At 69.8% G+C, this 57016-nt stretch carries 54 protein-coding genes and 3 pseudogenes; 21 read left to right on the top strand and 36 right to left on the bottom strand.

Going from position 1 to position 57016, the window contains the following annotated elements:
- Positions 1-424 precede the first annotated feature (424 nt).
- The 5 genes from MY520_RS10795 to MY520_RS10775 all read right to left on the bottom strand — a co-directional run bounded on the left by MY520_RS10795 (position 425) and on the right by MY520_RS10775 (position 5463).
- Positions 425-1135 (bottom strand): GntR family transcriptional regulator, encoded by a 711-nt coding sequence (locus MY520_RS10795; protein ID WP_436692091.1) that lies wholly within the window; start codon positions 1133-1135, stop codon positions 425-427.
- A 251-nt stretch (positions 1136-1386) separates the two neighbouring features.
- Positions 1387-2220 (bottom strand): helix-turn-helix domain-containing protein, encoded by an 834-nt coding sequence (locus MY520_RS10790; protein WP_436692134.1) that lies wholly within the window; start codon positions 2218-2220, stop codon positions 1387-1389.
- 145 nt (positions 2221-2365) lie between these two features.
- Positions 2366-3331 carry an electron transfer flavoprotein subunit alpha/FixB family protein gene (locus MY520_RS10785; protein ID WP_436692090.1) on the bottom strand — a complete coding sequence of 322 codons (966 nt, stop codon included), beginning with the start codon at positions 3329-3331 and terminating at the stop codon, positions 2366-2368.
- A gap of 58 nt (positions 3332-3389) precedes the next feature.
- Positions 3390-4169 (bottom strand): electron transfer flavoprotein subunit beta/FixA family protein, encoded by a 780-nt coding sequence (locus MY520_RS10780; RefSeq protein WP_436692089.1) that lies wholly within the window; start codon positions 4167-4169, stop codon positions 3390-3392.
- 97 nt (positions 4170-4266) lie between these two features.
- On the bottom strand, positions 4267-5463 hold the full coding sequence (locus MY520_RS10775; protein ID WP_436692088.1) for an acyl-CoA dehydrogenase family protein: 1197 nt from the start codon (positions 5461-5463) through the stop codon (positions 4267-4269).
- 71 nt (positions 5464-5534) lie between these two features.
- Here MY520_RS10775 and MY520_RS10770 point away from each other — a divergent pair, with 71 nt between their 5' ends.
- The 5 genes from MY520_RS10770 to MY520_RS10750 all read left to right on the top strand — a co-directional run bounded on the left by MY520_RS10770 (position 5535) and on the right by MY520_RS10750 (position 9287).
- The gene (locus MY520_RS10770; RefSeq protein ID WP_436692087.1) at positions 5535-6500 is read left to right on the top strand and encodes an HpcH/HpaI aldolase/citrate lyase family protein; all 966 of its coding nucleotides are present in this window, start codon (positions 5535-5537) and stop codon (positions 6498-6500) included.
- Positions 6501-6751: 251 nt separating this feature from the next.
- Positions 6752-7216, top strand: coding sequence for a hypothetical protein (locus MY520_RS10765; protein ID WP_436692086.1), 465 nt, complete (start codon positions 6752-6754; stop codon positions 7214-7216).
- A 4-nt stretch (positions 7217-7220) separates the two neighbouring features.
- Complete coding sequence (locus MY520_RS10760) at positions 7221-7724, top strand: thioesterase family protein (RefSeq protein WP_436692085.1); 504 nt, start codon at positions 7221-7223, stop codon at positions 7722-7724.
- A 335-nt stretch (positions 7725-8059) separates the two neighbouring features.
- Positions 8060-8941, top strand: a complete 882-nt coding sequence (locus tag MY520_RS10755; protein WP_436692084.1) for an LLM class flavin-dependent oxidoreductase — start codon at positions 8060-8062, stop codon at positions 8939-8941.
- A gap of 97 nt (positions 8942-9038) precedes the next feature.
- Complete coding sequence (locus tag MY520_RS10750) at positions 9039-9287, top strand: hypothetical protein (RefSeq protein ID WP_436692083.1); 249 nt, start codon at positions 9039-9041, stop codon at positions 9285-9287.
- 92 nt (positions 9288-9379) lie between these two features.
- Here the strand turns inward: MY520_RS10750 and MY520_RS10745 are convergent, their stop codons facing one another.
- The 5 genes and pseudogenes from MY520_RS10745 to MY520_RS10725 form a co-directional block, all read right to left on the bottom strand.
- Positions 9380-9901 carry a zinc-binding dehydrogenase gene (locus MY520_RS10745; protein WP_436692082.1) on the bottom strand — a complete coding sequence of 174 codons (522 nt, stop codon included), beginning with the start codon at positions 9899-9901 and terminating at the stop codon, positions 9380-9382.
- A gap of 321 nt (positions 9902-10222) precedes the next feature.
- Positions 10223-10315: pseudogene (locus MY520_RS10740) on the bottom strand (alcohol dehydrogenase catalytic domain-containing protein); the annotation flags it as partial.
- Positions 10316-10534: 219 nt separating this feature from the next.
- Entirely contained in the window at positions 10535-12061 is a 1527-nt protein-coding gene (locus tag MY520_RS10735; protein ID WP_436692081.1) for an aldehyde dehydrogenase family protein, read from the bottom strand.
- A gap of 180 nt (positions 12062-12241) precedes the next feature.
- The gene (locus MY520_RS10730; RefSeq protein WP_436692080.1) at positions 12242-13642 is read right to left on the bottom strand and encodes an acetate--CoA ligase family protein; all 1401 of its coding nucleotides are present in this window, start codon (positions 13640-13642) and stop codon (positions 12242-12244) included.
- Complete coding sequence (locus tag MY520_RS10725) at positions 13639-14445, bottom strand: enoyl-CoA hydratase/isomerase family protein (RefSeq protein WP_436692079.1); 807 nt, start codon at positions 14443-14445, stop codon at positions 13639-13641. Before MY520_RS10725 ends, MY520_RS10730 begins: the two co-directional genes overlap by 4 nt.
- 70 nt (positions 14446-14515) lie before the next feature.
- Between MY520_RS10725 and MY520_RS10720 the strand changes: the two genes are divergently transcribed.
- From MY520_RS10720 to MY520_RS10710, 3 genes are read left to right on the top strand one after another with little or no spacing between them, the layout of a single operon-like run.
- Positions 14516-15754 (top strand): CoA transferase, encoded by a 1239-nt coding sequence (locus MY520_RS10720; RefSeq protein WP_436692078.1) that lies wholly within the window; start codon positions 14516-14518, stop codon positions 15752-15754.
- Positions 15751-16629: an HpcH/HpaI aldolase/citrate lyase family protein gene (locus MY520_RS10715; protein WP_436692077.1), complete on the top strand. Its 879-nt coding sequence runs from the start codon at positions 15751-15753 to the stop codon at positions 16627-16629. The genes MY520_RS10720 and MY520_RS10715 overlap by 4 nt, the downstream gene beginning before the upstream one ends.
- The gene (locus tag MY520_RS10710) at positions 16626-17591 is read left to right on the top strand and encodes a MaoC family dehydratase (protein ID WP_436692076.1); all 966 of its coding nucleotides are present in this window, start codon (positions 16626-16628) and stop codon (positions 17589-17591) included. Before MY520_RS10715 ends, MY520_RS10710 begins: the two co-directional genes overlap by 4 nt.
- A gap of 706 nt (positions 17592-18297) precedes the next feature.
- Here MY520_RS10710 and MY520_RS10705 read toward each other — a convergent pair.
- The 5 genes from MY520_RS10705 to MY520_RS10685 all read right to left on the bottom strand — a co-directional run bounded on the left by MY520_RS10705 (position 18298) and on the right by MY520_RS10685 (position 24485).
- A complete protein-coding gene (locus tag MY520_RS10705; RefSeq protein WP_436692075.1) occupies positions 18298-19659 on the bottom strand; it encodes an MFS transporter in 1362 nt (453 codons plus the stop codon).
- Between the two features lie 52 nt (positions 19660-19711).
- Complete coding sequence (locus MY520_RS10700) at positions 19712-19864, bottom strand: hypothetical protein (protein ID WP_436692074.1); 153 nt, start codon at positions 19862-19864, stop codon at positions 19712-19714.
- A 1227-nt stretch (positions 19865-21091) separates the two neighbouring features.
- Entirely contained in the window at positions 21092-22522 is a 1431-nt protein-coding gene (locus MY520_RS10695; RefSeq protein ID WP_436692073.1) for an MmgE/PrpD family protein, read from the bottom strand.
- 274 nt (positions 22523-22796) lie between these two features.
- Positions 22797-23582, bottom strand: a complete 786-nt coding sequence (locus MY520_RS10690; RefSeq protein WP_436692072.1) for an SDR family NAD(P)-dependent oxidoreductase — start codon at positions 23580-23582, stop codon at positions 22797-22799.
- Between the two features lie 120 nt (positions 23583-23702).
- Positions 23703-24485 carry an SDR family NAD(P)-dependent oxidoreductase gene (locus MY520_RS10685; RefSeq protein ID WP_436692071.1) on the bottom strand — a complete coding sequence of 261 codons (783 nt, stop codon included), beginning with the start codon at positions 24483-24485 and terminating at the stop codon, positions 23703-23705.
- 88 nt (positions 24486-24573) lie between these two features.
- Between MY520_RS10685 and MY520_RS10680 the strand changes: the two genes are divergently transcribed.
- Positions 24574-26640: a CoA transferase gene (locus tag MY520_RS10680; protein ID WP_436692070.1), complete on the top strand. Its 2067-nt coding sequence runs from the start codon at positions 24574-24576 to the stop codon at positions 26638-26640.
- Positions 26637-27875 carry an MFS transporter gene (locus MY520_RS10675; protein WP_436692069.1) on the top strand — a complete coding sequence of 413 codons (1239 nt, stop codon included), beginning with the start codon at positions 26637-26639 and terminating at the stop codon, positions 27873-27875. Before MY520_RS10680 ends, MY520_RS10675 begins: the two co-directional genes overlap by 4 nt.
- A gap of 560 nt (positions 27876-28435) precedes the next feature.
- Here MY520_RS10675 and MY520_RS10670 read toward each other — a convergent pair.
- The 12 genes from MY520_RS10670 to MY520_RS10615 form a co-directional block, all read right to left on the bottom strand.
- Entirely contained in the window at positions 28436-30994 is a 2559-nt protein-coding gene (locus MY520_RS10670; RefSeq protein ID WP_436692068.1) for a bifunctional FO biosynthesis protein CofGH, read from the bottom strand.
- 13 nt (positions 30995-31007) lie between these two features.
- Complete coding sequence (gene npdG / locus MY520_RS10665; protein WP_436692067.1) at positions 31008-31679, bottom strand: NADPH-dependent F420 reductase; 672 nt, start codon at positions 31677-31679, stop codon at positions 31008-31010.
- Positions 31657-31947 (bottom strand): hypothetical protein, encoded by a 291-nt coding sequence (locus tag MY520_RS10660; protein WP_436692066.1) that lies wholly within the window; start codon positions 31945-31947, stop codon positions 31657-31659. Before MY520_RS10660 ends, npdG begins: the two co-directional genes overlap by 23 nt.
- Before the next feature lie 144 nt (positions 31948-32091).
- Positions 32092-33249, bottom strand: coding sequence for a CaiB/BaiF CoA transferase family protein (locus tag MY520_RS10655; RefSeq protein ID WP_436692065.1), 1158 nt, complete (start codon positions 33247-33249; stop codon positions 32092-32094).
- A 24-nt stretch (positions 33250-33273) separates the two neighbouring features.
- On the bottom strand, positions 33274-34485 hold the full coding sequence (locus MY520_RS10650; protein WP_436692064.1) for an acetyl-CoA C-acetyltransferase: 1212 nt from the start codon (positions 34483-34485) through the stop codon (positions 33274-33276).
- Between the two features lie 74 nt (positions 34486-34559).
- Entirely contained in the window at positions 34560-35339 is a 780-nt protein-coding gene (gene fabG / locus MY520_RS10645; protein ID WP_436692063.1) for a 3-oxoacyl-ACP reductase FabG, read from the bottom strand.
- A complete protein-coding gene (locus MY520_RS10640) occupies positions 35339-36493 on the bottom strand; it encodes an acyl-CoA dehydrogenase family protein (protein WP_436692062.1) in 1155 nt (384 codons plus the stop codon). The genes fabG and MY520_RS10640 overlap by 1 nt, the downstream gene beginning before the upstream one ends.
- On the bottom strand, positions 36490-38439 hold the full coding sequence (locus tag MY520_RS10635; protein WP_436692061.1) for an AMP-binding protein: 1950 nt from the start codon (positions 38437-38439) through the stop codon (positions 36490-36492). The genes MY520_RS10640 and MY520_RS10635 overlap by 4 nt, the downstream gene beginning before the upstream one ends.
- Positions 38440-38478: 39 nt before the next feature.
- Complete coding sequence (locus tag MY520_RS10630; RefSeq protein ID WP_436692060.1) at positions 38479-38952, bottom strand: MaoC family dehydratase; 474 nt, start codon at positions 38950-38952, stop codon at positions 38479-38481.
- 14 nt (positions 38953-38966) lie between these two features.
- Entirely contained in the window at positions 38967-39857 is an 891-nt protein-coding gene (locus MY520_RS10625; protein ID WP_436692059.1) for an HpcH/HpaI aldolase/citrate lyase family protein, read from the bottom strand.
- A gap of 82 nt (positions 39858-39939) precedes the next feature.
- The gene (locus tag MY520_RS10620; RefSeq protein ID WP_436692058.1) at positions 39940-40278 is read right to left on the bottom strand and encodes a hypothetical protein; all 339 of its coding nucleotides are present in this window, start codon (positions 40276-40278) and stop codon (positions 39940-39942) included.
- A complete protein-coding gene (locus MY520_RS10615) occupies positions 40254-40706 on the bottom strand; it encodes an MFS transporter (protein ID WP_436692057.1) in 453 nt (150 codons plus the stop codon). The genes MY520_RS10620 and MY520_RS10615 overlap by 25 nt, the downstream gene beginning before the upstream one ends.
- A gap of 16 nt (positions 40707-40722) precedes the next feature.
- On the opposite strand from MY520_RS10615, the gene MY520_RS10610 reads away from it, so the two are divergent.
- The 7 genes and pseudogenes from MY520_RS10610 (at position 40723) to MY520_RS10580 (ending at position 44991) form a co-directional block, all read left to right on the top strand.
- Positions 40723-40902, top strand: coding sequence for a hypothetical protein (locus MY520_RS10610; RefSeq protein WP_436692056.1), 180 nt, complete (start codon positions 40723-40725; stop codon positions 40900-40902).
- A 407-nt stretch (positions 40903-41309) separates the two neighbouring features.
- Complete coding sequence (locus MY520_RS10605) at positions 41310-42488, top strand: CaiB/BaiF CoA transferase family protein (protein WP_436692055.1); 1179 nt, start codon at positions 41310-41312, stop codon at positions 42486-42488.
- Between the two features lie 22 nt (positions 42489-42510).
- The gene (locus tag MY520_RS10600; RefSeq protein WP_436692054.1) at positions 42511-42948 is read left to right on the top strand and encodes an FAS1-like dehydratase domain-containing protein; all 438 of its coding nucleotides are present in this window, start codon (positions 42511-42513) and stop codon (positions 42946-42948) included.
- A gap of 52 nt (positions 42949-43000) precedes the next feature.
- A pseudogene (locus tag MY520_RS10595) lies at positions 43001-43057 on the top strand (hypothetical protein); the annotation flags it as partial.
- Between the two features lie 16 nt (positions 43058-43073).
- Positions 43074-43379 (top strand): hypothetical protein, encoded by a 306-nt coding sequence (locus MY520_RS10590; protein WP_436692135.1) that lies wholly within the window; start codon positions 43074-43076, stop codon positions 43377-43379.
- A complete protein-coding gene (locus MY520_RS10585) occupies positions 43376-44176 on the top strand; it encodes an SDR family NAD(P)-dependent oxidoreductase (RefSeq protein WP_436692053.1) in 801 nt (266 codons plus the stop codon). Before MY520_RS10590 ends, MY520_RS10585 begins: the two co-directional genes overlap by 4 nt.
- A gap of 107 nt (positions 44177-44283) precedes the next feature.
- On the top strand, positions 44284-44991 hold the full coding sequence (locus tag MY520_RS10580; protein ID WP_436692052.1) for a GntR family transcriptional regulator: 708 nt from the start codon (positions 44284-44286) through the stop codon (positions 44989-44991).
- A 1156-nt stretch (positions 44992-46147) separates the two neighbouring features.
- On the opposite strand, the gene MY520_RS10575 is transcribed toward MY520_RS10580, so the two are convergent.
- Entirely contained in the window at positions 46148-46903 is a 756-nt protein-coding gene (locus MY520_RS10575; protein ID WP_436692051.1) for an SDR family oxidoreductase, read from the bottom strand.
- Between the two features lie 246 nt (positions 46904-47149).
- Between MY520_RS10575 and MY520_RS10570 the strand changes: the two genes are divergently transcribed.
- Positions 47150-48682: a Re/Si-specific NAD(P)(+) transhydrogenase subunit alpha gene (locus MY520_RS10570; RefSeq protein WP_436692050.1), complete on the top strand. Its 1533-nt coding sequence runs from the start codon at positions 47150-47152 to the stop codon at positions 48680-48682.
- A 3-nt stretch (positions 48683-48685) separates the two neighbouring features.
- Complete coding sequence (gene pntB, locus MY520_RS10565; RefSeq protein ID WP_436692049.1) at positions 48686-50092, top strand: Re/Si-specific NAD(P)(+) transhydrogenase subunit beta; 1407 nt, start codon at positions 48686-48688, stop codon at positions 50090-50092.
- 211 nt (positions 50093-50303) lie between these two features.
- Here pntB and MY520_RS10560 read toward each other — a convergent pair whose 3' ends face one another.
- The 6 genes from MY520_RS10560 to MY520_RS10535 form a co-directional block, all read right to left on the bottom strand.
- On the bottom strand, positions 50304-50465 hold the full coding sequence (locus MY520_RS10560; RefSeq protein WP_436692048.1) for a carboxymuconolactone decarboxylase family protein: 162 nt from the start codon (positions 50463-50465) through the stop codon (positions 50304-50306).
- A 151-nt stretch (positions 50466-50616) separates the two neighbouring features.
- Positions 50617-50934 (bottom strand): hypothetical protein, encoded by a 318-nt coding sequence (locus tag MY520_RS10555; protein WP_436692047.1) that lies wholly within the window; start codon positions 50932-50934, stop codon positions 50617-50619.
- Between the two features lie 435 nt (positions 50935-51369).
- Positions 51370-52242: a mycofactocin-coupled SDR family oxidoreductase gene (locus MY520_RS10550; RefSeq protein WP_436692046.1), complete on the bottom strand. Its 873-nt coding sequence runs from the start codon at positions 52240-52242 to the stop codon at positions 51370-51372.
- A gap of 70 nt (positions 52243-52312) precedes the next feature.
- Positions 52313-52498, bottom strand: a complete 186-nt coding sequence (locus MY520_RS10545) for a hypothetical protein (RefSeq protein ID WP_436692045.1) — start codon at positions 52496-52498, stop codon at positions 52313-52315.
- A gap of 264 nt (positions 52499-52762) precedes the next feature.
- Positions 52763-53530 (bottom strand): SDR family NAD(P)-dependent oxidoreductase, encoded by a 768-nt coding sequence (locus MY520_RS10540; protein WP_436692044.1) that lies wholly within the window; start codon positions 53528-53530, stop codon positions 52763-52765.
- A gap of 69 nt (positions 53531-53599) precedes the next feature.
- Positions 53600-54442 (bottom strand): SDR family NAD(P)-dependent oxidoreductase, encoded by an 843-nt coding sequence (locus MY520_RS10535; RefSeq protein WP_436692043.1) that lies wholly within the window; start codon positions 54440-54442, stop codon positions 53600-53602.
- A gap of 168 nt (positions 54443-54610) precedes the next feature.
- Here MY520_RS10535 and MY520_RS10530 point away from each other — a divergent pair, with 168 nt between their 5' ends.
- Positions 54611-55507, top strand: a complete 897-nt coding sequence (locus tag MY520_RS10530) for a helix-turn-helix domain-containing protein (protein WP_436692042.1) — start codon at positions 54611-54613, stop codon at positions 55505-55507.
- 209 nt (positions 55508-55716) lie between these two features.
- Positions 55717-56343, top strand: a pseudogene (locus MY520_RS10525) (IS256 family transposase); the annotation flags it as partial.
- A gap of 134 nt (positions 56344-56477) precedes the next feature.
- Here MY520_RS10525 and MY520_RS10520 read toward each other — a convergent pair.
- Both MY520_RS10520 and MY520_RS10515 read right to left on the bottom strand, forming a co-directional pair.
- Complete coding sequence (locus tag MY520_RS10520; protein ID WP_436692133.1) at positions 56478-56588, bottom strand: transposase; 111 nt, start codon at positions 56586-56588, stop codon at positions 56478-56480.
- 97 nt (positions 56589-56685) lie between these two features.
- On the bottom strand, positions 56686-57016 hold a 331-nt coding region (locus MY520_RS10515; protein ID WP_436692041.1), incomplete at its 5' end, for a hypothetical protein.

The following is a 57016-nucleotide window of genomic DNA, read 5'->3' as shown; positions in this document are numbered from 1 at the left end:
AGGCGCATGTCCCGCTCGGTGATCGGCACCCTGGTCGACCGCCGCACGGCTTGCTGCGCCTGGTACAGCCTGCCCGACGGACCCACCGCCGAACGACTGGGCATGGCGATGCTACTGGCCCTGACCGAGCCGCCGGCGCGACCCGACAGACGCTGACCTCGGGTCATGGCCCGGAGTTGACCTGCCACCACCTGCTCGTCGAGAACTCCGCCGAGGGCATCTTCTTCACCCACCGCAGTCCCTGGTTGCACAAGCCTGGCTGACCAAACCGATCAGCCGGTCGTCACCAGAAACCAGGAGAAGGCCACGGCCTCACCGACCCGAAGCGGTATTCAGGTCGACGTAGCTAGGGAAGAGGCCGCGTGACCGGTGCGGCCGTCCCTCGAGCCGACCGTCCTTCGACCAGCAGGCACGAATGGCCGACTCAGGGGGCAGGAGCTTCCTTCTCGCTCCACATGCCCCGCTGCTCGAGAACAGCGACCAGGTGGTCCGCACCTTCGACGATGTGCTTCTGCATAGCGGACCGAGCCTTGCGCGAGTTGCTCTTACGCAGTGCATCGAGCAGTTCGGGATGCCTGTCACGGGTGGCTTCGACTTGACCCTCGATCGCGACGTAGAACCTGTTCGGCAATTGCTGAACGACGGACTCGAGCAAGAGGGCCAGGCGGTGCGAGTCCGCTGCTTTGTTGATCTCGCGATGGAAGGCGCGCCCCAACTCGGCGATTTGATCACCGTCGCCGGCGGTGACCGCCTGCCCATGACGCTCGTCGATCGCCTCGAGCCGCTGTATCTGCTCCGGCGTCATCTTCTTCGCCGCCCGGGCAGCCAGTTCGCTGGCCAACTGCGCCTGAGCCCAGAACAAATCGTGAACGTCCTGCCGGCTGAAGGGTGCCACCATGAAGCCTCGACGGGGCACCAGACGGACGAACCCCTCGCTGCGCAACATGAGAAGCCCCTCCCTGACGGGGGTGTTGCTCACGCCTACCGCTTCGGCAATCCGCTCCATGCGCAGGAACTCCCCGGGGCGGACCGACCCCGACAGGATCAGTTCACGGACGTAGGTAGCGACCTCTTCCGGGAGTTGCTGCCGCCTGGAACCACCGTTCTCGGAGAAAGCAAGCAGACCCTCAGTCATGTGTCTCCCTCAGCCAGAGATTCCATGTATGAGATTAAGTGTACTCACGCAGCAGGAAGGACACTCTGCCCCGAGGTGGCTGGCCACCCCCTCAAGGTGACGTTCCATGCATCGGGCACGGTCGTCGAGCCGGTTCCGCGAGTCATCCGCACACGCCCCTCGGGAGCGCCGCGACCCAGTGGCGACCCGCGCTCCCGCCACGACGGCACTCTCCGCCCATCCGGGGGTAAGGGCGGAGAGTGCCGTCGACCTCAGTACGGAAGTCGACCGGGGACCAGTCCGAAAACGACTTCCAGCCGCCGACATGTGGCCGGCGAGGGACGAGCCCGCCCGGCTTCCCACGCGGCCACGGCTTGTCCCGATCTTCCGACGGCTCGTCCGAGGCCCACCTTTGTCAAGCCGGCGGCGATGCGGAGGGCCCTCACGGCGTCAGGTAGTTCCTCGGGGAACCAAAGACGGCCGGGAGGGAGTGGCAGCAAGGTCGAGCCGCTGTGCGGGAGCAGCTCCCCCACTCGGCGCCCGTAGGCCGGAGCCATGCGCCGGACCACCGGGATGGGGGTACGCCGCTCCCCGGCTTCGTACCTGGCCAGCGCTCCTACCGAGATGCCGAGTTGAGCGGCAGCCTCGGCACGCGACATTCCGACCGCCTTGCGGTAACGGCGCAGCGGACGAGGGTCGGGCGCGGCGACCGGCGAGTTGGCGGTCAATTCCCCCAGCTCCACCCCCAGCACCGCACAGAGTTGCGCTACGACGGCAAGCTGGACGCGAACACCGGAACTCTCCCACATCGCCAGCGTGGTGGGAGCGACGCCGACCCGCTGGGCCAGCGCGGCCTGGGTCAGGCCAGCGCTCCTGCGGAACCGCGCCAGCGAGGGCAGACGAACGGCGTCGAGGCGCGACGGCGGGCATCGGGCAAAGAGCGCGGTGAGGTCCTCCTCGCTGAGCCCCAGGGCAACGGTCAACGCAGGCCAGTAGTGACGGCCGACTCCACGTCTGCCGCGCTCCCACATCGAGACGGTCGGCCGTGCCACCCGGAGGGCCTTGGCGAGCTGTGTCACCGTCAGGCCGGCCCGGACACGAGCCATCGTCAGTGGCGACCTCGTGTCCGGGGGCGCGACCACTCGGAGGAGGACGCCGGTCGAGGCCTCTACGACGGTCTGCAGTGGCGCCGGTGAGGTGCTGGTCATCGGCGCCCATCCGACGGCGCGCTCATCGCTCGTGCGGCCCTGCTCAAGCCTTGCGGCTGGTGATCTGCTCGGTGGTCTGCGGGACGACGGTGTTCAGGTCGCCGACGACGCCGAAGTCGGCCAGCTCGAAGATCGGCGCCTCGGGGTCCTTGTTGACCGCGACGATCGTCTTGCTGGTCTGCATGCCGGCCCGGTGCTGGATGGCCCCGGAGATACCGACGGCGATGTAGAGCTGCGGAGAGACGGTCTTGCCGGTCTGCCCGACCTGGAAGGTGTGCGGGTAGTAGCCGGAGTCCACCGCAGCGCGGGAGGCGCCCACCGCCGCGCCGAGGGAGTCGGCGAGGGCCTCGATGATCGAGAAGTTCTCCGCCGAGGCGACCCCGCGCCCGCCGGAGACCACGATCGCTGCCTCGGTCAGCTCCGGGCGGGAGGACTTCTGCTCCACCACGCGGTCGACCACCCGGGTGGCCTTCGCCGCGTCGGACAGCTGCACCGGCACCTGCTGCTCGGCCGCCGCGGCCGGGGCCGGGGTGGGCGTGACCGAGTTGCCGCGGACCGTGTAGATCGGCGTCCCGGTGGTGACGCGCGAGTGCACGATCGTCGCCCCGGCGAACGCGACCTGGGTCGCGGTGCCATCAGGTGCGATCTCGGTGACGTCGGTGAGGAAGCCCGAGCCGGTCTTGATCGCCAGCCGGCCGGCGACCTCCTTGCCCTCCTGCGAGGACGGGATCACCACCGCCGCCGGCGACCTGTCGGCCACCAGCTGGGCCAGCACCTCGACCTTCGGCGCCACCAGGAAGCTGTCGACGTCGTCGGACTCGGCGACGTAGACCGTGGCCGCGCCGTACTCGGCCAGGGCGTCGCGCGCGCCGGCCGCGGAGCCGGGCGCGCCGACGACGACGGCCGCGGGCTCACCGAGGGCGCGGGCGGCGGTCAGCGCCTCCAGGGTGGTCTTGCGGACGCCGGCGCCGTCCGGGTTGAGCTCGACGAGGACCAGGACCTCGGCCATGACTATTGACTCCTCGATAGGAATGGGAAACGGCGAAACGGTTGGCTGCGGTCGTCGGTCAGACGATCTTCTGGGCGGCGAGGTAGTCGACCAGCTGCTGCGCGCCGTCGCCCTCGTCGGTGACGCGCACGCCCTCGCCCTTGGGCGGGCGGCCGGCGAAGTCCAGCACCTGGCTGGTCGCCGTGGCCAGGCCCACGGTGCCCGGGTCGATGCCCAGATCGGCCAGCGTCTTGCGCTCCACCGGCTTCTTCTTCGCGGCCATGATCCCCTTGAAGGAGGGATAGCGCGGCTCGTTGATGGTGTCCCAGGTGGACACGATCGCCGGCAGCGGCGCCTGAAGCGCCCAGTAGCCGCCGTCGGTCTGCCGCTCCGCCTTGGCGACGTTGCCCTCGACGGTGAGCTTGCGGGCACCGGACAGCTGCGGCAGCCCGAGCCGCTCGGCCAGCAGGGCCGGCATCACCGACAACTGCCCGTCGGTGGACTCGGCCCCGCACAGCACGATGTCGAACTCCAGCTGCCCCAGCGCCGCGGCCAGGATGGCGCTCGTCTGCGGCGCGCAGGCGCCGTGGATCCCCTCGTCGGAGACGTGCACGGCCTTGTCCGCGCCCATCGACAACGCCTTGCGGATCGCGTCGGCGGCCGAGTCCGGGCCGACGGTCAGGATCGTCACCTCACCGCCGTGCGCCTCCTTCAGCGTCAGCGCCTCCTCGATCGCGTACTCGTCGATCTCGTTGACGACGTTGTCCGCACTCCCCCGGGCGACGGTGTTGTCCGCCGGGTCCAGGTTCCGCTCACTTCCGGAATCGGGGACCTGCTTGACCAGGACGACGATGTTCATGGGTTCCTCTCTGCCGTGTCGCTGGCGTCGACGGATCGGGACCTCGACGGCGACGGGTTGTCTGCGGCCAACCTCCGGGGTACCGGGGGCGCGTGGCTCAGCGCTTGAGGGCGTACTCCTTGAGCAGCCCGCGGCTGATGATGGTCTTCTGGATCTCGCTGGTGCCCTCGCCGATGAGCAGGAACGGCGCCTCGCGCATCAGCCGCTCGATCTCGTACTCCTTGGAGTAGCCGTACCCGCCGTGGATGCGGAACGACTGGGTGGTGACCTCGGCGCAGTACTCGCTGGCCAGCAGCTTGGCCATGCCGGCCTCGACGTCGTTGCGCGAGCCGGCGTCCTTGAGCCGGGCGGCCTTGACCATCAGCGCGTGGGCGGCCTCCACCTTGGTGGCCATCTCGGCGAGCTGGAAGGCGATCGCCTGGTGCTGCGCGATCGGCCGGCCGAACGTCTCCCGCTGCTGGGCGTAGGCGATGGCCAGCTCGAACGCGCGGAGAGAGATGCCGCAGGCCCGGGCCGCGACGTTGACCCGGCCGACCTCGACGCCGTCCATCATCTGCGCGAACCCCCGCCCCGGCGTGCCGCCCAGCACGTGCTCGGCGCCGATCCGGAAGCCGTCGAACACCAGCTCGGTGGTGTCCACGCCCTTGTAGCCCATCTTGTCGATCTTCCCGGGGATGGTCAGCCCGGGCAGCACCTCGCCGAAGCCGGCCGGCTTCTCCACCAGGAACGTCGTCAGGTTCTGGTGCGCCTTCGCCGCGCCCTGGTCGGTGCGCACCAACGCCGCCACCAGCGTGGCGGACCCGCCGTTGGTCAGCCACATCTTCTGCCCGTCGATCACGTAGCCGTCGCCCTCGCGCACCGCCTTGGTGCGGATCCCGGCGACGTCGGACCCCAGCCCCGGCTCGGACATCGAGAACGCCCCGCGCACCTCGCCGGTCGCCATCCGCGGCAGCAGCCGCTCCTTCTGCTCGGCCGTGCCGTGCTGCAGCACCATGTAGGCGACGATGAAGTGGGTGTTGATCACCCCGGAGACGCTCATCCAGCCGCGGGCGATCTCCTCCACCACCAGCGCGTAGGTGAGCAGCGACTCGCCCAGCCCGCCGAACTCCTCGGGGATCATCAGCCCGAAGATCCCCATCTCCTTCAAGCCCTCGACGATCTCGGTCGGGTAGGCGTCGGCGTGCTCGAGCTGCTGGGCGTGCGGGATGATCTCCTTGTCCACGAAGCTGCGGACCGTCGCCAGGATCTCGGTCTGGACGTCGGTCAGATCATCGGTCTGCGCCAGACGGGTCATCCGTCACTCCCTCGCTCGACGTTCCCGTAGAGTATGCATGATATACGAAATTGTCGAGCCGTGGAGGTACTATGGCCGAGCTCCGATCCCGCCGTTCCAACCTGGCCGTGCCGGGCAGCAACCCCCGGTTCCTGGAGAAGGCCAAGGGCCTGCCCGCCGACCAGGTGTTCCTCGACCTGGAGGACGCCTGCGCCCCGCTGGCCAAGCCCGGCGCCCGGAAGAACATCGTCGCCGCGCTCAACGAGGGCGGGTGGGGGGAGAAGATCCGCACCGTCCGGGTCAACGACTGGACGACGGAGTGGACCTACCGCGACGTGATCGAGGTCGTGGAGGGCGCCGGGGCGAACCTGGACTGCATCATGCTGCCCAAGGTGGTGGACGCCGCCCAGGTGCAGGCGCTGGACCTGCTGCTCGCCCAGATCGAGCGGTCCAACGGCCTGGAGGTGGGCCGGATCGGCATCGAGGCGCAGATCGAGAACGCGCAGGGTCTGATCAACGTCAACGCGATCGCGTTCGCCAGCCCGCGGATCGAGACGATCATCTTCGGCCCGGCCGACTTCATGGCCTCGATCAACATGAAGTCCCTCGTGGTCGGGGCGCTGCACCCGGACTACGCCGGCGACCCGTTCCACTACATCCTCATGCAGATCCTGATGGCCGCCCGCGCCCGCGGGGTGCAGGCCATCGACGGCCCGTTCCTGCAGGTCCGCGACGTCGACGCCTTCCGCGAGGTGGCCAAGCGGTCGGCGGTGCTGGGCTTCGACGGCAAGTGGGTGCTGCACCCGGGCCAGATCGACGCGGCCAACGAGATCTACGCGCCGTCCCAGGAGGACTACGACCACGCCGAGCTGATCCTCGACGCCTACGAGTGGTCCACGTCGGAGGCCGGCGGCGCGAAGGGCTCGGCGATGCTCGGCGACGAGATGATCGACGAGGCCAGCCGCAAGATGGCGCTGGTGATCGCCGGCAAGGGCCGGGCCGCCGGTCTGGCCCGCACCTCCACGTTCACCCCGCCGAGGACGGACCGCCGGACCTGAGGGCGAGCCGCCTGGGGCGCTCGCCGACTCAGGACTTCCGTGTCCGAGTCGGCCATGGGACGGGCGCTCAGCCGCGCGGCAGGGGTTTCCGGCCGGCCGGGCTGCTTGCCACGGCGGCCCTCGCGGTGCGAGCCCTGGGCACCATCACCTCGCGCCGGAAGTAGCAGACACCGTGCCGTCCTGCTGGGAACCGGTGACCCGCTGACGCGACCGCGGACTGTGCCAGTGACACCACCATGGAAGGAGGACCAGTGAGCAACGGACGAGACGGTCACGCAGTCGAGAGCATCGAGGAGCAGCTGCAGGGGCTGCTGAACCGGAAGGCCATTCGCGACGTGATGCAGGACTACTGCCGCGGGGTCGATTCCTGCGACTTCGACTTCGACTTCATCACCGCGGCGCACCGCCCCGACGCCTTCGACGACCTCGGCAACTTCGAGGGCCCGGACGCCGTCGTCACGAAGGTCGCCAGGAGCACCGTCACGGCTCACGCTTCGCGCGAGCTGGACGACCGCACCTACAACTCGCGTGGGGGCGGCCGTTACCTGGACCGATTCGAGAAGCGCGACGGTCGCCGGGCCATCGCTCATCGCAGGGTCGCCAACGACTGGGCGCGGATGGACGAGGTCGTTCACATCCCGGCGATCGGCAAGCACCAGGGCAAGACGGCTCCGAACGAGAACCCCTGGTACTCGCTCCGGAACAGTTCCTTCTGACGCCATGCCACTACCCACGGTCGATCAACTGCGCACCGTCGCGGCCACTCTGCAACGCGCTGTCGGCTCCGAGGACCTCGACCTGAACGGTCACATGAACGCGACGCATCTCTTCTCCGCGCACATCGCCTCCGTCAGGGCGTCACTCGCCGAGGTCGGGGTCTCCGAGGAGTACGTCTCGAAGCGCGGGCTGGGCACGTTCGCGGTGGAGCACCACATCCGCTACCTGGGCGAGCTGCGCGAAGGGAACCGCTACTCCGTCCGTGTCCGCTTCCTCGAACGAACCGGGAAGGCGATCCACGGCGTGTCCTACCTCGTGAACGAGTCGTCAGCGACACTCGCGAACGTCCTCGAGGTGATCGTGGTGCACGTCGACCAAACCACCCGCCGTGCCACAGGGATCCCGGAGGACGTCACGGCGCAGATCGACGAACAGATCCGGATGGGGAACGAGCTCGGCTGGACCCACGACCTGCGACTCACCCTTCGTCGTCGCGGACGGAACTGACTCCGTAGATGTCACGCCGCACGCTCGTGAAGTACGGGTAGGTCGATCCAGTCGGGCTCGAGAACGGTCATCTCGCGCGCTTCCACGGCAACGTCCCCTGGCCCGTCACCTGATGCCGAGCGCGCACAGCATCGTCGAGCACCCGGAGAAGCGCGGGGGCCGGGCCGCCCCGCCGCGGTCACCGGAGCGGTCCCGTCCTACTGCTGCCTCTGTACCCCTGGGCAAATATCCTATATTCTGTGTTAGGTAACTCACCGTAGGACCCCTCCGGAATCCGCCCGTCCCGACGTGAGCAAGGACGACACTTGAGTACCTCCCCATCGATCCCCGTGGGCATGAGACTGCCCCTCCCGACCGAAGCACTGACGCCGGAGCAGCAGGTCGAGTTGTGCCTCCACGCGCTCGAGCTGGGCTACAGCTCCTTCTGGGTGGGCGACCACGTGGTCCTCCCAGAGCGCAGCTCCTCGGCCTACCCGCATACAGAGGACGGGACGCCGGGCTTCCGGCCCGACACCCCCTGGACCGACCCGTTCCTGCACCTGACCTGGCTGGCCGCCCAGCTGCCGGGGGCGCGCTTCGGGACGAGCATCATCGTTCTGACGCTGCGCAACCCGACGCTGCTGGCCAAGCAGCTGGCGACGATGTCGTGGCTGACCCGCCGGCCGTTCTCCCTCGGCGTGGGGACGGGGTGGCTGCGGGAGGAGTACGACGCCGTCGGCATGCCGTTCGAGGGCAGGGGAACCCGGGCTCGCAAGGACATCGCCCTCGTCAAGCAGCTGCTCTCCTCGGGGACGGCCGACTACACGGTCCGCGACGCGGACGACACCCCGGTCACCAAGCCGTTCCTCATGCTCCCGAAGGCGCCGGCCCCGGTCGAGTTCCTCTGGGGCGGCTTCAGCCCCTTCGCCATGCGCCTCGTCGCCAGCTCGTGTGACGGCTGGTTGCCCGCCAAGCAGAGCCTCGAAGCACTCGAGGGCCACCTCGCCAGGCTTCGGAGCGCCTGCGACGACGTCGGGCGCGACTTCTCCGAGCTGCGCCTCGTCGCGAAGCCCGGCTCCGGGCCGGACCCGGCCTTCGGCGCGATCGACAAGGACAACCTCGTGCGCTACACGGAGCTCGGCTTCCACGAGGCGATCCTCGAGATGCCCTACGAGCCGGAGTCGCTCGACGACGCGAAAGCGACCCTGGAGCGCGTGGCCGCCCGGAGCTGGCTGTGACCCGGCTGCTGGCGCGACGGCGAGACCTGGCGACTCCAACGCCTACTCCCGCTACTACGCCGACCCGCGGCACGAGCCAGACCCGACCCTCGGGACGGTGGAGCAGGGCCCGTTCTACTCCACTCCGATCCATCCCGGCGATGTGGGACCTGCGGCGGCGTCGTCACTGAGCACGCGCGGGCGCTCCGCCCTTGGAGGCTTCCCCATCGAGGGCCTCTACGCGGCCGGCGACAGCGCAGCTCCGGTCTTCGGTGCCATCTACCTGGGCACCGGCGCCTCGCTGGGCCACGCGATGGCCTTCGGACTCCGCGTCGCGAGGCACCTCGCCGGGCAGTCACGGGATTGAGCGCCGCGAGGCGCGGCAAGCAGCCCACGAAACACCCGAGCCGGGGTGCTGGTCCTCCGACCAGCACCCTGGCTGGTTGAGTGCGGGGCGGCTCAGGAGACGTCGTGAACGATGACTCCGCGCACCACCTGGCCGGCCAGCAACGTCGGGCGTAGCCCTGCCCCCACGTGGTCCGCGGTGTAGCGCCGAGTGATCAGCTCGTCCAGGCGCAACCGGCCCTCGTTGTAGAGGCGGGCCAGGTGCGGGTTGTCGTAGTGGCTGTTGCAGCTTCCGAGCAGCGCGCCGCGCACCGTCACGTTGTAGTCGGTGATCCGCTGGCCCTGCACCACGAGTTGAAGTCCGATGCGTCGTCGGCGAGCGGTGACGACCAGCCGTCCGCCCTTGCCCACGGCCTCGAAGGCGGCCGCGGAGACGTCGGAGGTGAGCACGCCCACCGCGACGGTGACGACGTCGGCACCGTGCCATCGACAGCGCCGGCCGAGATCGGCGACCCAGGCGGTGGCCACCGCCTGGGTCGCCCCCAGCCTCAGAGCCGTCTCTCGTTTGAGCTCGACCGGGTCGACCGCGATCACGTGGCTCGCGCGCAGGTGGGCGGCCGACTGGACGGTGCTCATGCCGACGCCCCGACCCCCATCACGATCACGGTCCAACCGGGCTGCACCTGCCCGACGTACTCCGCGGAACCCAGCCGGTGAGCACGACGCAGCTGAACAGCGCGGCGGCCTCCGTCGGAACCCATTCCGGGATCTTGATGCACGAGGCCTGGAAGACCACCAGCCGCTCCCGAAGGTCGCGAGCCTGCAGAACCCGCCGATGGGCTCGCCGTCCAGCGACGCCCGCCACGTGCCGTCGGCATCTGCCCGGTCGGGACATAGGCGATCAGGTCGCACATGCGCCAACGGCCGCAGGTACAGAACTTGCACGCCGCACTGCGGGAGCACGGAGAGGATGACGTGGTCGCCCGACTGGAAGCGGGTGACGCCCGGCCGCACGGCCTCGACGACGCCGGAGCCGTCGTGCCCGCCGATCTGCGGATCGCGCCACCCGACCGGCCGTGGCTCGTTGCTCGTCGGAGCGGCACCTGCCCGAGTAATGCATCCGCACCTGCACCTCCTCGGCCTGTGGCCCCGGAGGTCGAGCGTGGCGGTGGTCCAGTCCGATTCCGGACCGGTGAGGACTGGTGCGCCAGCTTCTCGGCGGCTGCTGGCTGGATCGAGTGTGGGGTTGTGCGGCAGTTGACAGCCGCGTCAGGACTGGTAGGGCAGCGCACGTTCGGTGCTGGTGTCCCAGACGACCGACTTCTGTCGGGTGTAGAGGCGGATGGCTTCGAAGGCGTTCTCCCGCGCGTAACCGCTCTGCTTCATCCCGCCGAACGGCACTGTGGGGTGGTTGCCGCGGTAGAGGTTGACCCACACGGTGCCGACCTCCAGGTTGGCGACCAGGTGCTGGATGTCACGTGCGTTGTTGCCCCAGACCTGGGCCGAGAGGCCGAACTGCGAGTCGTTGGCGCGCCGCAGCGCCTCGTCGACGTCGTCGTAGACGAGCAGGCTCGCGACCGGGCCGAAGGCCTCGGTGGTCGCGATCGGATTGTCGTCCTTGACCTCGGCCAGGACGGTCGGCTGGAAGAAGGCACCGTCGGCGAGTGGCCCGTCCTGTGCCGGTGACCCGCCGACCAAGCACACTGCCCCGGCGTCGCGGGCACGATTCACCAGCGAGTGCACGCGATCGCGGTGCCGCCTGCTGATGAGCGTGCCCATCTGCGACTCCGGGTCGTCGGGCATCCCGACGCGCACCTGCTCCGCCCTCTGCGTCATCCGGTCGGCGATCTCTTGGTTGCGCGAGCGCGGCAGGAAGATCCGCGTTCCGGCGGCACAGCTCTGGCCGGACTTGACGAAGTTGGAGTGCAGCAGCGACGGGATCAACAGGTCCAGATCTGCGTCGTCCAGCACGATCACCGGATTCTTGCCGCCGAGTTCCAGGCTGAGGGGCACCACATTGCCGGCGCTCTGTTGGATGACGGCCCTGCCTGCCTCCACCCCGCCGGTGAAGGCCACCATGCCGATGGCGGGGTGCTCGGTGACCAGCGGGCCCACCACCTGTCCCCGCCCGGTGACCACATTCACCACCCCAGGGGGTATGCCCGCCTCGAGGGCCAGCTCCACGAGGCGGTAGGTCACCAGTGGTGAGACCTCGGGCGCCTTCAGCACGATGCAGTTGCCGGCGGCGAGCGCCGGGCCCGCCTTGAAGGCTGTGAAGATGGCGTTTGCGTTGTACGGGCTGATACCCCCCACGACGCCGTACGGCTCCGCTCTGCCGTAGGCGACCCGGTCGGGATAGGAGGAGTAGCTCCGCTCTTCGATCTTGTCGGCCATGCCGCCGTAGTAGTCGAGGATCCGAGCGGTGACGTCGGTGTCCCCGAGGGTCTCCTTGCGCAGGTGGCCCACGTCGCGGACCTCGAGGTCCGCCAGTGCCTCCCGCTCCCGGGTGACGAGCTCGGCCCAGCGCCGCAGCAGGGCTCCACGTGCGTCCGGCGTCGTCCGACGCCAGACGGTGTGGAAGGCGTCCTCGGCGCCGCGCACGACGGCGTCGACGTCCTCGGCCCGCCCCTCGTAGGCGCTGGCGATGACCTCGCCGGTGGCCGGGTTCTCGACGGGGAGGTATTCACCACCGTCGGGGACCACGTGCCCCTCGGACCCGATGAATCCCACCCTGGACTGTTCGAACGAGGCCATTGGGCTCCTCCCGGCTAGTGACCTTCGCGTGAGGGTCGTCATGCATCATATATGAAGGCGCCAGGGCGCGAACCGTTGGTCGTCCAGGTCGGCGAGCTCGCCCACACAGAAGTGCCAGCGTCTGCCCCGGAGGGGATCACCCGTCCACCTCCGGCCTCTGAAGAGCCCACTCCCCCGCCGTCCCGTCCCGGGCCACGGGGAGCAGACCCATCCGTCGGCCGGTCAGGCCGGAGTCATCCGGGTGGACCGCAGGCTGTGGTCCACCAGGTGCCCGATGGCTCGCACGGCACGAACCGGTTCGGCGTACGTCGGCACGCCGGCCTCGAGCAGATCGAGTCGAGGCTTACCGGTCCCGCCGGTCCAGGCGATGAGGAAAGGCTTGTCCGTGGCGTCGTGGTGCCGGACGCAGGTCTCGACCAGCTCCTCGGCAGCCCTGTCGGAGTTGCCCAAGACCACGAGCACCACGTCGGTCTCGTCGCTCTCCAGGGAGATCTGCAGGGTCTTGTCGAGGATCCCGACGTCGTTGATCAGCGCGCCGGTGACGTCGATCGGGTTGGCCGTCGAGGCGAAGAATGGCAGCAGCGCGGCCACCCGGGCCCGGGTGGCGTCGTCCCACGGCTCGATCTCGAGGCCGACGTCGACCGCGACGTCCGAGGCCAGCGCCCCGGCGCCGCCGCTCTGGGTCACGACGGTGACCCGGCGCCCGCGCACGCGGCGGCCAGGGGCGAAGGCGAGGGCCAGGTCGGCCATCTCCTCCATGCTCGTCGCACGGATGGCGCCGTGGCGCGCGAGGACCGCGTCGAACTCGGCGTCGTCACCGCCCCGGCTCCCGGTGTGCGCGCCGATGGCGCGCTGCCCGACCGAGGTCCGGCCCGCCTTCAGCAGAACCAGCGGCTTGCCCGCTGAGGCCGCCCGGGATGCCAGGCGCTCCAGCGCCGCCGGGTCGGTGAAGCCCTCCAGGTGGCCCAGCAGGAGCTCGACGTCGTCGTGGTCGACGAGGGCGTCGAGCACCTCGACGACCGTGATGTCCACCTCGTTGCCGGTGTTCGCGAAGAAGCGGACGCCCAGGCCCACGGACGTCATCGTGCTGTAGGTGAAGGTGCCGACCGCCCCGCTCTGGGAGACGAGGGCGATCGGGGAGTCGGGCAGGGCGCCCGGGGTGTCGAACGCCGTCGAGAACGTCGCGAAGGCCTTCTCGGGCAGGGCGAACGACCCCAGGCAGTTCGGTCCGAGCACGCGCATGCCGCTGCGGCGTGACGCCTCGGCCATGCGTTCCTGGGCCTCGACGCCCACCCCGTTCGGCGCCTCGGAGAACCCGGAGGCGAAGACCGTGGCGGCTCCCACCCCGGCCGCCGCGCACTCCTCGATCGCGCCGGGCACCTTGTCGGCCGGGACAACGATCACGGCCAGGTCCACCGGCCCCGGCACGTCGGCGATGCTGGCGTGGGCCGGCACTCCCTGGACAACGTCGCGCCGGGGGTTCACGGCGTGCAGCCCGCCGCCGTAGCCGAGCTTCTTCAAGTAGTCCAGCGGACGACCGGACAGCTTCTCGGGGTCGGACGAGGCGCCGTAGACGACGATGCTCCGCGGTGCGAAGAGCAGGTCGGCGACCGAGCGGCTCACGAGTGCACCTCGGTGCCGAAGGAGGGCTTGCGCCGTTCGCGGTGCGAGGCGACGCCCTCGACGACGTCACCACCACCGAAGCCGAGGAACTCGAGGCCGAGCGAGACGTCGAAGATGGAGCTGTTCTGCCGGTACCACCCGTTGAGCGAGTACTTGGTCCACCGGATCGCCTCCTGGGCCCCTTCACTGAGCCCCTTGGCGATCTCCCGGGCCGTGTCGAGCAACTCCTCTTTCGGCACCGAGAGGGAGACGAGGCCGGCCCGCTCGGCGTCCTGGCCCGAGATCTCCTTGCAGGTGAGAAGCAGGTACTTGGCCTTCGGCATGCCGCAGAAGAGCGGCCAGACCACGGCGTGGTCACCGGCGGCGACGCCGAGGCGGGTGTGGCCGTCGATGATGCGGGCGTCGTGCGCGGCGATGGAGATGTCGGCCATCAGCGCGACGACGAGTCCGGCGCCGACCGCGGGTCCGTGGATCGCTGAGATGATCGGCTTGCTGCAGTTGACAAGGTTGTAGAAGAGCTCCTTCGACTCGCGCATGATCTGCATGCGGAAGCCGTAGTCCTCGATCTGCTTGTCGATGAGGCCGAAGTCTCCACCGGCAGAGAAGGCCTTGCCCTCGCCGCGCACGACGACCGCCCGGACCGCGGGGTCCTTGTCGATGACGGTCCACACCGCCGGGATCTCCGAGTGGGTCGGCTCGTCCACGGCGTTGAGGTTGGGGCCACTGAAGACGACCTCGAGGACTCCGGGCTGGTTGTTCTCGAACTTCAGACGCGAGAACTGCTCCTGGTACTTCTCGATCACGAGGTCGTCCCTTCATCTGCGGGCCCGCCGAAACTGGGAGCCGATCACGTATCGTGTATTATATCTGTCCATGAGCGCCCCGGCCACCCCCCTCCCGCAGGACCGCCCGCTCGACGGCCTCCGGGTCCTGGAGTGCTCCAGCTTCGTCGCCGGTCCCTCCGGGTGCCTGACCCTCGGCCTGCTGGGCGCCGACGTGGTCAAGGTCGATCCGATCGACGGTCCGGCCGACATCAACCGGTGGCCCGTCTCCGGCCGCACCGGGCGGAGCCTCTTCTGGTCCTCCCTCAACCGCGGCAAGAGGTCCGTGGCCGTCGACCTCCGCTCCCCCGAGGGCCGCGAGCTGGTCGTCGCCCTGGCCACCCACCCCGGCCCCGACGGCGGCCTGGTGGTCGACAACAACGTCGGCCGGCCGTGGCTGACCTACGAGGCCCTGGCCGCCCGCCGGCCCGATCTCATCCAGGTCCACATCCAGGGTTACAACGACGGCCGTCCGGCCGTGGACTACACGGTCAACGCCGAGATCGGCGTCCCTGGCATGACCGGCCCGGTGGGCTCGGCAGAACCGGTCAACCACGTGGTCCCGGCCTGGGACCTGCTCACGGGCATGACGGCGGTCACCGGCCTGCTGGCGGCACTGCGCCGACGCGACCGGAGCGGGGAGGGCTCCTACCTCGCCCTCGCCCTGGCCGACGTGGCCCTGGCCGGTGTCGCGTCCATGGGATGGCTGGCCGAGGCGATCGAGCAGGGCGACCGGCCCCGCCACGGCAACCATCTCTACGGCAGCTTCGGCGTCGACTTCGCCACCAGCGACCAGCACCGCGTGATGGTGGTCGCGCTGACGGTGCGCCAGTGGCGGAACCTGGTGCAGGTGACCGGGACGGACCGTGTGTTCAAGGCCCTGGAGGAGGCCGCCGAGGTGGACCTCTCCCTGGAGACCGACCGCTTCCGGATGCGCGAGACGATCGCGGCGGTGATGCGCCCGTGGTTCGCGGCCCGGACGGTCGACGAGGTCACCCACGAGCTGGACGACGCCCACGTGCTGTGGAGCCGCTACCGCACGATGTCCGAGTCCGTCCGCGAGCTCGCCAAGGACCCGGTGACGAGCGTGGTGACCGAGATCGACCAGCCCGGCATCGGGACCATCACGTCCGCCCGCTCCCCCATCCGGCTCGGTGGGAACTGGACCGACCCACGGCCCGCACCCCGGTTCGGTCAGGACACCGATCAGGTGCTCGCCGACGTCCTGGGCCTCGCCGACCACGAGATCGCCGGCCTCCACGACCGCGGCGTCGTCGCGGGTGCCGCATGAGCGCCCCCTCCGCCCGCCGGCCCCGCCGTGCGGTGCTGAGCGTCCCCGCCAGCGAGCCACACAAGATCGCGAAGGCGCTGGCCGCGCCGGTCGACGAGGTGGTGGTCGACCTCGAGGACGCGGTCGCGGTCAACGAGAAGGACGCCGGCCGCGGGAACGTCGTGGCCCTGGTCGGGCGCGAGCACGGTCTGCTCGCCGTCCGCGTCAACGCCGTCGGCACGCCCTGGTACGAGGCCGACGTGCTCGCCTGCGTCGGCAACCCGGCGGTCGACTCGATCGTGGTCCCCAAGGCCGAGGACCCGCAGGCGCTGCGCGGACTCGCGGACCGGCTCGACGAGCTGGAGGCGGGCACCGGGCGGGCCGTCCCGCTGGAGGTGCAGGCGCTGGTGGAGTCGCCCTCAGGGGTGCACCACGCCGTACAGATCGCCGCGGCGAGCGACCGGGTCGCTGCCCTGATCCTCGGGTACGCCGACCTGTCCGCCTCGATGGGCCGGCGGGTGGAGGCCTCCTGGCAGTTCGCCCAGGACGCCGTGCTGCTGGCCGCCCGCCTCGCCGGCGCGCAGGCGATTGACGGACCCCAGCTGACCATCGCCGATGACGAGCCGCTGGCCACTGCTGCCACCACGGCCGAGGCGCTGGGCTTCGACGGGAAGTGGGTCATCCACCCCGCCCAGGTCGGCACCGTCCAGCGCGCGTTCACCCCCTCGGACGACGAGGCCGCCGAGGCCGCCGAGATCGTCGCGGTCCTCGAGGCCGCGGCGGCCGAGGGGCGGGGCGCCCTGCAGTGGCGGGGCCGGATGCTCGACGAGGCGGTGGCCGTCCGGGCCCGGCGGACCCTGGGACGCACCACCCCGGAGAGGGAGGACCAGCAGTGAAGCACCTCGTGGAGGGCCCTTGGTTCGACGACCTCTCGGTCGGTGACGTCTTCACCGCCCCGTCCATGACGCTCACGGCCGGCCGAGCCGGTGTTCACCAGTCGATCTTCGGCAGCCGCCTGCAGCTCTCGCTCGACGAGCACCTCGCCCGGACGGTATCGGGCCGTGCCGTGGCCGACCCAGCCTTCGTCACTGACGTCGCCATCGGCCAGTCGACACCAGTTACCCGCCGAGTAGTGGCCAACCTCTTCTACCGCGGCCTGGCTTTCCGCCGGCTGCCGGCCGTGGGTGACACGCTGCGCACCCGCACCGAGGTGGTCGGTCTGAAGCAGAACGCCAGCCGGCCAACCGGGCTGGCCGCGCTGCGGATCACCACCCGTGACCAGGAGGACCGGCTGGTGCTGGACTTCTGGCGCTGCGCGATGCTGCCGCTCAGCAGTCCAGATGCGCGGACCGGTCACGGGGACGACCTCTCCGCCATCGGGACGGCGCCCGACCTTGGTCCCCTGCTCGCGCACCTGGGCGAGTGGGACCTGGCGCGGTGGCAGCCGCCGTCGGGTCCGGAGGTCGTGGCGGGCGCGAGCTGGGAGCTGCGGGCCGGCGACGTGGTCACCGGCGCCCCCGAGCTCGCCCGGCTGACGCTCAACCTGGCGCACGTGCACCACGACCGGTTCAGCCAGCCGGCGGGCCGCCTGGTCTACGGCGGTCACACCATCGGGCTCGCGCTCGCTCAGGTCACCCGGACCCTCCCCCAGTTGATCACCGTCGCCGGCTGGCACGGGTGCGACCACACCGGTCCGGTCCGCGAGGGCGACACCCTCGTCTCGCGCATCGAGGTCACCGGCGTCGCCGACGTCGCGCCCGGGCTCAGGGCGGCCGACCTCCGGGTCCTGGTCAGGGCCCGCAGCGAGGAGCAGGACCGGGACGTCCTCGACTGGCGTCCCGTCGTCGTGCTCCGCTGAGTCGGCGCGGGCGGCTCGACGTGCTCCCGCACTGAGACGCATCCCGTGAGTCCGTCGTCCGCCGCTTCCCGTGCTCCCGCGGCTGTCTGGGTGTTCCGGGTGGCGAATGGGTAGGTCGAGCCGCGCAAACGGTCGTCGCTGGTGACCGGACGTGTCACTAGCCGGGCACGGAGCCGCCGGTCAGGCGGCCGTCGGGGTGGCGGGGACCACCCGGGGCGGAGCGGGCACGGCGAGTGCGGCGAGGATCGAACTGCACCGGGATCGCTGGAGGCTCTGGTGTGCCCCGCGACGAAGTCCTCCGCTTCGCCGAGACCTACGGGTGCCGTTCACCAACAACAGCAGCGTGCGTGACGCCGGCCTCACCGTCCTGCGCATGCTCGCCGACGGCAACCCCTGGATGCCAGACCTGCGGATGAGCTGAGAAGTCACCCCGGGAGGTCACCGAGCTTGAGGCCTCGATGCGGCTCCTCGAAGCCCACGGTTCTATCCGGTTCGCCGCGCCCATGGCCCCTACGGCGGCCCCCAGCTCGCTGCGGTGGGAGGTTCATCGCCGTGCCGCAGAAGCCGCAGAAGCCTGGGGCTGACCCCCTTGTGCGGCTTCTGCGACTTCTGCGGCACGACCTCGACTTGTGTCACGCTGCTCGGCACGAGGCGGCACCGGGGACGGAGCCACCGACGAACGACGAGCCCCGACCTCGAGGGCGGATTACCTCGCGACGGTCACGACGTCTGCTGTGTCAGTCGACCGAACGGCGGCCGCCTGCGCCGGCTTGCCGTAGCGTTCGCGGGTGAAGATCGCCGCAATGAACGAGACCAGGTTCGCCGCGCTGATGTAGAGCGCGATCGACACCCACGAGCCGGTGGACTCCAGGAGCCAGGCGGCGATGAGGGGTGCGAGCGCACTTGCGATGAGCGTTCCGAAGTTGTAACCGACGGCGAGCCCGGAGTAACGCACCTTGGCGGGGAATGCGTGGGCGAAGGTCGCGGGCAGCGCCGCGTTGTTAGCGGTGTGCGGGATGAAGAGGATGATGAAGCCCAGAATGATCAGCCCCGTTGTACCGGTGTTGAGCAGTGGGAGCCAGATCCAGGTCGCAACACCCATGCCGATGAAGCTGGCGAGCCAGATCACCCGACGGCCGACGATGTCCGTCAGCCATCCCCAGGTCGGGATCCCGACGACGAGGACGATGTTGACGATGAGCACGCCGGCCAGGATGGCGTCGCGGTTGATTCCCGCGCCGGACGCGTAGGTCAGTGAGAAGACCGTGGCGACGTAGTAGAGGATGCCGCTCCCGGGAATCATCAGTGCGACCCCGAGAACGGTCCAGCCGTGCTTCCTCAAGACCTCACCGAGCGGGACCTTGACGACCGCATCGACTTCCTTGGCTACTTCGAACTCAGGGCTCTCGTCCAATCGGAGCCGGATGAACATGCACACTCCGACGAGGACGGCGCTGAGCAAGAACGGGATGCGCCAACCCCAGGAGAGAAGCTGGTCCTCCGGCAACTGCGTGATGCCGAGGAAGACGAGGTTCGCCAGGAGGGTGCCCCACCCGATGCCGCTCTGGACCAGCGAGCCGAAGAAGCCCCGGCGCTTGGGGTATGCATGCTCGATCGCCATCAGGACCGACCCGCCGTACTCACCGCCGAGGGAGAAGCCCTGGAGCAGGCGGAGCACGACGAGCAGGAGCGGCGCCCAGATGCCGATCTGGTCATAGGTCGGCAGCAGGCCGATACAGAACGTGGCACCGCCCATGAGGGACAGCGTGACGATCAGCATGCCCTTGCGGCCGAGCTTGTCGCCGAAGTGTCCGAAGACGAGCGCACCGATGGGCCGGGCGATGAACGCGACGGCGAAAGTCCCCAGGGAGAGCAGGGTCCCCGCCGTCGAGCTCACGTTGGAGAAGAAGAGGTCCTTGAATATCAGTGCTGCGGCGAGACCGTACACAGCGAACTCGTAGTACTCGAGACTGTTGCCGACGACGCCTGAAAAGAGCGCCCGTCGTTCCTGGGAGCCGATGCGTGACCCCGTCCCGGAGGGTGCGTTCATGCCGGAGGGTGTGTTCATGCCGATGATCCCTTTCTAGGTGAGGACTGGGTAAGACGTCGAGCAATGCGCGTCAGCGCGCGGGCGAGCCAGCATCGACCGCGATGGTCGTGATAGCTACGAACAGCACCTCCTCGGAGGCCAGCAACAGCACCGCGTTCGAAATGTCGATGCGCCCGACCCACGGGATCGGCATCGCGTCGTTGACTTCGTATCGCTCGTTCACGACCTCCTCTGTCCGGCCCACGGGAGTCACGTCGGTAAGTAGGGAGGGAGGTCGAAGACCGCGTCGTAGTGAAGCCTTCACGGTTCGCATGGTGGTCGGATCGACCGATGGGGCCGGACTTCGAGCTGGTGATGATGATCGAAACCCCGCTCGACGCCCTCCGGTGGGGTGTCGCCGGTTTCGCGGCGGCGGGAGGATGCCCGAGCGCACCAGGTCCTCCTTGCCGCCTGGGATCCCGCACCGCCCTACGACGCTCGCGGCGTCCACCAGGGGCGCCGCCGTACCCAAGTGATCCAGGGTCTCCATTGGACTCGGACATGGACCTCAAGCGAGCGGGCCAGAGGAGCCGGATCCGGTACGCGCGCGGGCGGCCACTCCAAGGAGGTCGGGGTGAAGCCTGCCTTTCGTGATCCACGCCAGGACCGGGCGTTCTCGGCTCGAACCGCGCGAAGGGTTCTGCCGATCGCGAGGTAGGTGGACCGCGCCGAGTTGCAGGCGACGACCGCCCGGTTCTCGTCGCGTTGGGATGAAGCGCCCGCATGTAATCCTCCAGGAGCGTCAGGTGTGACCCGGCATACAAAATATATGATGTTTGGACGTAGGTCAATGCCGTGGGAGGCGCGAACGTGAGTGCTAGCCGTTAGTGCTCGTCTCGCCACGCGCTGTGCCTCTGCACCGAGGACCCGTCGGTCAGCTTCTGGAGGCGCGCTGGGTCGCGAGCGGCGGACGAAGAGTTCGAGGAGGGTGAAACACCAGACCTCATGCGTGGTCGGGCACAGCTGTCGTCCTCGTCGGCGGAGCAAGCGGGTGACCACCTGCGCCGGCTTCCTGACCCGCGCGGCGGCGCGGTTTGCCGCCCACGGAATCCCTTCGCCGGGTCCTGACCGACAACGCCAAGAGCTATCGCGTCGGCAAGGCATGGATCGCCGCCTGTCGGCAGCTCGGCATCGGCCGCCGGTTCACCAAGCCCCGCCGGCCCTGGACCATCGGCGAAGCCGAGGATCAACCGCACCCTGCACCGAGTCGCATTGCTTGGGACGTCGCCCCGAGCAGCACTGTTCATGGCCGCGAACGAGGCCGCGTTTCACCGACGCAGAACTGGTGGCCGACGGTAGTTCGTGCGTTGGCGGCGGGTGACATTGAATCCCCCCAAGGCGACGGGGTCAGGCCGCCCTCGAGGCGATCTGGAGAGCAACCGGGTCCCTGGATCGAGGGCCAGTCACATCGTCAGCCGATGAGACGAAGACGCTCCATCACGGCGCACAGATCGTCGACCTGCTCGAGGTGCAGCAATGAGTCGACGACTGCCTCAGCGTCCTGTGCGGCGAGCACTCCCTCGGCGTTGTGGTGGAACTTTTGGACCAGCGCATCGGTGGTCATGTAGGTGGAGGGATCAGGCGACGGGCTGCCCTTCGGATAGCGGCGCTCACCGACGAATGTGGTCCCACGCGCCACCACCTCGACCCGAGACGGACGCGCGGACGGATCCTTGGACACGGCCGTGGCCCAGTCAGGGTGCGCCTTCCAGGCGATCCTGGTTTTGAGGCCGAGGACGGATGGACTGTTGATGATCGAGGGATCGTGCCACTCCTTGCCGGGAGGGACCAGGTGAGCAGCCAGTGCGAGCCCGTGCACAAAGCTGAACTGGGCGTCGTACGGCCTCTCGATGATGTCGCTCATGAAGGTCGGGAACTGCCCTACCCACTCCTCACCCCAGGCCGTGAGCGACTCGATCTCCCCAGGTTTGATGTCATTGGCCCTCACTACTTCGATCAGAGCGTCGAAGAGCGCATGGGGGACTCGACAGTGCGGATAGGGCTTGAAGAACGACTCCGACGGGAACCGCCAATCGATTCCGAGACCTGACGTGAGCTCGGACGGTTCCCAGCGCCGCGTGCCGATGAAGCGCGGGTACCCGAACTCCTCGTCGTCGAGGATCCGCTTGTCCCCGCGGTGCCCCAGGTCGGCCATGTAGGCCGCGGTCATGCCGCTCATCGCCACCCCGCCAGGCATCAGGCTGTTCTTGATCGTCGTGCTCGGCGCGTGCATGAGCCATGCCCGATGACCGTTCACCGGTGAGGTTGCCCCGGCGATGCCCAGGGCGTCGGCCACGGCCTCCTCCTGCATCCCCTTGAGCATCGCGGCTGCTGCGGTGGTCCCGAACACCGTGCTGCTGTATCCGAGCACAGGTGACGTGTGCGCCTTCCCGTCCTTCACGTCGCGGTTCTTGTCCATCGCCTTGGCGAACCTGTAGGACATCTCGTGGCACACAGCGACAGCGGCCACCACCTGTCCCCCTGGACGATGGAGTCCCTCCCCCATGGCGAGGGCCACGGGCACGACGTAGGGCGCCACGTGCCCGGGGAGTGCGATGGGCTCGAAGTCGAGCGCGTTCATCAGCTCAGCGTTCGCAAAGGCTGCACCGTGGACCGATGTCCTCCCCGCGACACCGATGATCGTCGCCTCGTCGCGCTCGCCTCCCAAGACCCTGCCGTAGTCGACGCCGGCACGACCCGCCGGGTTGTCGGTGGCGGCCAGGGCGCAGCCGACCGTGTCCAGGATGATCCGTTTGGATTCCTCTGCCACCTCGTGAGGCAGGGCCTGCGACGCGCTCGCGGTCGCGAACTCGGCGAACTTTTCGATGTGGGTGGGTGCCACGGAGCACCTCCTCGGGCTCGGTCCACTCGGTGCATCACGGGAGCAACGGATTACGGGTTGCCCATTGTGGTCAGAAGGGCGGCGAGCACCCTGGTCGGCTGAAACCTCCGAAGCAGCGTCCGCTTCTGGCGCTGCGCGACTCCCGCTGAGAAGACGCTGCCGAAGTGGGTCCTCGGCCCCTGTCCGTCCGTGGGGCATCAGCGCAGGGGCAGGCCATGTCGTCGTCGCCTTCCCCGCCGCATCGTCCTGCACCCGAGACTTCCCCACCCCGGCGCTAGTTCGGGACCACTCCGACGCCACCCTCGACCGGGATGACCGTGCCGGTCACGTACGACCCCGCACGCGAGGCCAGGAAGATGGCAGCGCCAGCGAGGTCGTCCGCCGCGGCCTTCCGGCCGAGCGGGATCTGGGTCCTGATCTTAGTGTCCGTCGTCTGGCTCATCCGCTTCTCGAAGAGGCCCGGGGCGAGGACGTTGACGGTGATGCCCGCGGACGCGAGCTCGGCCGCCAGGTGCCGGGTCAGCTGGTGGATGGCCCCCTTTGAGGCGGTGTAGGCGAAGGAGGGCCGCTGCGGCACGAGGTACCCGCGGATCGATCCGACGTTGATCACCCGCGCCGGGTCCTCCCGCGTGGCGGCCGCCGTGAGCAGCGGCAGTAGCGCCTGGGTCAGGAAGAACGGCGACTTGAGGTTCACGTTCATCACCGAGTCCCACTGCGCCTCGGGGTAGGTGGCGAGCTGCTCGTGCCAGGTGCTGCCGGCGTTGTTGACCAGCACGTGCAGCTTCGACTCCCGCTCGGCCAGATGCCGGGCGAGCTCGAGACACCCGTGCGTCGTCCCGAGGTCCGCGCGGACCGGGATGCACTCGCCGTACGAGCTCAGCTCCTCTGCCGAGGCCTGACACTGCTCGAGGTCGCGAGCGCAGATGTAGACCCGCGCACCCGCGCGGACGAAGCCGCTGGCGATGGCACGGCCGATGCCTCGCGACCCGCCCGTCACGAGCACCGCCTTGCCCTCGACACCGAAGAGCTCACTCAGTGTTGCACTGGCTCTGGTCGACATTGCTGCCTCTCGAGAGTAGAAGGGCCCGGTGCTCGCGTGCGGCGCAACGAGCGCGCGTGCTGGAGCGCGGCGGCGCTCAGGGTCGGCACGAACCGGGCAGGTCCATGGCTGCCGCCTGCGTCAAAGGGTGGTCCCGTGACCGCCGTCGACGGGGAGCATCGCCCCGGTGACGAACGAACCGGCCCGGGAGGAGAGGTAGATCGCGGCACCCGCGAGGTCCGGGCCCTCCGCGAAGCGCTTGAGCGGGATCGGCGCCAGCAACTCCTCGGCGCCCTCGAGCTCGATGGCGTTCTCCAGCAACTGACTGCGGTAGCGCCCAGGCGCGACCACGTTGACGGTGATGTGCTTCGGCGCCAGCTTGAGGGCGAGGTGCCGGGTCAGCATGTGCACCGCCGCCTTGGACGAGGAGTACGCGTAGGTCTCGTGCTCCGGAACGTGGAAGGCGTCGATTGAGCCGATGTTGATGATCCTGGCCGGGTCGTCGTGCCGCGCCGAGGCCTCCAGCAGGGGCATCATCGCCTGGACGAGGAAGAAGACGCCCTTGACGTTGAGGTCGAAGACCTTGTCCCAGCCGGACTCGGGGTAGTCGGCCAGCTTCTCCACCCAGATGTTCCCGGCGTTGTTCACCAGCACGTCGACGCGCGACTCGCGCTCGGCCAGCTGCGCGGCGAAGGCACGCGCGCCTTCTACGCTGCCCAGGTTCGCGCTGAGGGGCTGACACTCGCCGTGCGCCGACAGCTCGGCGGCAGCCTTCTCGCAGTCTTCTGCCTTGCGGGCGCAGATGTAGACGGTGGCCCCGGCCCGGACGAAGCCCTCTGCGATCCCGTAGCCGATGCCGCGACTGCCTCCGGTCACCACCACGACCTTGCCGGCGACGTCGAAGAGCCTCGTGGGGTCCGTCATGCCTGTCCTCCTGGAGTTACTGATACCATCCGGCACAATATACAAAGTATGATAGCAGTGGGATCGACGACCATCCGGACGGAAGCAGATGCCGAACAGCACCGAGATCATGGCCCTGCTGCAACTCGAGGAACTCGGGGGCACCTGCTACCTGGGCGGTCAGCCCCGCGAGTCGTCTCTGGACAAGGTCTACGGCGGACAGCTGTTCGGCCAGGCGCTGGTCGCGGCGCAGCGCACCGTCGACCCGGGCCGGTCTGTCCACTCGGTCCAGGCCTTCTGCCTCGAGCCCGGCGACCACGGATCCCCGGTCCGCTACCAGGTGGAGTGCCTCCGCGACGGGCGCTCCTTCTCTGCGCGCTCGGTGCTGGCCACGCAGGAGGACCGACTGCTGATGCGCTGCACCGCCTCGTTCCAGCCCCATGAGCCGGGGCTGGCACATGCAGGGGCCATGCCCGACGTGCCTCCACCCGCCGCTCTGCCGACGATCCAAGACACCATCCGCAAGTTCAGCGAGCTGCCCGACGAGCCCTGGCGCAGGGAAAGGGCGGGTCTGGACATCCGCTACGTCGTGACCGAGCGGACCGGTCGGCGCGGCCCCGGACCGGGCATCCAGCAGATCTGGATCCGCGTGCAGGACCGGCTTCCAGACGACCCCGTCGTGCACCGGCAAGTGCTGACCTATCTCAGCGACATCACGCTCCTGAACGCCTCACTGATCCCGCACGGGGTGGTGGCGGGCGCACCAGACCTTCCACGAGCGACCCTCAACCACACGGTCTGGCTACATGCCGACGTCCGGGCCGACGAGTGGCTGCTCGTCGACCAGCGCTCGCCGTGGGCCGGCGGCGCCCGCGGCCTTACCTTCGCCGAGGTATTCACCGCCGACGGCGTGCACGTCGCCTCGCACGCCCAGGGGGCCTCGTCCGGCCCCGGGGCGAGCTCCGCGAGCGACTGGGGGTCGCCTGAGATGAGCAACCTCCCCTTCGACGGCATCCGGATCCTGGAACTTGGCGGCTACGTCGCGGCGCCCTACGCCACCTCCCTCCTCGTCGCCCTGGGCGCTGACATGGTCCAGGTCGAGCGGCCCGACGGAGGCAACGCCTTTCGCCGCGGCGAGGAGGACCGCCACACCTACTTCCGGCAGTACAACGCCGGCAAAAGGAGCCTGGCGGTGGACCTTAAGCATCCCGAGGGGGTGGCGCTCGTCAAGGCGCTGGTGCCCCGCTTCGACGTCGTCATGGAGAACATCCGGCCCGGCACGCTCGCGGCCCTGGGCCTGGGCCCGGACAGCTACAGGGCCCTGAGGCCCGACCTCGTCGACGCCTCGGTCACTGGCTTCGGCGCCGAGGGGGCGCTGGCCAAGCGGCCGTCGTACGACAGCATCGCCCAGGCGTTCAGCGGGCTCTACTGGGTACGGAGCGACGCCCGCTCCCCTCAGATCTCGGGTACCTGCCTGGCCGACATCGTCGGTGGGCTGGTGAGCGAGACCGGGGTGCTGGCCGCACTGGTCGGACAGGGGCGCACGGGCCGGGGGCGACGGGTGGAGACCTCCTTGATGGAGGCGGTCACCACGCTGACCCTGGATGCGATCACCCAGTTCCACGACGACGACCACCGCGACCCCCGCCGCCAGAGCCGCCATCCCCAGGCGCAGAGCTTCGCCCTGCCGACGGCCGACGGGCCCGCGATCACCCTCCACCTCTCCTCCTCCGAGCGGTTCTGGCAGGGGCTGGTCCTGGCGATGGACCGCCCTGACCTGGCCGAGGACCCTCAATTCGCCACCTACGACGACCGGATCCGGAGCCACTCGGAGTTGGCGAAGATCCTCGCCGAGAATTTCCTCCGCCGGCAGGCGTCGGACTGGCGGGCCCGGCTGCGGAACTGCGACGTCCCCCATGCACCGGTTCTCACCATCTCCGCCTTCCTCGACCATCCCCAAGCCCGCCTGCTCGACCTGATGGAGCCGGAGGACGACGGTGTCGCGCTCGTGCGACCCCCGTGGCGGTTCGACGGCCACCGGCCGGGACGGCCGGGCTCCTCGCCCCGGGTGGGCGAGCACAGCCGAGAGATCGTCGGCGAGGCCGACGACCCCGAACGGGTCGAGCAGCTCATCCGCATCCGGGTACTCCACGCCGCAGGCCCGGACGCCTCGTGAGGACCGATACGGCCACACGGTCGCGGGCTCGCGACGTCGCCCGCCTGGTCTTCCCCGGCGTCGTCGCCATCTCCATGAGCGTCCCGTCCCTGCTCCCGGGCGCCCTCGCCTTCGACATGCGCGACGACTTCACCCTGAGCGCGGCGGAGATCGGTGCCGGCGTCTCGGGCTTCTACCTGCTGTCGACCCTGTCCACCCGGCTGGCCATGCCCGTGCTGGGCCGGGCCAGCCCGATGGCCATGACGCGGGCTGGCCTGGCGCTGAGCGCGGCAGCGGTCCTGACCGCCGCCCTGCTGGGCAGCAAGGCCGGGCTGCTGGGGATGTGCGCCGTCGCCGGCTTGGCGAACGGCGTCGCGACGCCCGCGGCGAACATGCTCATCGCCCTGACCGTTTCACCCCGTCGCCACGGGGTGGCGTTCGGGCTCCGCGTCTCGGCGGTCCCGGGGGCGGCGGCCCTTGCCGCCGCCGGCGCGTACGTCGTAGCGCACACGGCGCTGGGGTGGCGCGGGCTCTGCACCGCCCTCGCACTCGGGCTGCTCACGGTGCTCGCGGCCTCCTTCGCCGGCTCCTCGCCGCGACTGCAGCACCCGGCGCAGGGCACGGCGGAGAAGCGCGGCGGAGGACTGACCTCACTGCGACTGCTCGCGCTCGGCGGGCTGCTCGCTGCCACCGCGTGCTCGGTGCTCTCCCCCTTCCTCGTCGAGGGGCTGATCGCCGGCGGGGCCGATCCGGGGGACGCCGCACTGCTGCTCGCCATCAGCGCTTGGGTCGCGGTTGCCGCCCGCATCTCGGCCGGAGTGGTGGCCGATTGGTTCCCCTACCCGGTCCGGCACGTCTCCAGTGCCGCATTGATGATGGTGGCCGCCGCGGTCGGCATGGTCGGGCTGGCGCTCGGTCGCGGTACCACCGTTCCGGCTGCCGCGGCGCTGCTGACCTTCGGCATCGGCTTCGCCTGGCCCGGCCTGTTGCACCACGCAGCCATCACCCTGCATCCGGGCCACATGGCCCGGGCCACGTCGTCCATGCAGATGGGCACCTACGTGGGCGCGGTGCTGGGACCCCTGGGATTCGGGCTGCTGGTGCAGCTCGGCTCCTACCGGCTCGCCTGGTCCGCCACGGCAGTCGTCGCCGTGCTGGCGGCCGTCATCTTGCTGGTCGGCAGGCGCAGAGCCGATGCGTCCTCGGCCGTGTCATCGACGCGGGTCCCGCGGGTCCCGCGGGTCCACAACGCATAGTCCTCCGGCGTGTCGAGGTCGGTTGTCAGTCCCACGCTCCGTGTTCGCGCCCGCAGATACCCCGCCCTGGCGTGCGCCACCGCGGAGCTGGCGCCGAAGGCGATCGCCGGCAGCACCTCGGGCCCGTGGAGCAGCATCGTGGTCCCCGTTCCGGCCCGGTCGGCGACGAACAGGGCCGACCCGCGCTTCTCGAACTCGCGCACGAGCTGGTCCAGGTCCGCGGAGCGCAGGTAGGGCAGGTCGGTGACCGTCACCAGCACCGGGGCGTCAGGTCTCCCGGCCAGCGCGTGCTCTCGTCCCAGACCTGCTGCCCGGTTGATCCCCGACACTCCCGGCTCGTCAACCACCGAGGCACCGAGGCCCCGCGCGGGCCGCGACGGCCCTGTCACTCGTGACGACGTGGATGCTCCCGACCCCCTCGGCGCCCACTGCGGCGCCCAGGGTGGCCGACGCCAGGTCGAGGGCCGTCCGGCGACGGTCGATCGCTGCACCGGCCAGCCGCGTCTTGGCCGAACCGGTGGCCTTGGCGAGCACCACCACTGAGACCCTCCGCGTCCCCCTCACGGCTGTGCGAGGGCGCTGACCGGCCTTACCTCCGGCGCCCCGTACGTGGTGGTGCGCTCGCGGACAGGGCGCCCGACGCCGGCGGCGATCTCGGTGAGCTCGGCGACCGTGCGGGCCGAGCCGTGCTCGGAGCCGGCCATCCGGGAGATGGTCTCCTCCATGAGCGTGCCGCCCAGGTCGTTGGCGCCGGCGCGCAGCATCGCTCGCGTGCCATCGGTGCCGAGCTTGACCCAGGAAGTCTGGATGTTGTCCACCAACCCGTGCAGCATGATCCGGGCCACCGCGTGCACGGCGAGGTTGTCCCGCAGGGTCGGGCCGGGGCGGGCCACGCCGGCGAGGTAGATCGGTGCGCTTGTGTGCACGAACGGCAGTGGAACGAACTCCGTGAACCCGCCTGTGTCCTCCTGGATCCCGGCCAGCACTCGGAGATGGGCGACCCAGTGCCGGGGGTTGTCGACGTGGCCGTACATCATCGTCGAGCTCGACCGCAGTCCCACCCGGTGCGCGGTGGTGACGACGTCGATCCAGGTGGCCGCGGGCAGCTTCCCCTTCGTCAGCACCCATCGGACCTCGTCGTCGAGGATCTCCGCCGCAGTGCCGGGGATGGTGTCCAGCCCGGCCTCCCTCGCCCGGACCAGGAAGTCCTCGAACGACAGCCCGGTGCGGGCGGCGCCGTTGACGATCTCCATCGGCGAGAAGGCGTGCACGTGCATCCCGGGCACCCGGGCCTTCACCGCGGAGGCCAGCTCGAAGTAGGCAGTCGCCGGCAACTCGGGATCGATGCCGCCCTGCATGCAGACCTCGGTGGCACCGAGCTCCCAAGCCTCCTCGGCCCGGTCGGCGACCTGGTCCAGTGACAGTGAGTAGGCGTCGGCGTCGGTCCTGCGCTGGGCGAACGCGCAGAACCGGCAGCCGACGTAGCAGACGTTGGTGAAGTTGATGTTCCGGTTGACCACGTAGGTCACCTCGTCGCCGACGACGTCACGGCGCAAGTCGTCGGCCAGCCGGCACAGCGCCTCCAGGTCCGCCCCTTCGGCGGTGACCAGCGCCAGGGCCTGGGCATCGGTAAGGCCGCGCGAGTCACGCTCGGCCTGAGCCAGGGCGGCCCGGACGTCGCCGCCCAGCGGTGAGCCGCCCGTCGCGCCGGGGGTGTCGCTGGTCGAGGCGGCGCTGGCCGCGACCGCCGACCAGTCGCCGTAGACGTTGTCGAAGTCCGAACGTCGCCCGTCTGCGCGCCCGATGGTGTCGACCTCGGCGTGCAGGTCGACCCGGCCGACAGCAGCGAAACCGCCGTCCGGCTCCTGCCACGGCAGGCCCTTGGGTCGTACCACGGGGCGCGCCAGGCCGTCCTCGTCGGCCAGCGCCGCCACATGGGCGCGTACCCGGGGATCGAGCCACGGGCTGCCATCGGCCAGTGCGGCGCGGACGTACTCCGGGTGCACCGTCAGGCGGGCCTTCAATTCGAGGCCGCACCCGGCGGTGATTTCGCGCAGTCGCGCCACCGACGGCCAGGGGCGTTCGGGGTTCACGTGGTCCGGCGTCAACGGGGACACCCCGCCCCAGTCGTCCACCCCGGCGGCCAGCAGGGCGCGGCACTCGGCGAGCTCGACGAGGTTGGGCGGCGCCTGCACACGGGCCCTCGGGCCCAGCACGACCCGGGTCACCGCGATCGCCGCCCGGTACTCCTCCAAGTCCAGGTCGTCGGCGTGGCGCATCGCGGTGCCCGGCTTGGCCCGGAAGTTCTGGACGATGACCTCCTGCACGCCGCCGTAGGCCCGGGCCACCCGGCGGAGCGCGAAGATCGTCTCGGCCCGCTCGGCCAACGACTCGCCGATGCCGACCAGCAGCCCGGTGGTGAACGGGACCGACAACCGGCCCGCGTCCTCCAACACCCGCAACCGGACCGCCGGGTTCTTGTCCGGTGACCCGTGATGCGCCAGACCGCGGGTCTCGAAGAGCCGCCAGGAGGTGGTCTCCAGCATCATCCCCATCGACGGGGCCACCGGCTTGAGCCGGTTCATCTCCTCCCACGACATGACACCGGGGTTGAGGTGCGGCAGCAGCCCGGTCTCCTCCAGCACCCGCACCGCCATCGCGCGCACATAGGCCAGCGTGGAGTCGTAGCCCTTCTCGTCCAGCCACGCCCGGGCCTCCGGCCACCGGTCCTCCGGGCGGTCCCCGAGCGTGAACAACGCCTCCAAACACCCCAGCGCCCCGCCCTCCCGGGCGATGTCCAGGATCTCGTCCGGGGACAGGTACGGCGCGTGGCCCTCACGTGCAGCCTGGCCAGGCGTCTCCACGAAGGTGCAGTAGTGACACCGGTCGCGACACAACCGGGTCACCGGGATGAAGACCTTCGGCGAGTACGTCACCACCCCGGGGCGGCCCGCTGCCACCAGTCCGGCGTCGCGCACCCGCGCGGCGACGGCACACAGCCTGTCCAGCTGCTCGCCCCGGGCAGCCAGCAGCGCAGTCGCCTCATCGGCGTCCAGGGTGGCGCTCCGCTCGGCTCGCACCAACGCACGCCGTACCTGCTGCCCGGTGGGTCCCACCACGGTCCTGCCCTCCTCAGACGTCGGTGATCCGCACCCCGGCGTGGGCCTTGTAGCGGCGGTTCATGCTGATCAGGTTCGCGGTCAGCGCCTCCACTTGGTGGGCGTTGCGCAGCCGGCCTCCGTAGACGCCACGCATGCCGGGGACCACGTCGACCAGCGCCTGCACCAGGTCGGTCGCCTCCCGCAAGTCCCCGAGCACCAGCACGTCGCTGTCCACGGACTGGACCTCGGAGTCCTCCATGAGCACCGCGCTGACGTGGTGGAAGGCTCCCACCACCGTCGAGTCGGTCAGGATCGTCGCCGCCTGCTGGGTCGCCGACCCCTCCGCCACCGGCAGCGCGTAGGCGCCCTGCTTGTCGAACCCCAGCGGGTTGACGCAGTCGACCACGACCTTGCCGTCCACCTGCGGCTTGAGCTCGCGCAGCAGTTCGGCGTGGCCCTCCCACGGCACCACGACCAGCACCACGTCACCGGCCGCGGCGGCGTCGGCGTTCGAGGCGCCGGTCACCGCACCACCGGTGGACTCGGCCAGTTCGGCGGCGATCTTCTCGGCCCTCTCCGCAGCACGGCTGCCGAGCACCACCGTCAGGCCGGCGGTCGCGAAGCGTCGCGCCAGGCCACGGCCCTGCGGCCCGGTCCCGCCGAGGACGGCGATGGTCTTGTCAGTGATGCCGGTGTCGTTCACGGTGCTCCTCAGGTTGGGACGACACACGTCCAGGGCGGACGGGATGCGTCGGGGGGTGGGTCGACCACGCGGCCTGGGTCACCCGGGTCGAGAGCTCGTCTTGAAGACGACGGCGTAGGAGCGCCCGGTAGGAGTTGTCGTCGAGGACCTCGACGAGCTGGCTGGTGGACAGGTGTCGGCCGAGCCGCTCCTCGGGGTAGGCCCGGGCCCACTCCAGGGTCGCCGTGCGGCCGTGCAGCGGCTGCGGCAGCGCGGCCGGCTCGTACATCGCGTCCTCGTGTAGACGGACGGGAAGCCCTCCGAGTCGGCGCGGTCGACCTGACCGCAGTGGCGGATCATCAGCTTGCGACGCTCGTGCTCGATGATCATGCGCTCCAGGTCCTGCACCTGGACTCCTCGTTCCTGTCCGGCATCACTCGGCGATGGTCGCGGACCGTTCGGCCGTCACCGGTGGAGGGGTGGTCCACTCCTTCAGCACGACCTCCACCGACTCCTCACCCAGCCCGCCGGGTGTCGCCGGTGCCCGTGACCCGGTGCGGGAGAACCGTGGAGCAGGCGCCGGGTGCAGGGCGCCCTCGACCTCCACGAAGGTGTCGCGCTCCCGGTTGTGGGGGTGCGCCGCGGCCTCGTCGAAGGTGAGCACCGGGGTGACGCACGCGTCGGTCCCCTCGAAGACCTGGGCCCACTCGGCCATGGTCCGCGACTCGACCGCCTGGCCGATCAGTTCACGGAGCCGGGGCCACTGCTCCTGGTCCCCCTGCTCGGGCCAGTCGGAGAGGTCGACCCCGAGGCGCGAGACGAACTCGACGTAGAAGTCGGCCTCGAGGCAGCCCACGGCCAGGTAGCGGCCGTCGGCGCACCGATAGGTCCCGTAGAAGGGCGCATTGCCGTCGAGGTAGTTGCTCCCCGGGTCGTCACTGTGGAGACCGGCGGCGCGCAGGCCCTGGATCTTCGTGGTCAGCAGGGCGACCCCGTCGACCATGGCGGCATCGACCACCTGGCCGCGGCCGGAAGCACGGGCCTCGAACACGGCCGAGACGATGCCGAGCGCCGCCACCGCCCCGCCACCGGCGTAGTCGCCCAGCAGGTTGATGGGAGGCATGGGCGCGGAGCCCCAGCCGCCGAGGGCGTGCAGGACGCCGCTCTGGGCAACGTAGTTGATGTCGTGCCCGGCAGAGTGCGCCATCGGGCCGTCCTGCCCGTAGCCCGTGAGCCGCGCCATCACCAGGGCGGGATTTCGGCCGTGAAGCGCCTCAGGCCCCAGCCCGAGACGTTCGACGACCCCGGGGCGGAAGCCCTCGATGAAGACGTCGGCTAGCTCGCAGAGCGCAAGCACCTGCTCCCTGCCCTCCGGCGACTTGAGGTCCACCGGCACCGACCGCACCCCCCGGTTGACGAGGTCGTGCTCCGGCGGCAGCGCCGCCGCCTGCTCCAGGAGCCGGGCCTGCCGGTTCTCCGGACGCGCGATCCGAACCACCTCGGCCCCCAGGTCCGCCAGCAGCATGCTGGCGAAGGGAACCGGGCCCATGCCGGCCAGGACGACAACGCGTACGTCGTGCAGCGGTCCCATCTCGTCCAACCCCCCGCTCGCTCGTCAAGCGACGCGTTCGAAGACGGCCGTCAGGCCCTGGCCGCCACCGATGCACATCGTCTCCAGGCCATAGCGGCCCTCCCGACGGTCCAGCTCGCGGAGCATCGTGGTGAGGATGCGGACGCCGGTCGCGCCCACCGGGTGGCCGAGCGAGATACCCGACCCGTTGACGTTGAGCCGCTCGAAGTCCGACTCCCCCAGCCCCCACGCGGTCGTGCACGCGAGCGCCTGGGCGGCGAACGCCTCGTTGAGCTCGATGAGGTCCATGTCGGCCAGGGTGAGCCCGGCGCGGCCGAGCGCTGCCTCGGTCGAAGGCACCGGCCCGATGCCCATGCGGTGCGGCTCCACGCCGGCGGCCGCCCACGTGACCAGCCGCGCCAGGGGTCGGAGGCCGAGCTGCGCGGCCCGCTCGGGAGTGGTGACCAGGCAGGCGGCGGCACCGTCGTTCTGGCCGCTGGCGTTGCCGGCGGTGACCGTCGACTCGGGGTCGAGCTTGACCCGCACCGGGCGCAGAGCGGCCAGCGACTCCAGCGAGACGTCGTCGCGGGGGTGCTCGTCGGTGTCCACGACGGTCTCGCCGCGGCGGGTGGAGACGGTGACGGGCACGATCTCCTCCTTGAACCGGCCGTCGCGCATGGCGGCCACCGCACGCTGGTGCGACGAGAGGGCCAGACGGTCCTGCGCCTCCCGGCTGATCGAGAACTCCCGGCGCAGGTTCTCCGCGGTCTCGAGCATGCCGCCCTCGACGGGGTGGCGCTTGCCACCGGAGGTGATCCGGCCCCGCGCGATGCGGTCCCACATCGGCGTGGAGTCGCCGCGGTAACCGAAGCGCCCACCGACGGTGTAGTGCTCGGCCTGGCTCATGCTCTCGGCGCCACCGGCGATGACCGTGTCGCAGGCACCGGTCTGGACCCGCATCGCGGCGTCGAGCACGGCCTGCAGGGCCGAGCCGCAGCGACGGTCGAGCTGCTGCCCCGGCACGGTGATCGGGAAGCCCGCGTCCAGGGCCGCCACCCGCCCGATGGCCGGCGCCTCACCGTTGGGGTAGCACTGGCCGAAGATGACGTCGTCGACCTGACCGGGGTCGATGCCGGTGCGGCCCACCAGCTCGGTGAGCACGGTCGCGGCCAGGTCGGCCGCCGGGACGTCCCTGAACACCCCGCCGTACTTCCCCACGGGGGTCCGCAGGGGCTCGCAGATCACTGCCTCACGCATGTCACTTCTCTCGCTCGTGCCAGGTTCCGATGGGTCCGCCGCCGGCGCCGACCGTCCAGCGCCGGCAGCGGCGATCAGATGCCGCGGCCGCCGGTGACCTCGAGGACCGCACCGTTGACGTAGGAGGCCAGCGGCGAGGCCAGGAAGAGCACCGCGTTGGCGACCTCGTCAGGCTCTCCCGCACGGCCCATGGGGACCTCGGCCTCCTTGGCGGCGAAGATCTCGGGCTTCATCGACAGGGTCATCTCGGTGCGCACCAGTCCGGGCTGCACCGCGTTGACCCGGACTCCAGAAGGCCCGAGCTCCTTGGCGGCGGCCTTGGTGAGCCCGATCAAGCCGGCCTTCGCCGCGCTGTAGTTGGTCTGGCCCGGGTTCCCGATCTTCCCCGACAGTGACGACATGTTGACGATCGCGCCGCTCCTCTGCTGGCGGAACAGCCCCGACACGGCACGGGTGCCGAGCCAGGCGCCCTTGAGGCTGACGTCGAGGACGGCCTCGAAGTCGGCCACGCTCATCTTGGTCATGTAGCGATCCCGCGTGATGCCGGCGTTGTTGACCAGCACGTCGATCCGGCCGAAGGCGTCCAGAGTCGCCCTGACGAGCGCCTCCTGGTCCTTCTCCCTGGTGACGTCGCAGCGGGTACCGGCCACCGGTAGCCCGGTGCGCTCCTTGACGACGGCCTCGACCTTCGCCTCGTCGACGTCCACCACCATCACGCTGGCGCCGTGGGCGAGGAAGGTGTCGGCGATGGCCAGCCCGATCCCCTGGGCGGCACCGGTCACGATCGCGACCTGGCCGACCAGGAGACCGCGGCCGGGGACGAGCGCGTCGCCCGAGTCCCTGATCTGCTCCATCAGTACGACTTCGGGAGGCCGAGGATCTTGTCGCTCACGTAGTTGAGCACCATCGCTTGCGAGATCGGCGCGATCTTGAGCAGTCGCGACTCCCGCCAGAGGCGCTCGACGTGGTACTCCTTCGCGTAGGAGTAGCCGCCGAGGGTCTGCATCGCGCGGTCGCAGGCCTCGAAGCCGGCCTCGGCGCCGAGGAACTTGGCGGAGTTCGCCTCAGGGCCACACTGCTCGTGGTTGTCGAACAGCTCTGCGGCCTTCATGGCGATCTGCTCCGCGGCCTGCAGGCGGATCCAGGAGTCGGCCAGCGGGTGGGCGACGGCCTGGTTCTTGCCGATCGGGCGGTCGAAGATGACCCGGTCCTTGGCGTACTGCACGGCGATGTCGAGAGCCTTGCGACCGAGGCCGATCTGTTCCATCGCGACACAGATGCGCTCGGGGTTGAGCCCGTCGAGCAGGTAGTAGAAGCCCTTGCCGACCTCGCCGACGACGTCCTCGTCACCAATCTCGAGGTTGTCGATGAAGAGCTCGTTGGAGTCGATGCAGGAACGGCCGAGCTTCTCGATCTCCCGGACGGTGATCCGGTCCCGGTCGAGGTCGGTGAAGAAGAGGGTCATGCCGGCGAACGGCTTCTCCGGGTCACGCGGCGACGTACGCGTCAGCAACAGGATGCGCTGCGCGTTCTGCGCGTTGGTGATCCACACCTTCGTGCCGTTGACGACCCACTTGTCGCCCTTGCGCTCGGCCTTGGTGGTGATCCGCGAGGTGTCGACGCCGGCGTCGGGCTCGGTCACACCGAACGCCATGAGCAGCTCGCCCGCCGCGATCTTCGGCAGGTACTCCTTCTTCATCTCTTCCGACCCGTGCCGGATGACCGGACCGGGAGGAAAGATGTAGAAGTGAATCGCGGAGGCGCCTCCGGTGCCGCCGGCGTAACCGATCTCGTGCAGCATGACCGCGGACTCGGTGAGCCCCAAGCCCAGGCCGCCGTACTCCTCGGGGATCATGGCGCCCAGCCAGCCACCCTTGGCGAACGCCTTCACGAACTCCCAGGGGTACTCGTGCTTGCTGTCCTTCTCGCGCCAGTAGTCCAGGTCGAACTTGCGGGCGAGGTCTCGCGTGGCCTTGCGGATCAGCTCGAGGTCGGCTGCGTCGGTCATCGGTCTCCTGCTTCCTGGATGGTGGGGATGTCGTCGAGGGGGGTCGTCGGCTCGAGTGCCGACAGGTCCCCAGCTGGTTCACCGAGGTGCCGAGCCCGGATGGCGCGGCGCATGATCTTTCCGTTCTTGGTCTTGGGCAGGCTGCGCACCACGTGGAGGCTCGGTGCGAACGACCTTCCGACGTTGTGCACCGCCTGGGCCCGCACGTCGTCGAGGTCGGCGTCGTCGCGGACCACGGCGAAGGCGACGACGCGCTGCCCGCGCATCTCGTCGGGCACGCCCACCACGGCGGCCTCGAGCACGCGGGAGTCCCGCAGCAACGCCGCCTCGATCTCCGACGGGCCGACCCGGCGACCCGAGACCTTGATCGTGTCGTCGGAGCGGCCGTGCAGCTGCCACGTCCCGTCCGGGTGCACCTCGGCGAGGTCGCCGTGGACCCAGACACCGTCGAACTGGTTCCAGTAGGTCTCGAGGTAGCGCTCGGTGTCCTGCCAGAAGGCGTGTGTCATGCCCGGCCAGGTGTTGAACACCGCGAGCTCGCCCACATCCCCCACCACCACTTCTCCGGCCTGGTCCACGACCGCGACGTCCATCCCGGGCAATGGTCCGTTGAAGCCACCGGCGGCCATCGGGAGGAACGGGTAGGCGACCAGGATCCCGCCGCCGGTCTCGGTGCCGCCGCTGTAGTTGACGATCGGCCGGGTGCCTCCGCCGACATCGGAGAAGAGCCAGTGCCAGGTCGGGGTGTCCCAGGCCTCGCCCGTGGAGGCGAAGGAGCGCACCGAAGAGATGTCGTGTTGTGGCGCGGCCCCTTCGTTCATGAGCAGCCGGGCCGCCGTCGGGGCGATGCCCTGGAAGGTGACGCCGTGCCGCTCCACTATCTCCCACAGCCGCTGGGGACCGGGGTGGTGCGGCACGCCCTCGACCAGCACGATCGTCGCACCGAGCTGGAGGCCGCCCATGATGAGCAACGGGCCGAGCATCCAGCCCATGTCGGCGATCCAGGCGATGACGTCGTCCTCGGCGATGTCGAAGCCGTAGGCGAAGTCGACCGCCGCCTTGACGGAGAACCCGGCGTGCGAGTGCACGATGCCCTTGGGTGCCCCGGTGGTGCCCGAGGTGTAGATGATGGTCAGCGGGTCGTTGCTGCCAGTCGAGACGGTCCGGACCGGCGTCGGCTCGGGGTCGAGGTCGTGCCAGTAGACGTCGCGCCCGGGCTCCATCGGCACCTCGTCACCGGAGTAGGCGACGACGACGGCGATCCGCACCGAGGGCGCGGTGGTCAGGGCCTCGTCCGCCACCCGCTTGAGATCGACCCGCTTGCCTCGCCGGGTGGTGCCGTCCGCGGTGACGAGGACCTCGGCCTTCGACTCGCGCAGCCGGGTGGCCAGGGCCTCCGGTCCGTAGCCGGTGAACGCCGGGACCGAGATCGCGCCCAGCGCGGCGCAGGCCAGGTAGGCCACGACCGCCTCGGGGATCACCGGGAGGAAGAGCACCACCCGGTCACCGCGCCGGACGCCGCGGGCGGAGAGGTTGGCGGCGAACCGCCGGACCTCTGCGTCCAGCTCGCGGTAGGTCAGCGACCGCTGCTGGCCACCGTCACCTTCGAACACCACCGCCGGCTTGTCGGCCAGGGGGCCGTCGGCGTGCCGGTGGCAGCACAGGTCGGCGGCGTTGAGCCGACCGCCGGTGAACCACCGCGGCAGCGGCTTGCCGTCGCTGTCGTCACGGACCTTGTCGAAGGGCTCGCGGAAGTCGATCCGCAGGTCCTCCACCACGGCACGCCAGAACCACTCGGGCTCGTCGACTGAGGCCGCGTGCAGCGACTCGACGCTGTCGTACCCCCACCGCTGCATCGCGGCGAGGAGACGGCTGCGCCGGCGCTCCGCCTCGCCCGGCGTCCACTCGGGAGCGACGGGTGCGGCGAACAGGCCGGGGCCGTGCATCGGGTACTCCTCTCGGTACTGGCGAGCTGGTGTCAGGTGTCAGGCGTTGACGGGCTCGTCGACCGTGGAGCGCTTGAGCATCAGGCCGGCACGGGCGGCGTCGCAGACGATCTCGTCGCGCTGGTTGATGCCGTAGTGGCGGAAGTAGACGATCCCGGAGTCGTCGCGGCTCTTGGACTCGCGCTTGGAGACGATCTCGGTGCGGACCCGGATCGTGTCGCCGTGGAAGACGGGCTTCGGGAACTTGACCTCCTGGAAACCGAGGTTGCCCAGGGTGGTGCCCTGCGTGGTGTCCGGCACGGTGATCCCGGTGACCAAGCCGAGGATGTAGAGGCTGTTGACCAGACGCTGGCCGTAGATGCTGTCCTTGGAGTACTCGGCGTCCAGGTGCAGGGGGGCCAGGTTGAGCGTCATCGAGCAGAACAGGATGTTGTCGGTCTCGGTGACGGTGCGCCGGGTGGCGTGCTCGACCACGAGGCCGGGCTCGAGCTCTTCGAAGTACAGGCCAGGCATGTCTGTTCCTCTCGTCAGTTCTTGTCGAAGTTCCGGGCGTACGCGAGCACCTCGCGTGCGGTCTTGATGTGGGCGTAGTCGACGTGCATGCCCTCGTAGACGACGGCGGCGGCACCCTGGGCCTCGGCCTTGTCGAAGGCCTCGATCATCCCGGTGTAGAAGTCCACCTCGAACTTCGACGGACTGAAGACCTCGTTGGCCACGTCGATGTGCGCGGGATGGATCAACACCTGGCCCCGGAAGCCCAGCTCGCGGTTCCTGACCGAGAAGTTCCTGGCCCCCTCGGGGTCGGCCAGGTCCTGCCAGACCCCGACCAGCGGGAACTCCAGCCCGGCGGCCCGGCAGGCGAGCACGGCTCGGCTGCGCAGGTACAGGGTCTCGTCGCCACCGGGAGTGAAGGTGAAGCCGATCGACCGGGAGACGTCCGCATCACGCGCCGTGCCGGCGAAGAGGGTCGCGATCCGGGGCGAGGCCTTGGCGATCTCCTCGCAGGCGGCGTACGACTCCGCCGTCTCGAGGTTCGCGAGGAACTCGATCCGGCCGGACTCGACGCCGTTCTTCGCCTCGAAGTGCGTCACCAGCGCCTCGTAGCGGACGATGTCATCGCGCCCCGAGAGCTTGGGCAGGGAGAAGCCGTCGAGCCCGGGCAGTGCCACGGCCGCGATGTCGTCGCCGGTGAGACCGGTGTCCAGCGGGTTGAGCCGGACGTAGACGGCGATCTCGGCGCCGTTCTCGCGCAGCCGGGTGATCGATCGGGCGACCTCGGCGCGGGCCTCTGCCTTCAGGTCGTGGGGAACGGAGTCCTCGAGGTCGAGGATGACCCCGTCCACTCCCTTGGCGATCGCCTTCTCGACCCATGTCCCCCGGTGGCCGGGGACGAAGAGCAGCGAACGAACTGGCCTCATGGCTACCTCCTTAGACGCATCCACACAATATATTATGCGTTGCATTCCCGTCTACCCCGGAGGCGTAAGTCAGAGCTCCCGATCAGGGACGACCAGGGCACCGCCAGGTGGCGGGGAGCATCACGAGGGCGGTGGCGCCGAACGCCACGCGGTCCGAGGACAGGTCGGCGATCGTGCCGACGACGAGAGCGGTGACGGGCCTGACGCCGACCAGGCCGACCAGGCCGACCATCCACAGGGCCATGACCCTCCCCCGCAGCTCGTCCGGCACGCGGAGCTGCAGCAGCGTGCTCACGCCGGCCATCCCCAGCGTGAACCCGAGCCCGGTCTGGCCGAAGGCGACGTATCCAGCGGCCAGCCACGGCATGGCAGCACACGTCACCGAGCCGGCGACCATCAGCGCGAAGCCCAGGAACGCCACGCGGGCGTGGGACTGGCGTCCGTCCAGCACGATCGACTGCTAGATGCCGACGGCGGCACCGACCCCGAAGCTGGCGCTGAGGACCCCGACCAGCATCGCTCCCCGCCGAAGCCGTCGGCATAGGACGGCGCGAGGATGAAGACCGGCTCGGACCCGAGGCCGACGAAGGTCACCGCCACCAGCAGCCGCAGCAGCGTCCGGTCCCGGCGAACGACGTACGACCACGCGGCTCGCACGCTGCCCTCCGCCGTGCGCGGCCGCCGCGGGCTCTCCGGTGGCCGCACGACCAACACGATGAGAGCCAAGACCGCGTGGCCCGCGGCGGCCCACCACAGCACGGCGACCGATCCGAAGGCGGCCAGCACGAAGGCCCCGAGGACCGGGCCGGCGACACGCGCGACGGAGAGCGGCACCGTGTTGAGCGACATGGCGAGGGGCAGCTCCGTGGGTCCCGCGCTCTTCGGTGTGGGCGGCGGGGCCCTGGCGGCGTGGGTGGCGCTCGTGGATCGGCAGGACGGCTGGCCGGCAGTCGCGGTCATCGCCGCCTCGTCCGCGGTCAGCGGCGTCGGCCTCGCGATCGGCGGGGCCTCGATGAACTCGCTGGTCCCCCAGTTGGCGACCTGAGCTGCACGACGGCCAGCCCCCGGTCAGCCGCGGCCCCGCTCCAGAGACCGACGACGATCTGCGGCAGGTAGAGGGCCGCGTTCACCAGCGCCACGGCCAGGGCCGAGCCGGTGGCCTCGAAAGCCAGGATGCTGGTGACCAGTGTCTGGATCATCACGCCGGCGAAGGAGGAAAACTTCCCCCAGAAGACGCCGCCGAAGTGGGGGTCGACCACGAGCCGCCCGATACCGCGAGCGGCAGGCTCGGCGCCGGGCGAGGCCTCAGCCGGCCGCCGTCACGCTCTTCCGCAGCTCCGTTGCAGGTTCTATATCTCGCAAGAGGCGTTACAAAGTCGATCGAGCGACGAGTTCCCTCGTGGGCATATAGAATATACAATGTGCCGCAGCCCACACGCTAGAGAGGTCACCATGCAGCGCAAGCCCTTGGCAGGTATCCGGGTCCTCGAGTTCGGCGGATACATCTCCGGGCCCTACGCCACGTCGTTCCTCTGCTCCCTCGGCGCGGACGTGATCAAGATCGAGCGTCCCGGTCCCGGGGAGGACTTCCGTCGCGGCGTCGACGCGGCGAGCCTCTACTTCCGTCAGTACAACAGCGGCAAGCGCAGCCTCGCCGTCGACCTGAAGCGCCCCGAGGGCATCGAACTGGTGAAGGCACTGGTGCCCAGCTCCGACGTGGTGCTGGAGAACCTGCGCCCCGGGAAGATGGACGCGCTCGGGCTCGGCCGGCCCCACCTCACCGCCCTGCGGCCCGACCTGGTCTACACCTCGGTCACCGGCTTCGGCAGCGGCGGGAGCATGTTCGGCAGACCCGCCTACGACATGATCGGCCAGGCATTCGGGGGCCTGGTCTCGACGCTGAGCAACCGCGACGAGGCGCAACTCACCGGCACCTGCCTGGCCGACCTGGTCACCGGCCTGTCGACCGCGACCGGGATCCTGGCTGCTCTGGTCGGCCGTGGCGCCACCGGTGAGGGGATGGCGGTCGAGACCTCCATCACCGAGGCCGTCTCCACGCTGACCATCGACGCGGTCACCCAGTTCTTCGACACCGCCACCGCGCCCACGAGGCAGAGCCGCCACCCGCAGGCGCAGAACTTCTGCCTCAAGACCGCCAGCGACGAGTTCCTGGTGCTGCACCTCAGCTCGTCGCAGAAGTTCTGGGAGTCCCTGGTCGCCGCCGTGGGGCGGCCGGAGCTGCTGCGGGACGCCCGGTTCACGACGTACGGCGACCGGATGGAGCACTACTTCGACCTCGCCCGCATCCTCGACGGCGAGTTCATGCTGCGCCCCGCCGACGAGTGGGAGAAGCTGCTGATCGACCACGACGTGCCCTTCGCCCCCGTGCTGAGCGTCGAGGGGTACCGCGCCCACCCGCAGGTTCAGTGGCTCGACATCTTCGAGCCCGAGCGCGATGGGCTGGCCCTGACCCGGGTGCCGTGGCGCTTCGAGGGAGAGCGTCCGGGGCGTCCGGGCAGCGCACCGCGGGTCGGGGAGGACACCCTCGAGGTGGCCGGCGAGGTCTACGACGACGACCGGATCCAGTCGCTGTTGGACGCGGGCGTCCTCTTCATCGCACCCGCTCGCTGAGCGGCGAAGCCCTGGCGCGCCCGTGTCCCTCGAGATCCCGGTCGACCCGGCACTGCTGCACGTCTTCGCTCGCAGTGTCGGCGACGACGACCCGGCCGACAGGGCACAGCTCTTCGGCCCGTCGGTCCGACCGGTGACGGCACCCCTCACGTTCACGCGGGCGGTCGCCGAGCACTTCGACGACGACGGCGAGCTGCGCCGTGGGCCGGACGGCCAGCCGCTGCCCCCGGGTGGATCGGACGATCGGTTCCACGCCGAGCAACACTTCGAGTACGTGCGTCCGTTGCGCGCCGGCGAGCGCCTCACAGCCCTCACACGCCCGGGGACGGTCACTCGTAAGCAGGGCCGGGCCGGACTGCTGGAGTTCACCGAGACCCACACCGACTTCGTGGACGACGAGGGCAACGTCGTCGTGCGCAGCCGTCGGGTGGGCGTCCAGGTGCACCCCGACCCCCGATGAGCGACCTCTGGAGCCCTCCGCCGCAGGAGGGCCCGACCTTGTCCGGGGACTCGTGACCACGCTGAGCCGCGCCGACATCGCGCGCTACGCCGGAGCATCGGGTGACGTGAATCTCGTCCACGTCGATGAACCCTTTGCGACGGCCGCCGGCCACCCGGCGGGTGATCGCGCACGGGATGCTGACCATGGGGCTGACCGGCTCCTTCCTGACCGGCCTGATCGGGCACCACCGAGTGCGCCGGTTCGGGGGCCGGTTCCTGGCGACGGTCGTCGCCGGGGACTCCCTGGACTGCACCGCGCGAGTACGCACGGTCCGCAGGACCGGGTACGACGTCGAGCTCGAGCTCGAGCTGCAGACCACCAGGGGTGACCAGACCGTCGTCTTCGCGAGAGAGGCGGTCGCCGTCCGGACGATCGAGGAGGCAGGATGACCGAGACAGAACAGTGGCGCGGCAAGAAGGTGCTCATCACCGGCGGCACCAGCGGCACAGGACTGGAGACTGCTCGCAGGCTGCTGGCCGGCGGCGCCCACGTCGTGGTTGTGGGCCGCGACGCCCACCGGGGACAGGCGGCGGTCGAGGAGCTCCGGACGCTCGCCGCCCGGACGGGCGGCTCGGCGCACCTCGCGCTCGGCAACTGCGCGCAGTACGACGAGTCAGCCCGCGTGGTGGCAGAGGCGGTGTCCGAGTTGGGCGCGCTGGACGTGGTGATCAGCGCCGGCGCCCGGGGCGAGGGTGACCCGAAGCCGTTCGCAGACATGACGCCGGAGGAGATCCACCGCGGCCTGACGACCCGCTTCCTGGCCCGGGTTCACCCGGTGCACGCAGCGATCCCCCATTTGCGCGGGCGTGAGGGAGCCAGTGTCGTCCTCCTGACCACCGATGCCGGTCGCCACGCCACTCGCGGCGAGAGCATCGTGGGCGCCTACGCCGCCTCCGTCATCGCCTTCACCAAGACCCTGGCCCGCGAGCTCTCCAGGGACCGGGTACGGGTCAACGCGGTGTCGATGACCCTGACGTCGGGGACCCAGTCCTGGGAGACGATCTTCGGCCAGGAGAGCTACCAGAAGGACCTGTTCGCCAAGGCCCTCGACCGGTTCCCCTTCGGAACCGCGCCCAGCGCCGGGGATGTGGCCCAAGCCGTCGTCTTCCTGGCCTCGGCCGGGGCTGCCCATGTCACGGGGCAGACCCTCAGCGTCAACGGCGGGCTTTCGTTCGGCGGCTGGTGACCCGCTCAGTGCGACGAACGCGGCCGTCGACACAGGGAGACACGATGACGGGTCGTACCGGTGGGCTGCTGATAAAATCCATTTAACACTATCGAGAGGAGGGGCTCATGGCTCACGACATCGCCGGCGCACCGGCAGCAGTTCGCGCCCCCAAGCGGCAGCAGCTGCCCGAGGAGGTCGCCTCGTACGTGCGCGAGCTCATCATCTCGGGTGAGGTGCAGCCCGGTGAGTTCCTGCGGATCGAGCCGATCGCCGAGGCCGTCGGCGTGAGCAACACCCCGGTCCGCGAGGGACTGCTGTCGCTTCGCAGCCAGGGGTTCGTCCAACTGGCTCCCCGACGCGGGTTCGTCGTGGCACCCTTCAGCCAGCAGGACGTGCGCGACCTGTTCTGGGCGCAGTCCCAGCTTGCCGGCGAACTGGCGGCCCGCGCGGCCAGGAAGATCACGCCCGAGTCGATCAAGCGCCTCGAGGAACTCACCGAGCGCTACACCGGCGCGGTGGACTCCCGTGACGAGCAGGGGGTCGCCGACCTCGGCCACCATTTCCACCGGGAGATCAACCTGGCCGCCGACTCCCATCGTCTGGCACTCCTGCTGGGATCCGTGGTCCGCCACCTGCCCAACCGGTTCTACGCCAACATCGAAGGGCACGTCGGCGAGACCCAGGACGATCATCCGCTGCTCGTCCAGGCCATGCGCGACGGCGACTCCCGCAAAGCGCGCTCCCTCATGGAGAAGCACATCCAGAAGGGCGGCGACCGGCTCATCGAAACCCTGAGCTCGCGAGGGATCTGGGACACCGACGCCCCGGCCTGAGCGCGCCCCGGGCGCTGCACGCGCCACGCGCACGACCCACGACGGGGCCCCGCCGCCTCATCTGCGGGCACGACCTCGTCGTGTGCAGACGTCCCCTGGGTCCCGTCGCGTTGCGCCCGGCGGCCGGCCGCTTGCCACGCCAGCCGAGCGCTACGACGACTCGTGGAGTACTCCCCCGATGTACCAACACCACAGGCCTCGCTCGGATGACGTGAAGGTCGGCTCCATCACCAGGTAGGCCAACCTGGCTAGATCGGCCTGAATCCACCGACTCTTCGGTATCGACCCGCGCGGTCGAGAAGGCGGCTGCGCCCGTTCGTCTCTCCGCGCACTCCGGATACGTCGCATCGACCCTCAGCGCAACGACTGCGACAAGTCGACCGTGGAATTGCCCCAGGCGTGCTTGTTGCCCTGCTGCACTGGGGTCGTCCTCCAACCCCGTCGCTGTAACCGGCGGACAGGTCCCACTCCGAGTCCGGCGGGAAGGTCGTGACCCGATGCACCGGGCCGCTCCGCGGCGGCAGGGGTGATGAACTCTCGCCGAGAACGTCATCTGCTCGCAGACGCACCGGCGGCCCGTCGAGGCGGACGATGTGCACTGACGCTGCCGGGTGGCTCCTGGCGCAGCGGCGTGTTTTCGTCGCGGAAGATCACCGATCTGCCGGCGGCCCGGAGGCGCACGAACTGTTCACGACCGCCCGCCCCACCGGTCGCAACTGCGGGCTCCTCGGCCTGGGAGCTGGCCGCCGCACCGTTCGGGCCGGTTCGGCGTCCGCAGCTGAGCCGCACGGCAAGAGGGGAGTCGGCGGCCCGGTGCCGCGCACTCGGGGAGGCGATCGTCGGCGAGCAGTCGTCGAGCTCGTGCGCCTGCGAACGGCCCGACGGCGCCCCCGAGCCGATCCCTTCCGGCCGGCCTAAATTCCGGCGAGCGCGCGGAACGTGCCGACGTGGTCGGATGGGTTGCCGACGACCTGCAGCGCGACGTGATCGGCTCCTGCGTCTCGAAGGCGTCGACCTCCTGGCTGTTCATGGCGGTCTCACCCAGGTCGATCATGACATTCCGATCCGCGTCGTACTCGTACGTGATGTGTGTTCCGCACAGGCACTGCAAGCCCGTGATAGCCGCGGCACGTGTCGCGGACGCCGGCCTACCCGGTCAGACCAGCGAGACCGATCGCCCACCGTCCAGCTGCAGGGTCTGACCAGTGATGAACCCCGCCGGATCGGAGGCCAAGAACGCGACCGTCGCCGCCACTTCCTCCGCCGTCCCTGCTCGTTTGAGGGCCGTGGCGGCGACGCGGCGCTCCAGGTCGTGGAAGGCCGAGAACGTCGGGGTGACCACGGTCGCCGGCGCGACCGCGTTGACCGTGACGCCGCGCGGGCCGAGTTCGTGGGAGAGGTGCTTGAGTGCTGCCTGCAGTCCCGCGCGGAAGATCGTGGAGAGCGCGTGCCGCGGCATCGGCTCCTTCACGCTCGCCGACGTGACGCCGACGATTCGCCCCCAGCCTCCTTCACCGATGAGCGGTGCGAGTCGTCGGAGCACCAGGAGGCTCGCGTCGAGCTGGTCGCGTTGTGCCGCCTCCCAGCGGTCGTCATCGTCCTCCTCCAGGAAGTCGCGCATCGGGCTCGGTGGCCGGGGAGTGTTCAGGACCAGGATGTCCACGCCTCCGGATCCGGCGCCCTCGCGCAGACGCTCGACGTCGGCCCGCTGGGACATGTCGCCGACGACCGTGTCCACCGTGACCTCCGCACGGGCCCGCACGACTCGGCGGACCTCCTCCAGCCGCTCGGCGTTCCGGGCCATCAGCACGATGTCGGCCCCCTCGACTGCTAGCGCCTCCGCGCACGCCAGGCCGAGACCCGCGCTCCCGCAGGTCACCACCGCCCGCTTCCCGGAGATCCCCAGGTCCATGAAACCGCCTCCTTGTCAGGATCGATGTCCTGCTTCGTGCGCCGTGGCCCCCACGAGCCGAGCCGACCACCCCGACGCTCGCCACGCCCCGCGAGACGTGGATGTGGACGACGTGGTGGCCTCGCAGCCGCCGGCGACCGCTGCTGCCTCGACGAAGCAGGCACCGCATGCCTGCACGATAGACGGTTGGAGACATCGCGTATATTATCTTTTTTGTACGACCGCCCAGAGCATAGGAGTGCCTACGTGCGTATCGGAATCCCGTGCGAGCCCATGGCACGCGAGACCCGGGTGGCTGCCACGCCTGCCACGGTCAGCAAGCTGCTGGAGCTCGGCTACGAGGTGGTCGTGGAGTCCGGCGCGGGCACGGCCAGCAGCTTTCCTGACCAGGACTACGCGGCAGCCGGCGCCATCGTCGGGACGGCGGACGACGTCTGGCAGGCCGAGGTCGTGCTTCGGGTGAACGCACTCGCTGTCGAGGAGATCGGCCGGCTGCGCGCCGGCGCGACACTGATCAGCCTCTTGTCGCCGGCGTTGAATCCGGACCTCGTGGACGCGCTGGCGCAGCGGCCGATCACCGCGCTGGCGATGGACGCCGTTCCGCGGATCTCCCGAGCGCAGTCGCTGGACGTCCTGTCGTCGATGGCCAACATCGCCGGCTACCGGGCGGTGATCGAGGCCGCGCACACCTTCGGCCGGTTCTTCACCGGCCAGGTGACCGCGGCGGGCAAGGTGCCGCCGGCGAAGGTGCTGGTGGCCGGCGCCGGGGTGGCCGGGCTGGCGGCGATCGGCGCGGCGAGCAGCCTGGGCGCGATCGTGCGGGCCACCGACGTGCGGCCGGAGGTGGCCGAGCAGGTGCGGTCGCTCGGCGGTGAGTACATCGCCGTCCCGGCCGGCGAGCAGGAGGTCAGCAGCGACGGCTACGCGCGGGAGATGGGCGAGGACTTCAACCGCCGGGCCGCACTGATGTACGCCGAGCAGGTCCCCGACGCCGACATCGTCATCACCACCGCGCTCATCCCCGGCCGGCCGGCGCCGCGGCTGATCACCGAGGAGATGGTGGCCAGCATGAAGCCGGGCAGCGTGATCGTGGACATGGCCGCCGCGCAGGGCGGGAACGTCGCCGGGTCGGTACCCGACGAGAGCGTGGTCACGCCCGACGGCGTCTCGATCATCGGCTACTCCGACCTGCCCGGCCGGCTGCCCGCGCAGGCCTCCCAGCTCTACGGCACCAACCTGGTGAACCTGATGAAACTGCTGACGCCCGGCAAGGACGGCGAGCTCGTCCTCGACTTCGACGACGTCGTCCAGCGGGCGATGACCGTGGTGCGCGAGGGCGAGAAGACCTGGCCCCCGCCACCCGTGCAGGTATCGGCCGCGCCGGTCTCGGTCGCCGCCGCGGCCGTGGAACCCGCCGCGCCGAAGCCGCCGCCTCCGCCGGCGCGGCGGTTCGCGGTCGTGGGAATCGCTGCGGCGCTGCTGTTCGCGATCACCGCCCTCTCCCCGAACGAGCTCATCCAGCACTTCACCGTCTTCGCCCTCGCCGTCGTCATCGGCTACTACGTGATCGGGCACGTGCACCACGCCCTCCACACGCCGCTGATGTCGGTGACCAACGCCATCTCCGGGATCATCGTGGTCGGCGCCCTGCTGCAGATCGGCCACGACCAGGCCGTGGTCACCGGGCTGGCCTTCGTCGCGATCCTGCTGGCCAGCATCAACGTCTTCGGCGGCTTCGCCGTGACCCGCCGCATGCTCGGCATGTTCACGAGGGGCTGACCCATGACCGCCACCACTGCCGCCGCCGCCGCGTACATCGTCGCCGGCCTGCTGTTCATCCTGAGCCTGGCCGGGCTGTCCCGGCACGAGAGCGCGAAGGCCGGCAACGCCTTCGGCATGGCCGGCATGGCCATCGCCCTGGCCGCAACCATCGCCCTGGCCGCTCCCAGCATCTCCGGCCTCGGCGTCGGGCTGCTCGTCGCCGCCGTCGTGATCGGCGCCGCCATCGGCGTGTGGCGGGCGCGCCGGGTCGAGATGACCGGCATGCCGGAGCTGATCGCGATCCTGCACAGCTTCGTCGGCCTCGCGGCCGTGCTGGTCGGCTGGAACGGCTATCTCTCGGTCGAGGCGAACGCCGAGGAGCAGACGGAGGTGGCCGACAACCTGCTCGGCATCCACTCGGCCGAGGTGGTCATCGGCGTCTTCATCGGCGCGGTCACCTTCACCGGCTCGATCGTCGCTTTCCTCAAGCTGTCCGGGCGGATCAAGTCCAATCCGCTCATGCTCCCGGCGCACAACGCGCTCAACCTCGGCGCGCTGGTCGCGTTCGTCGTCCTCACCGTCGTGTTCGTGCTCGAGCCGAACCTGCTGCTGCTCGCCGCTGTGACACTCATCGCCCTGGCGCTGGGCTGGCACCTCGTCGCCTCGATCGGCGGCGGCGACATGCCCGTCGTCGTGTCGATGCTCAACAGCTACTCCGGCTGGGCGGCCGCCGCCTCAGGCTTCCTGCTGGGCAACGATCTGCTGATCATCACGGGTGCCCTGGTCGGCGCCTCCGGTGCGTATCTGTCCTACATCATGTGCCGCGCCATGAACCGGTCGTTCATCTCCGTCATCGCCGGCGGCTTCGGCAACGAGGGCGCCGCCGCCGTCGACAAGGACTACGGCGAGCACAGCGAGATCGACGCCATGGGCGTCGCCGAGCTCCTGGGCGACGCCCGCTCGGTCGTCATCACACCGGGCTACGGGATGGCCGTCGCTCAGGCCCAGAGCGCCGTCGCCGAACTCACCCGGCACCTGCGCGAGCGGGGCGTCGACGTCCGCTTTGGAATCCACCCTGTCGCCGGCCGGCTCCCCGGCCACATGAACGTCCTGCTCGCCGAGGCGAAGGTGCCCTACGACGTCGTGCTCGAGATGGACGAGATCAACGACGACTTCACCGACACCGACGTCGTCCTCGTCATCGGCGCCAATGACACTGTCAACCCCGCCGCCACCGAAGACCCCGCCAGCCCGATTGCCGGCATGCCCGTCCTCAAGGTGTGGGAGGCCGAGAACGTCGTCGTCTTCAAACGCTCGATGAACACCGGCTACGCCGGCGTCCAGAACCCACTCTTCTTCCGGGACAACAGCCGCATGCTCTTCGGCGACGCCCGCGAGCGGGTGGAGGACATCCTCAAGGCGCTGTGACGATCAGCGGCGCAGGCTCATCGTGCCGGCCTCGACCCGCACGTGGCGATGCCGGTGGTGGGCGGCGCCGTCCATGCCGCGGTCGAGAACGGCCACGCGGGCTCCGAGCTCGTGCAGCACCTGCGCTGTCGCCGCGCTCGTCCCGCTCGCGCCGCCCCGCCCAATGGGGCCGGGGGCAGTGCGGTGAGAAGCCTGAGTGGTCCGTTCTTCCTCAGGTGCCGCGGAAGACTCGTTTGGCGACGGCTATCGCGGAGAACGCTGTCGGCCAGCCGGCATAGAACACCAGGTGGGTGATGGACTCGATCAGCTCTTGCTCGGTCGTGCCCTTGGTCGTTTGCCCCGGCCAGGGCGGGAGCAGCGGCTCGGCCAACACCTAGAGCGCTCGTCACTGTTCTGCCGGGGCGTTGGGGAAGACGCCGACGAGGAGATGCGCCCCACCCTGCGGCGGACCATCAGGACGGGACAGAGCCCGAAGACCTACCGTCGCAATGTCCGCCTACTCGTCTAGCGCTTGGCGTCCACCATCAAGCTGCGATGGTGGCGGGCGTGACGCCGCGATTGCTCCAGGCATGCTTCGTTCCTCGCTGGACGAGCGTGTCCTCTGGGCGGAGAAGGGTCTCCCCTGTCTCGAGGACGGCGTAGATCTCGCCCGAGACAACGGTGACGATGTCGAGGGTCTCGGTGACGAACAATCCGGGGATGCCTCCGTCCTCGCCGCTTGGGAGTGATCCCTTGAGTGCTCCACGGAAGTCCTGATAACCGAGAGACCTGTCCCAATCGCTGTCGGGCGGGACAATGGTGATGCGATAGACCAGCCCCGCATCAGGCGGCAGCGTGATCACTCGACATCGAGCCCGTCTCCGTCGGACATGGAGGCTGGTAGGCAGTTCAAGCGCCAGATCTCGCACTTGGTGTTGCCTGGCGCGGACAGGCGCGTCTGGGTCAGCTCGTCCGAGGCGAAGGTCGACCTCCCCTCCGCGTCGAGACCAGTCACGACACGTCGGGCCTGCGCGTGGAGATGCTCACCCGCCATCACGACTCGCTTCCACTTCGGTTGATCGCTCCACCGTGGCCGAGCCTCGCACGTACTCCACGAGCCCCGGGGTCATGCAGCCGCCGCCAGGACGTCATGCTCGAGCAGCCATCCAGGTGGGCCGGCAAGATCGTCTCGTCCCGTTCCGCACCAGGTGGGCGACCAGTTCCTCGATCACCCAGCACAGCCTTCGCGCGCCGTGCAACCTCCGCGAGCGGCGCGGAGGCCATGGGAAATGGACTGCCTACTGAGCGGTGTGTCCGGCATCGATCGTCAGCGACACACCCGTGACGTAGCGCGCCTCGTCCGAGGCCAGCCACAGGACAGCGTTCGACACGTCGATCGGATCGATCCAGCCCAGGTCGAGCGCATGAGCGGCCTTGAACCGCGGCATCAGCTTCTCGAGGGTCCTCTCTTCCTCCGGCAGGTCAGGCGCGAATCGCGCGAAGACCGCAGGGTTCATCAACATGTCCGTCTCGACGTTGGTCGGGTTGACGGTGTTGACGCGGATGCGGTCACGGCCCAGTTCGAGGGCCAGGGTCTTCGCCAAGCCGACGACACCGTGCTTGGCGGCGACGTAGTGCCCGATGCCAGGCATGCCAATGAAGCCGGCGGTCGAACTGGTCAGGACGATGGACCCCCCTCCGGCGGAGCGAAGGTGCGGGATTGCAGCCTTGGCGGTGTGCCACACACCGGTCAGGTTGACGTCCATGAGGTCCTGCCAGTAGGCGTCTGTCAGCGTCTCGAGCTCGCCGAAGTTCAGGATCCCGGCGTTCGCTGACACGATGTCGAGACGACCGAGGCTCGCCACACCGTCGTCGACGGCTTGCTTCAGCTGGTCGTAGTCACGCACGTCGGCCCTTGCTCCGAACGCCTTCCTCCCGAGGGCTTCGACGGCCTCGACGGTTTCGCGCAGGCCGTCCTCCGTGCCTTGTGGGTAGGGGACGGACGGGATGGCGGCGCAGAGGTCGACCGCGATGATGTCGGCGCCCTCCTCGGCTAGTCGCACGGCGTGGCTGCGACCCTGCCCCTGCGCAGCTCCGGTGACGAGGGCTGCCTTGCCTTCTACTCGGCCGACCATCTGCTTCTCCTGTCGATTGCGCGTCTTCCTGCCCACATAGGGCTCACATTGGGCAGTACAGACGCGGAGGGTGGGGCGTATCGGGGGCGTCCGCCGTGACGGCGGCCTACGACCAGCCGTCGATGAGGCTGGCTGGCACCCCGACCGATTTGAACTCGACGTAGCCGTCGATGCCCTCTAGGGCGAACTCGGGCTCCGTCCAGGGCGAAACAACCGGGATCCGCTCCGTCGACTCGGGCTCGACCCACTGGCCCCCCATGAAGAGGCGGTCGTACTGTCCGGTCCACGTCACGCTGCACTCCTGTCTCGTGTACACAGCCGCGGTGCAGGGGACGGTTGGTCGTCCATGCGTCGTCGGTCCTGCCGCGGGTGAGAGCTGTGAGAGGTCACACCGATCGTGTCGCCGACGCTGCCAGCACACCGCGCTCAGCGTCGGCCCTCCGCAACCTCAGTCGATGCCATGCTACTCCGCATAATATATTCGAACAAGGTCATCCGGTGCCGCTGGTCTCTGAGGTGTGCCTTCTTCACGGTGGCGCTCCCTTTGTGTGGTGGCTCAGGCCTGCGAGGTGGGCATGGCCCACAGCTCGGCGATGGAGGAGTGACGCGGCCGGGTGACCATGAACGCGACGCTGTCGGCGATGTCCTCGGGCTGCAGCGGCACCGGGATGTTCTCGGCGTCGGAGGTGGCCAGGTCCTCGCGGATCTTCTGACTGTTGTGCGAGACGAGCTCGGTGGCCACGGCGCCGGGCTCGAGCACGCCGACGCGCACGTGCCGCTTGGTGACCTCCTGGCGCAGCGCTTCGCTGAAGCCGTTCACGCCGAACTTGGTCATGTTGTAGACGCCGAAGTTCGCCCATGCCTGACGGCCCGCGATCGAGGAGATGTTCACGATGTCGGCGACGCCGCGCAGCTCGTCGTCAGCAGCCTTGAGCAGGTACGGCAGTGCAGCGTTGGTGATGTAGAGCATGGCCTTCTGGTTGATGGCGATCATCCGCTCCCACTCGTCGACGTCGGCGCCGATGACCGGACCCAGGAGCATCAGTCCGGCGTTGTTGACGACGATGTCCAGGCGCCCGGTGTGCTCGACGATCTGCTGGACGGCCGCCTCGGCCTGGTCGCGGACGCTGATGTCCGCGACGATGACCAGGGCGGTGCCGCCCGCTTGCTGGATCTCAGCGGCGAGGGTGTCCAGGCGGTCCCGGCGGCGAGCGACGACAGCCACGGTGGCGCCGAGCTCGGCGAGCCGGCGTGCGGTAGCGGAGCCGATGCCGCTGCTCGCGCCGGTGACGAGCGCGGTGCTCCCGGTCAGTGATGACGACATGCGTCGAAGTCCCTCCTCATGAAACGGGCTCGTGCGGCGGGTGGGCAGTTCCCGCGCGCCCGGGTGATCTCAGGCGTCGTCGTGGGCGAGGCTGCTGGAGAGGTCGCGGTGGGCGTCGACCTGGGCGAGGAGGTCCTTGGCCTTCTGCTCCACACCGGCGACGGCGTCGGCGCCGGCGACCCAGCGCACCGGCGGCTGCTCCGAAGTCGCGAGGCCGATGAGGGCGTGGGCGAGCTTGACCGGGTCCCCGCCCTGCCGGCCGTTCATGCCGTTCCACGCCGCGACGGTCTGGCGGGTGCGCTCGGCGTAGTCCTCGATCGAGGGCTGGGCGTAGCTCGTGGACTCTGGGGTGAGCAGGTCGGTGCGGAAGAAGCCGGGCTCGACGACCATGGTGTGGACGCCGAAGGGCGCCACCTCCGGCGTGAGGGACTCCATCCAGCCTTCGAGGGCGAACTTCGACGCGGCGTAGGCGGTGCAGAACTCCTGCCCGATGAGGCCGGCGGAGGAGCTCATGGTCACCACGACTCCGGAGCGCTGGGCGCGCATGACCGGCAGCACGGCGCGGGTGACGTTCAGCGGGCCGAACAGGTTGGTCTCCACCTGGGCGCGGAAGCCCTCCGGGGTGATCTCCTCGAAGAACCCGGCGTAGAAGTTGCCGGCGTTGTTGATCAGCACGTCGACGCGGCCGAAGCGCGCGACCGCGGCGTCCACGGCGGCCTGCACGCTGGCCGGGTCGGTGACGTCCAGTGCGACGGCCAGCAGGTCGTCGTGGTCGCCGAGGGCCTCGGTGACCTTCTGGGCGTTGCGGGCGGTGGCGACGACCTGGTGGCCGGCGTCGAGGGCGGCGCGGGCGATGTCGACGCCCATGCCGCGTCCGGCTCCGGTGACCAGGACGACCTTCGTGGTTGTCATGTCGAGCTCCTCTTCTGCGGCGGCGAGGCGGTCCGCGGTCTGCGGGCTCGGTCGGCCTCGAGCGCCGACACCCAGAGAACGCCCACTCGCGAAGCAGCGACAGGACCTGTCAAGAGGGGTACTCACAGAGACCCTTTGGACGCGCTAACCGCTCCTACGCTCGGTGGCATGGACGACAAGGAGGCCGCGAGAACGGCCGTTCGCGAGTTCCTCAGCTCGCGTCGTGACCGGGTCTCCCCGGCCGACGCCGGCCTCCCCGTGGGCGGGACCCGCCGCCGGGTGAAGGGCCTCCGCCGGGAGGAGGTCGCTCTGCTGGCCGGGGTGAGTCCGGAGTACTACATCCGGCTGGAGCGCGGTCAGGCGACCGGCCCGTCCGCGAGCGTCGTGGAGTCCGTCGCCGCAGTGCTCCGACTCGACGACGACGAGCGCTGCCACCTCGACCGCCTGCTCGCCGCGCTCACGCCGGAGGCATGCAAGCGACCCAAGGCCGCGGTCAAGGAGATCATCAGCGCCGGCGTTCAGGTCCTGCTGAACTCGATGGGCGACCTGCCGGCCGTGGTGTTCAGCAGCCGGCTCGACGTGCTGGCGGTCAACGACCTGGGACGAGCGCTGTATGCGCCGTTGTTCGACACCGACGGCCCGCCCAACACCGCACTCTTCCTCTTCCTGGATGAGCACCGGGCCCGCCAGCTGTTCCCGCAGTGGGGGCGCATCGCCAGCGACACGGTGTCCCTACTCCGGGTCGAGGCCGGTCGCCGTCCCAATGACCCGGCCCTGATCGCGCTGATCGGTCAGCTGTCCACCCGCAGCGGCGCCTTCCGCACTCGGTGGGCAGCCAACGACGTCCGGGCGCACAGGCCGGGCGTCAAGGCCTTCCGACATCCGGCGATCGGGGAGGTGGTCCTGCCCTACGAGAACCTCACCGTCGACGCGACCGGCGACCACACCCTCACCGTCTTCACCCCCCAACCGGGCTCGCCCGAACATGACGCGATCCAGCTCCTCGCCAGCTGGTCCGCCACCCGCGGTCCGGCCGACGCCGCGACTCCCCCACGGCATGCGTGAACCGGGCGATCCCCTACCGCCTCGACGGCGACGCGGCTCGTCGGATGGCTGGACCAACCCGCCATCGAGGGCCTGAGCCGGTTCAGGGACACCTAAGTGGCGTCCACCAAGGTGGTGTTCGACGGGCTCGGTGACGAGTAGCCCTCGAACGTGAAGGCGGCCACCGCGTGTTCTTTGGAGACCTCTCGGAGACCCAGGAGTTCGACGCGATGACCGCGCCGAGCAGTATCGACCCTGCCCACTTCTTGCAAGAGCAACTCGCCCAGGCCAGCCCGGACCTGCTGCGCCGAATGCTTACGACCTTCCTCAACACCCTCATGTCGGCCGAAACCGACGCGGTCTGCGCGCCGGCTACGGCGAGCGAAGCGAGGCGCGGTCCAACGTCCGCAACGGCTACCGGCCCCGGGAGTTCGACACCCGGGCCGGCACGCTGGAGCTGGCGGTGCCCAAGCTGCGCGCCGGGTCCTACTTCCCCGACTGGCTGCTGGAGCATCGCCGGCGCGCGGAGCAGGCGCTGACCACCGTGGTCGCCACCTGCTACCTGCTTGGGGTGAGCACCCGCCGGATGGAGAAGCTCGTCGAGAGCTTGGGATCACTCGGCTGTCAAAGTCCCAAGTCAGCGAGATGGCCAAGGAGCTCGACGCCCAGGTCGCGGACTTCCGGCACCGGCCCTCGACCAGGGGCCTTACACCTTTGTCGCGGCCGACGCCCTGGTCCTCAAGGTCCGCGGGGGCGGTCGGGTGGTCAACGTGCACGCGCTGCTGGCCACCGGCGTGAACACCGACGGGCACCGGGAGATCCTCGGCCTGCAAGTCACCAGCGCGGAGGACGGATCCGGCCGTCCTCCAGTTCTTCTGCAGTTGGGTCAGGTCCATCCCCCGCCGGCTGGTGAGCCCCGCGAACTGGGCCGAGAGGTAGTTCTTGCCCTTCATCCGCCCGACGGAGCCGGCTGCCTCGACCAGCATCGAGGTCAGTCTTTGTTGCCGTGCTGGGCCCCGGGCTGGTGCCGTTTGCCGGCCGACTCGAAGATCCCCGGCGCCAGACCCGCCCACGACGCCAGATGCGCCGCTCCAGCGATCAAGAGCGCGACCCGTCACAGACCCGTGAATGGGTGAGTTGCAGGCGCGCGTCAGCGCGGGGCGGGCGCAGCCCGTCCTCCAGTTCTTCTGCAGTTCCGATCAGGCGGCCGGATCGAGAACCACGGTGTGGCCGAGGCGTTCGAGCTGGGCGACCAGCCGGCGGGTGTGCGCCTCGTCGTTGCGACGGGCCAGCCACTCCGGCCCCAGGTCGGAGTAGGTCTCGTCGCGCGTCAGCATCCAATAGGCCGAGACCAGAATCGAGTGGCCGACCGCCACCTGTGCCCGGGCCATGCCCCGCCGGCTGGTGAGCCTCGCGTGCTGGGCGGCCAGATAGTTGGCGCCCTTCATCCGCCCCACCGAGCCGGCCGCCTCGACCAGCATCGCGGTCAGCCACTTGTTGCCGTGCTGCTGCTCGGGCTGATGCCGCTTG

This window comes from Geodermatophilus sp. CPCC 205506, assembly GCF_051383635.1.
Taxonomy (GTDB): domain Bacteria; phylum Actinomycetota; class Actinomycetes; order Mycobacteriales; family Geodermatophilaceae; genus Geodermatophilus.
The sequence above is the reverse complement of the archived record's forward strand: the minus strand, read 5'-3'. Positions and strand labels throughout refer to the sequence as shown.

Coding starts and splice junctions, on each gene's coding strand:
- MY520_RS10795 (WP_436692091.1), bottom strand. CDS start 1,135: ATGACTGAGGGTCTGCTTGCTTTCTCCGAGAACGGTGGTTCCAGGCGG.
- MY520_RS10790 (WP_436692134.1), bottom strand. CDS start 2,220: ATGGCTCGTGTCCGGGCCGGCCTGACGGTGACACAGCTCGCCAAGGCC.
- MY520_RS10785 (WP_436692090.1), bottom strand. CDS start 3,331: ATGGCCGAGGTCCTGGTCCTCGTCGAGCTCAACCCGGACGGCGCCGGC.
- MY520_RS10780 (WP_436692089.1), bottom strand. CDS start 4,169: ATGAACATCGTCGTCCTGGTCAAGCAGGTCCCCGATTCCGGAAGTGAG.
- MY520_RS10775 (WP_436692088.1), bottom strand. CDS start 5,463: ATGACCCGTCTGGCGCAGACCGATGATCTGACCGACGTCCAGACCGAG.
- MY520_RS10770 (WP_436692087.1), top strand. CDS start 5,535: ATGGCCGAGCTCCGATCCCGCCGTTCCAACCTGGCCGTGCCGGGCAGC.
- MY520_RS10760 (WP_436692085.1), top strand. CDS start 7,221: ATGCCACTACCCACGGTCGATCAACTGCGCACCGTCGCGGCCACTCTG.
- MY520_RS10755 (WP_436692084.1), top strand. CDS start 8,060: ATGAGACTGCCCCTCCCGACCGAAGCACTGACGCCGGAGCAGCAGGTC.
- MY520_RS10745 (WP_436692082.1), bottom strand. CDS start 9,901: ATGAGCACCGTCCAGTCGGCCGCCCACCTGCGCGCGAGCCACGTGATC.
- MY520_RS10735 (WP_436692081.1), bottom strand. CDS start 12,061: ATGACGACCCTCACGCGAAGGTCACTAGCCGGGAGGAGCCCAATGGCC.
- MY520_RS10720 (WP_436692078.1), top strand. CDS start 14,516: ATGAGCGCCCCGGCCACCCCCCTCCCGCAGGACCGCCCGCTCGACGGC.
- MY520_RS10715 (WP_436692077.1), top strand. CDS start 15,751: ATGAGCGCCCCCTCCGCCCGCCGGCCCCGCCGTGCGGTGCTGAGCGTC.
- MY520_RS10705 (WP_436692075.1), bottom strand. CDS start 19,659: ATGAACACACCCTCCGGCATGAACGCACCCTCCGGGACGGGGTCACGC.
- MY520_RS10690 (WP_436692072.1), bottom strand. CDS start 23,582: ATGTCGACCAGAGCCAGTGCAACACTGAGTGAGCTCTTCGGTGTCGAG.
- MY520_RS10685 (WP_436692071.1), bottom strand. CDS start 24,485: ATGACGGACCCCACGAGGCTCTTCGACGTCGCCGGCAAGGTCGTGGTG.
- MY520_RS10680 (WP_436692070.1), top strand. CDS start 24,574: ATGCCGAACAGCACCGAGATCATGGCCCTGCTGCAACTCGAGGAACTC.
- MY520_RS10660 (WP_436692066.1), bottom strand. CDS start 31,947: ATGTACGAGCCGGCCGCGCTGCCGCAGCCGCTGCACGGCCGCACGGCG.
- MY520_RS10655 (WP_436692065.1), bottom strand. CDS start 33,249: ATGGGACCGCTGCACGACGTACGCGTTGTCGTCCTGGCCGGCATGGGC.
- MY520_RS10650 (WP_436692064.1), bottom strand. CDS start 34,485: ATGCGTGAGGCAGTGATCTGCGAGCCCCTGCGGACCCCCGTGGGGAAG.
- fabG (WP_436692063.1), bottom strand. CDS start 35,339: ATGGAGCAGATCAGGGACTCGGGCGACGCGCTCGTCCCCGGCCGCGGT.
- MY520_RS10640 (WP_436692062.1), bottom strand. CDS start 36,493: ATGACCGACGCAGCCGACCTCGAGCTGATCCGCAAGGCCACGCGAGAC.
- MY520_RS10635 (WP_436692061.1), bottom strand. CDS start 38,439: ATGCACGGCCCCGGCCTGTTCGCCGCACCCGTCGCTCCCGAGTGGACG.
- MY520_RS10630 (WP_436692060.1), bottom strand. CDS start 38,952: ATGCCTGGCCTGTACTTCGAAGAGCTCGAGCCCGGCCTCGTGGTCGAG.
- MY520_RS10625 (WP_436692059.1), bottom strand. CDS start 39,857: ATGAGGCCAGTTCGTTCGCTGCTCTTCGTCCCCGGCCACCGGGGGACA.
- MY520_RS10615 (WP_436692057.1), bottom strand. CDS start 40,706: ATGTCGCTCAACACGGTGCCGCTCTCCGTCGCGCGTGTCGCCGGCCCG.
- MY520_RS10605 (WP_436692055.1), top strand. CDS start 41,310: ATGCAGCGCAAGCCCTTGGCAGGTATCCGGGTCCTCGAGTTCGGCGGA.
- MY520_RS10590 (WP_436692135.1), top strand. CDS start 43,074: ATGAACCCTTTGCGACGGCCGCCGGCCACCCGGCGGGTGATCGCGCAC.
- MY520_RS10585 (WP_436692053.1), top strand. CDS start 43,376: ATGACCGAGACAGAACAGTGGCGCGGCAAGAAGGTGCTCATCACCGGC.
- MY520_RS10580 (WP_436692052.1), top strand. CDS start 44,284: ATGGCTCACGACATCGCCGGCGCACCGGCAGCAGTTCGCGCCCCCAAG.
- MY520_RS10575 (WP_436692051.1), bottom strand. CDS start 46,903: ATGGACCTGGGGATCTCCGGGAAGCGGGCGGTGGTGACCTGCGGGAGC.
- pntB (WP_436692049.1), top strand. CDS start 48,686: ATGACCGCCACCACTGCCGCCGCCGCCGCGTACATCGTCGCCGGCCTG.
- MY520_RS10540 (WP_436692044.1), bottom strand. CDS start 53,530: ATGTCGTCATCACTGACCGGGAGCACCGCGCTCGTCACCGGCGCGAGC.
- MY520_RS10535 (WP_436692043.1), bottom strand. CDS start 54,442: ATGACAACCACGAAGGTCGTCCTGGTCACCGGAGCCGGACGCGGCATG.
- MY520_RS10530 (WP_436692042.1), top strand. CDS start 54,611: ATGGACGACAAGGAGGCCGCGAGAACGGCCGTTCGCGAGTTCCTCAGC.